We start from the raw sequence: 57,671 nt of genomic DNA, 5'->3' as shown, positions 1-57,671 counted from the left end.
ACCCGCCGCGGCTGCCGCCGGGCGTGAAGCCCTCGCGGCCCGGCACGCGGCGGTGCGCGCGCGCAGCCTCGCGCTGGCCGCGCCGCTCTCGGCCGAAGACCAGTGCGTGCAGTCGATGCCGGACGCCAGCCCGACCAAGTGGCACCTGGCGCACACCAGCTGGTTCTTCGAAGCGGTGGTGCTGGCGCCGCACGCGGCCGGCTACCGGCCCTTCGACGCGCGGTACTTCCACCTGTTCAATTCCTACTACGAGTCGCTGGGTTCGCGCCATCCCCGGCCGCAGCGCGGCCTGCTCACGCGGCCTTCGCTCGCCGAGGTGCATCGCTATCGCGCGCACGTCGACGCCGCGGTCGAGCAGCTGATCGCACAAGCCGATGCCGCCCAATGGCGTGCCGTGGAGCCGCTGCTCGCGCTGGGCCTGCAGCACGAAGAGCAGCACCAGGAACTGCTGCTCACCGACATCCTGCATGCGCTGTCGTGCAATCCGCTGCTGCCCGCCTACCAGCCGGCCGACGCGCCACCGCTTCGCCTCGCAGCCGCCGCGCCGCCGCTCGCCTGGCTGCAAGGCCCGTCCGGCGCGGTGGAAATCGGCCATGACGGCGACGGCTTCGCCTTCGACAACGAGACGCCGCGCCACAAGGTCTGGCTGCAGCCCTACCGCATTGCCGACCGGCTGGTGAGCTGCGGCGACTTCGCCGACTTCATCGCCGACGGCGGCTACCGCACGCCTGCGCTGTGGCTCTCCGACGGCTGGGCACTGGCGCAGGCACAAGGCTGGCAGGCGCCCGCGTACTGGCTCGCGCCGGAAGATCCGCGCGCGCCTTCGCCGCACTGGCAGGTCTTCGGGCTCGATGGCGTGCGGCCGCTGGACGCGCTGGCGCCGGTTGCCCAGCTGAGCTTCTACGAAGCGGCGGCCTATGCGCAGTGGGCGGGCGCGCGTTTGCCCACCGAGGCCGAATGGGAAGCGGCGTACGCGCTGCCGGGCATCCGGCAGATGACGGGCCACGTCTGGCAGTGGACGCGCTCCTCCTACGATCCGTATCCGGGCTTCCAGCCCTGGAGCGGCGCCATCGCCGAATACAACGGCAAGTTCATGGTGGGGCAGATCGTGCTGCGCGGCGGCAGCAGCGCGACGCCGCGCGGCCACGCGCGCCCCAGCTACCGCAATTTCTTTCCGCCGGCCGCGCGCTGGCAATTCACCGGGCTGCGACTGGCCAAGGACGACGCATGCTGATTTCCTCCTTTGCGCAAGCCGGCGCCCAGCCTCTTGCGCAACCCGCGCCGCCACCGGCGCGCAGCGCCGACCACGGCGTCTTCGCGCGCGACCTGCTGGCGGCACTGGCCGTGCGTCCGCATGCCATCTCGCCCAAGTACTTCTATGACGCCGAAGGCTCGCTGCTGTTCGACCGCATCTGCGAGCTGCCGGAGTACTACCCGACGCGCACCGAACTTTCCATCCTGCAGCGCTGCGCCGGAGAGGTCGCGCGACTGGCCGGGCCCGAGGCGGAGATCGTCGAATTCGGCGCCGGCTCGCTGCGCAAGGTGCGGCTGCTGCTGCAGGCCTTCGAGCGGCCCGCGCGCTACCTGCCGATCGACATCTCGGGCGACCACCTGGCCACCGCGGCCACGCTGCTGCGCGCCGAATTCCCGCAGCTGGACGTGCAGCCGGTCGTGGCCGACTACACGCAGGGCCTGGGCCTGCCGCGCGCATCCGGCCCGGGCCGGCGCGTCGGCTTCTTCCCCGGTTCCACCATCGGCAACTTCACGCCCGAGGAGGCGCTGGCCTTCCTGGAGCGCGCCGCCGACACGCTGCACGGGGGCGCGCTCCTGCTCGGCGCCGACCTGGTGAAGGACCCGCAGGTGCTGCATGCCGCGTACAACGATGCGCAGGGCGTGACGGCCGACTTCAACCTCAACCTGCTGGCGCGCGCCAACCGCGAGCTGGGCACGCGCTTCGTGCTCGAGCAGTTCGCGCATTACGCCTGCTACAACGCACCGCTGCAGCGCATAGAGATGCACCTGGTGAGCCGCTGCAAGCAGTCGGTGACCGTAGCCGGCCAGCGCTTCGAGCTCGACGAAGGCGAGAGCATCCATACCGAGAACTCGTACAAGTTCACGGTGGACGGCCTGCGCGCGCTGGCGCGCCGCGCGGGCTTCAAGCCCGGGCCGGTCTGGACCGACCCGCAGCGGCTGTTCAGCGTCCACTGGCTGCAAGCCCCCTGAAGGAGACCGGCATGAAGGCCATCTGGAAAGACAAGGTCATCGCCGAGAGCGACGACACCGTCGTGGTCGAGGGCAACCACTACTTCCCCGCAAGCAGCCTCAAGCGCGAATACACCACCTTCAGCAACCACCACACCAGCTGTCCCTGGAAGGGCGAGGCGAGCTACTACTCGCTGATGGTCGATGGCGAGCTGAACCCGGAAGCCGTCTGGTACTACGCCGACCCGAAGCCGGAAGCGGAGATGGTGAAGGACCGCGTCGCCTTCTGGAAGGGCGTGCGCGTCGAGCCCTGAAGGGGTCATCTTGGACGTCCTCCACGCCGATGCGGCTGTGATAGGCGCCGGCCAGGCCGGCCCTTTCCTCGCCATGGCCCTGGCCGCGCGCGGCGAGCGGGTGGTCCTGGTGGAGGCGAAGCAGCTGGGCGGCACCTGCGTCAACAACGGCTGCACGCCGACCAAGACCTTGCGCAAGAGCGCGCGCGTCGCCCACATGGCGCGGCGCGCCGCGGAGTTCGGCGTGCAGGTCGGCGCGGTGGAGGTCGACTTCGCCGCGGCGATGGGGCGCATGCAGCAGCGCGTGGACGCCGCCCGCGCCGGGCTCGAGAAGTGGATCGCCGGCGAGCCGCGCGTCACGCTGCTGCGCGGCTGGGGCCGGCTGACCGGCCGCTCGGCGCAGGGATTCGACCTGCTGGGCGGCGAACAGCCGGTGCACGCGGCCCGCGTGTTCCTCAACACCGGCACACGCGCTTTCCAGCCACCGATCCCGGGCCTGGATTCCGCGGGCGCGCTCGACAACGTGTCGCTGCTGCAGCTGCGCGAGCGGCCGCAGCACCTCGTGATCCTGGGCGGCAGCTACATCGGGCTGGAGATGGGCCAGATCTTCCGGCGCCTGGGCAGCGCGGTCACCATCCTCGAAGCCGGGCCGCGCATCACCGCGCGCGAGGAGCCGGAAGTCTCGCAGTGCATCGCGGAGTTCCTGCAGGCCGAAGGCGTGCGCATCCTCACCGGGCGCGCCATCGACCAGGTGGAGCGCGAAGGCGAGGGTGTCGCGGTGCTGGTGGGCGGCGAGCGTGTCCACGGCTCCCACCTGCTGGCAGCGACCGGACGGCTGCCCAACACCGAGAAGCTGGGGCTGGACACCGTGGGCGTGCACACCGACGAACGCGGCTGGGTGCCCACCAACGGGCGGCTCGAAACCAACGTGCCGGGCATCTGGGCGCTGGGCGACATCAACAAGCGCGGCGCCTTCACGCACACCAGCTACCACGACCAGGAGATCGTGCTGGCCAACCTCGCCGGCGGCCAGCGCAGCGCCGACGACAGGACGATGGCCTATGCGATGTTCACCGATCCGCCGCTGGGCCGCGTGGGCATGGGCGTCGCGGAGGCGCGCGCCAGCGGCAAGCGCGTGCTGGTGGCCGACTACGCGATGAAGGACGTGAGCCGCGCCAAGGAAGAGAGCGAGACCACCGGCCTCGTCAAGCTGCTGGTGGACGCGGACAGCGAGCGTTTCCTCGGCGCCGCGATGGTGGGCATCAACGCCGACGAGATCATCCAGGTGCTCAGCAACTTCATGGCCACCGGCGCCAGCTACCGCGTGCTGCAGGACGCCTTGCCGATCCATCCCACGGTGGCCGAGTTCCTGCCCACGATCCTCAAGAGGTTGAAGCCCCTGGATTAAAGTCGGGGCATGTTCCTCAGCCCCGCGTACACCTATCCCGACCAGGTCGTCACCTTCCTGCGCCAGCAAGGCTATGCGGTGCTGTCGCCGTCAGGCGTGGCCGAATGGAGCGGCTGCGCGCTGGCCGACCTGCTGCAGCTCGGGGCATCCTGGGACCAGCTGCCGCCCGACGAATACCTGAAGGACGGCGGCCGCTATCGCAAGCGCCGCCACTCCTGCTTCGTGCAGCATGGCGAGCGGCTCACGCAGTCGCCGCATCGCGCGCACTGGCAGCCGCTGGAATACAACGCGCTGCACGGCGGCATGCAGCGCTGGTTCGAGCCGATGGACACGGCGACGGTGCAGGCGCCGGCGTGGAAGTGCCTGTTGCGCGCCCTCGCCACCACGGCCAGCGCGCTGCGCGGGCCGCAGCCCTGGTACCTGGAGGCGCACCAGTTCCGCATCGACACCGAAGGCGGCATCGGCCGGCCGACGCCGGAAGGCGCGCACCGCGACGGCGTCGACCTGGTGGCCGTGTTCCTGGTCGCGCGCGAGAGCATCAAGGGCGGCGAGACCCGCGTGTTCCAGTCCGACGGGCCGGCCGGCCAGCGCTTCACGCTGACGGAGCCCTGGAGCCTGCTGCTGCTGGACGACGCGCGGGTGGTCCACGAGACCACGCCGATCCAGCCGGTGGGAGCGGAGGGGCATCGCGACACGCTGGTGTTGACCGCCCGTGCGGGTGGGTTCCAGGGAGACTAGGCGCGGTTCCTTCGTCACCAAGGGCTACGCCGATAGTGACGCGCAGGCCGTGGTGAGCGCGCAGCCGAACCGCGGCTAATCCCGCACGTCGGCGACCGGATTGCTCCCGAAATCCGCCCGCGCCAGGAAAGCCAGCACCTTCGCCGCCGCATCCTGCGGCGCCATCAGCATCCCCTTGTCCTTCATCCCCGTGAAGTTGCCGAGGTCCGGGAAGCGCGCCGGATCGGCGCCGCGCAGCTGCACCTGCATGTCAGTGTCGATCACGCCGGGCGCCAGCGAGCAGACCTTCGCGCCCTCGGCCTGCTGCGCTTCCTCCAGCGCCACGCAGCGGGTGAAGTGGTCCATGCCCGCTTTCGCCGCGCAGTAGGCGGCCTGCGAGGCCATCGCGCGCCGGCCCAGGCCCGAGGAGATGTTCAGGACCTTGCGCTTCGCCGGCCAGCCGGCCGTGGCGCGCAGGAAGGCGCCGGTGAGCAGCATCGGCGCCTCGAGCCCGACCCGCAGCGCGTCGGCCAGGTCGGCGGCCGGGATTTCGCCCAGCGGCGCGATGCGCGGGATCATCCCGGCGTTGTTGATCAGCGTGACCGACGCGTAGTTCTCGCCAGCCTGGCCCTGCAGCCAGGTGGCGAGGCGCGCGGCGACGGCGTCGGGCCGCGCCAGGTCCTGCGCCCATTGTTCGCAGCGGCGGCCCGCGGCCGCGGCCTGCGCCGCCAGGGCTTCGCCGGGCTTGCGCGCGATGCACAGCAGGTCGTGGCCGGCGGCCAGCAGCTGCTGCGCCATGGCGAGACCCATGCCGCGCGAGGCGCCGGTGAGGATGGTGAGGTGTTTGTCGCTCATGGCGTGATCCTAAGGAGTTTTCAGAAGGGAGCGGGGCTTTCGAAGGCCAGCGCTTCGCCGGTGGCGGGATGGGCCAGGCGCAGCGCGCAGGCGTGCAGCAAGAGCCGTGGCGCCAGCGCCTGCACATCCGGCGGTGCATAGAGCGCGTCGCCGAGGATCGGATGCCCGATCGCCTGCAGGTGCACGCGCAGCTGGTGGGTGCGGCCCGTCACCGGCTCCAGCGCCAGCCGCGTGCGGTCGGCCAGCGTTTGCAGCACCCGCCAGCGCGTCACGCTGGGGCGGCCGTGCTCCGCATCGACCTTCTGCAGCGGACGGTTGGGCCAGTCGGCCATCAAGGGCAGGGCGATCTCGCCTTCCGTTCCGGCGACGACGCCGTGAACGACCGCCTCGTAGCGCTTCTCCACCGCGCGCTCCTCGAAGGCGCGGCTCAGGGCGCGCTGCATCGCGAGGCCGCGCGCCATGACGAACAGCCCCGAGGTCGCCATGTCGAGGCGGTGCACCACGCGCGCGTCCGGCCACAGGTGCTGCGCTCGCAGCGACAGGCAGTCCTGCTTGTCCTCGCCGCGGCCCGGCACGGCCAGCAGGCCCGCGGGCTTGTCCAGCACCAGCAGGTGCTCGTCGACGTAGAGCAGCCCCTCGGTTCCAGATAATGCCGGCATGAGCGCAATCACCTCCTCGATTCCCTACTGGATGCAGGCCGTCCTGCTGCTGGTCGGCTCCAACCTGTTCATGACCATGGCCTGGTACGGCCACCTGAAGAGCCTGGCCGCGAGCCCCTGGTACATCGCCGCGCTCATAAGCTGGGGCATCGCGCTGGCCGAGTACCTGCTGCAGGTGCCCGCCAACCGCATCGGCTTCCAGGAAGCCGGGCTGAGCGTCGGCCAGCTCAAGATCATGCAGGAAGTCATCACGCTCACCGTGTTCCTGCCGTTTTCGGTGTTCTACCTGAAGGAGCCGCCGCGCCTGGACTACCTGTGGGCGGCGCTGTGCATGGTGGGCGCCGTCTATTTCATATTCCGCAACGCCTGACGGACTCGCCCGGGGACGCGGCAGTTACACTCCTGCCGGTTCCCGACACAACTACTCCTCCCCTGGGGCGTCCATGCTCTTCAAGAAACTGCTCCCGCGCGAAGGCAACTTCTTCGAAATGTTCAACCAGCATGCCGAGCGCATCGTCGAAGCGGCGCATGCCTTCTCGAAGCTGGTGGCCAACTACGGCGACGCCAACCTGCGCGAGCAGTACGCGCGCGAGGTCGACCACGCCGAGCGTTCGGCCGACAAGGTGACGCACGACGTCAACCGGCTGATCCACTCGACCTTCATCACGCCGATCGACCGCGAGCAGATCCACACGCTGATCAACACGATGGACGACGTCGCCGACCTGATCCAGGACTCGGCCGAGACCATGGCGCTGTACGACGTGCGGCACATGACGGAGGAGATCACCCGCCTGACCGACCTGAGCGTGCGCTGCTGCGAGCGGGTGAAGGAAGCCGTCGGCCTGCTGGCCAAGCTGTCCGACCACAACACCGCCGTCGCCGCGCTCAAGACCTGCGAGGAAATCGACAAGCTCGAATCCGACGCCGACCGCGTGATGCGCTCCGCGATGAGCAAGCTGTTCCGCGAAGAGCCGGACGTGCGCGAAGTCATCAAGCTAAAGGCCATCTACGAACTGCTCGAGACCATCACCGACAAGTGCGAAGACGTCGCCAACGTCGTCGAAGGCATCGTGCTCGAGAACTCCTGAGGCCCGCATGGAAGTCACCCAAGCGGCCCTCTGGGTCGTGATCCTGCTGGTCGTGATCGCGCTGCTGTTCGACTTCATGAACGGCTTCCACGACGCCGCCAACTCGATCGCCACCGTGGTCTCCACCGGCGTGCTCAAGCCCACGCAGGCGGTCGTCTTCGCTGCCTTCTTCAACCTGATCGCCATCGCGATCTTCCACCTGAGCGTGGCCGCCACCGTGGGCAAGGGGATCGTCGAGCCGGGCGTGGTGAACACGCACGTGGTGTTCGGCGCGCTGGTCGGCGCCATCACCTGGAACGTGATCACCTGGTGGTACGGCATTCCCAGCAGCTCCTCGCATGCGCTGATCGGCGGCATCGTCGGCGCGGTCATCGCCAAGAGCGGCGCCGGTGCGCTGATCCCCGCGGGCATCTGGAAGACCGTGATCTTCATCTTCGTCTCGCCGCTGCTGGGGTTCATCCTCGGCTCGCTGATGATGGTGATCGTCTCCAACATCTTCCGCTCGACCCGCCCGAACAAGGTGGACAAGTGGTTCCGGCGGCTGCAGCTGATTTCCGCCGGCGCCTACAGCCTGGGCCACGGCGGCAACGACGCGCAGAAGACCATCGGCATCATCTGGATGCTGCTGATCGCCACCGGCTACGTCGCCGCCGGCGACAAGTCGCCGCCCAACTGGGTGGTGATCTGCTGCTACTTCGCCATCGCCATGGGCACCATGTTCGGCGGCTGGCGCATCGTGAAGACCATGGGCCAGAAGATCACCAAGCTCAAGCCGGTGGGCGGCTTCTGCGCCGAGACCGGTGGGGCGCTGACGCTGTTCATCGCGACCGCGCTGGGCATTCCAGTGTCGACCACGCACACCATCACCGGCGCGATCGTCGGCGTGGGCTCCACGCACCGCATGAGCGCGGTGCGCTGGGGCGTGGCCGGCAACATCGTCTGGGCGTGGATCTTCACGATCCCGGCGAGCGCGTTCGTGGCGGCGATCGCTTACTGGATCAGCCTGCAGCTGTTCTGAGGCGTGTCATCCCGGCCTCGCGACGGGATCCATCTCCCGCGGCGGGTCGCGCACGGGAGATGGATTGCGGGTCAGGCCCGCAATGACAACTCCGGAGGATTCGGATGCAGCCGCGCCATCGCGACCGCATCGACGAAGCGCCCGTTCTTCAGCGCGTAGTTGCGCATCCGGCCTTCCTCGACGAAGCCCATGTTGCGGTACAGCGCCTGGGCGCGGTCGTTGTCGGCGTGCACCATCAGCTCCACGCGCAGCACGCCGGCCCAGTTGTCGGCCCAATCGAGCAGGCGCGCGATCAGCTGGCGGCCGACCCCGCGGCCCTGCCACTCGGCGGCGATGCCGATGCCCAGCGAGCGCGTGTGGGCGCGCCGCATGCTCGTGCCGTTGGCATGCAGGCCGGCGCAGCCGACGATGCGGCCTTCCGCGACCGCCACCAGGTTGCAGGCGCCCGGTTCGACCTTGCTCAGGAACTCCAGCCGCGAGGCGACCGGCATGTCCGGCAGCTGCAGCGTCCCTTCGAAGGTGCCGGGGCTGCCCATGAGGGCGGACATGCCGGCGGCGTCCTCGGGTTCGCGGGCGCGGATGGTCAGGCTGGGGGCGTCGGCTTCGTGGGCGGCGCGGTCCATTTCAGTGCTCCTTGGTCAGGGGTTGAACGGACGACCCAATCTACCGGAAGAGCTTCGCTGGCGCTCATGCCGCTTCGGCATGAGTTCATTCGCTGATCTTGCGGCCTTCCTCGACCTGCGATTCGAAGTAATGCTGGAAGCTGATGGCGATGCTGGCCAGCAGCGTGCCCGCGCCCACCATCAGCGAGAACACGATCGCCCAGATCGTCGCCCAGCGCGTCTGCCCTTGCGGCGCATCGGGATGGCCGGGATTGAAGCGCGCGTTCCACTCCTCCGGCTTCGTCAGCCCGTAGACGATCGCGGTGAGGCAGCAGCCGGCAAAGGTGAAACCCAGGACCGGGATCAGGAGCCAGCTGAGGCCGTCGTTCTGTCCCAGCGTGGCCATGCGCAGCACCCCGTAGGCGCCGATGGCGGTGGGCAGCGGCAGCAGCCAGCCCAGCTTGTCGCCCAGGCCGTGGAGGTAGAAGCGGTGCAGCCCGATGGGGCCGCCCAGGAAGGCCAGCCAGGCCGCGAGCGTCTTGCTCTTCATGCGGCGGCCGGAGCGGTGCGGTCGGCCTCGCCGATGGACTTTTCCATGATCACGATGTCCAGCCAGCGGCCGAACTTCCAGCCGCAGGACTGGATCACGCCCGCCTGCGTGAAGCCCAGCGCCTTGTGCACGCCGATTGAACCCTGGTTGCCCGAGTCGCCGATCACGGCGATCAGCTTGCGGATGCCGGCGGCCTCGGCTTCGCGCTCCAGGGCCGTCAGCAGCTCCTTGCCCCAGCCCTTGCCGGCGGCGTCGGGATGCAGGTAGATCGAGTCTTCCGCCGAAAAGCGATAGGCGGGCCGCGGCTTGAACCACTGGCAGTAGGCGAAGCCGACCACCCGGCCGCCTTCCTCGGCGACCAGGTAGGGCAGGGCCTTGGCCAGCACGTCGGCGCGCCGGCCGGCCATGTCGCTTTCGCTGGGCGGCGTGGTCTCGAAAGTGCCGGTGCCGTGCAGCACGTGGTGGCCATAAATGGCGGTGATGGCAGGGACGTCCTGGTCCGAGCTGGGGCGGATGGTGGGCATAAAGTGGGAACGCGTTATAATCGTGGGCTTTTCGGCGTGTCGCTGGCCGGGTGGCCAGTCGCGTGTCTCAACGCCGGAAAATCAATTGGTGGCCTGCAAGGCAGGCACCTCATCCACCCGAAGGATAAATCATGGTCGTCATTCGACTCTCCCGTGGCGGTGCCAAGGCCCGTCCGTTCTTCAACATCGTCGTCGCCGACAAGCGCGTGCGCCGTGACGGCCGCTTCATCGAGCGCCTGGGTTTCTACAACCCGCTGGCCAAGGACGGCGAGGAAAAGCTGCGCGTGGCGCAGGACCGCCTGAACTACTGGAAGGGCGTCGGCGCGCAGGCGTCCCCCACCGTGGAGCGCCTGCTGAAGGACGCCCCGGTCGCCGCCCCCGCCGCTGCCGCGGCTTAAACCGTAGATGGCCGCGCCCGGCCGTCCGGCAGCCCCCGCGCTGCCCGCTGGCATCGATGCCGTGGATCTGCCCGCGGACGCCATCGAAGTCGGGCGCATCGCCGATGCCTGGGGCGTCAAGGGCTGGTTCAAGGTCCTGCCCCACAGCGCCGACCCGCAGGCGCTGTTCTCCTCCAAGCGCTGGTACCTGCAGCCGTCCGAAAGAGGCGCCAAGACCTTTTCCGGCACGGTGCTGCTGCGCGTGCGCGAAGCCAAGGAACACTCCGACACCGTGGTGGCCCGGGCCGACGAGGTCGACGACCGCGCCGCCGCCGAGGCGCTGCGCGGCGCCCGCGTGTTCGTTCCGCGTTCTTCCTTCCCCACCGCCGACAAGGACGAGTACTACTGGGTCGACCTGCTCGGCCTGGACGTCGTCAACCGCGAAGGCGTGGCGCTGGGCAAGGTCAAGGACCTGATGTCCACCGGCCCGCAGACGGTGCTGGTGCTGGAATACGAGGCCGAAGGCAAGCCGCAGGAGCGCATGCTGCCTTTCGTCTCCGCCTACGTCGACGGCGTGGACCTGCCGGGCCGCCGGATCACGGTCGACTGGCAACCCGACTACTGAGCGCGCGCGATGCGCTTCGACGTCGTCACCCTGTTTCCCGAGCTGTTCGCGCCCTTCCTGGCCGCGGGCGTGACGCGCCGCGCCTACGAGACCAAGCAGGTCGACGTGCGCCTGTGGAACCTGCGCGACTTCGCCGAGGGCAACTACCGGCGCGTGGACGACCGGCCCTTCGGCGGCGGCCCCGGCATGGTGATGCTGGCCGAGCCGCTGGCGCGCTGCCTGGCGGCGGTGAAGGCGGAGCGCGCCGACGCCGCGCCCGTCGTGCTTTTTTCCCCGGTCGGCCGGAAACTGGACCACGCCGGTGTCGAGGCCTGGTCGGCCGGTGCCGGCGCCATCCTGGTCTGCGGCCGCTACGAGGGCATCGATCAGCGCTTCATCGACACCCACGTCGACGTCCAGCTGAGCCTGGGCGACTTCGTCCTTTCCGGCGGCGAGATCGCGGCCCTGGCTTTGCTGGACGCGGTGGCGCGCCTGCAGCCCGGCGTGCTGAACGACGCCGGCAGCCACCAGGAGGACAGCTTCAACCCCGCGCTCGACGGCCTCCTGGACTGCCCCCACTACACCCGCCCCGAGGAGTGGAACGGCCAGAAGGTGCCCGAGGCGCTCCTGTCGGGCCACCACGCCCGCATCGAGGCCTGGCGGCGCCAGCAGCGGCTGGCGCTCACCGCAAGACTGCGGCCGGAACTGGTCGAAGCCGCCCGCAAAGCCGGCCGGTTGACCCCGTTGGACGAGGATTTCCTCTCCAAGCTATAATCATCGGCTTCCCGATCCTCTGCCCGGCCGTCCGAGCCACTGCCACCCCGTGTGGCGCCCAGTGAAGCCAGGACCTTTTGCGTAGCGCGAGCAAGATCGATAGAGACTGCAATGAACCTGATCGAAACCCTCGAAAAAGAGGAAATCGCCCGCCTGGGCAAGAACGTTCCCGAGTTCGCCCCCGGCGACACCGTGATCGTCTCCGTGAGCGTCGTCGAAGGCACCCGCAAGCGCGTGCAGGCCTACGAAGGCGTCGTGATCGCCAAGCGCAACCGCGGCCTGAACAGCGCCTTCACCGTGCGCAAGATCTCCAGCGGCGAAGGCGTCGAGCGGACCTTCCAGACCTACAGCCCGCTGATCGCCGGCATCGAAGTCAAGCGCCGCGGCGACGTGCGCCGCGCCAAGCTGTACTACCTGCGCGAGCGTTCGGGCAAGTCGGCCCGCATCAAGGAAAAGCTGGCCCACCGCGAGAAGGCCCCGGCCGCCGAATAAGCGGAGCCCCGCCTTCCGAAACGACCGCCGCCGGCCCCGTGCTCGCGGCGGTTTTTCTTTCCCTCCATGAAGCCCGACGCCTCGTCCCTGCCGCCCGAAACCGCGCTGTCGAAGATCCCGAACTTCGACCCGCGCAGCGCGCCCGTGGTCGGCATCGACGGCCACCTGGCGCCGGTGCCCGCCGATCGGCTGGCGCCGGACGCCTTGCGCGCGCGCCTGCTGGCGCCGCCCGCCTGGGAGCCCGAGATCCTGGCCGAGCGCCGCTTCACGGACCGCAAGAAGGCGCCGGCCGCGGTGCTCGTTCCCATCGTCACGCGCGAGCGGCCGATGGTGCTGCTCACCGAACGGGCGACGCACCTGAGCACGCACTCGGGGCAGGTCGCCTTTCCGGGCGGAAAGTGCGACGACACGGACATCGACGTCGTCGACACGGCGCTGCGCGAGGCGCACGAGGAAATCGGGCTGGAGCGCGGACTGGTCGAAGTGATCGGCCAGATGCCCACCTACCTCACCGGCACCATGTTCCTGGTGACGCCGGTGATCGCGCTGGTGCGGCCCGACTACCGGCTGACGCTGAATCCTTCCGAAGTGGCCGACGCCTTCGAGGTGCCGCTGGACTTCCTGATGACGCCCGCCCATCACCACCGCCACGCCATCGACATCGGCGGCGTGCGGCGCGAGTGGTTCTCCATGCCCTACATGGACGGCAGCACCGATCGCTTCATCTGGGGCGCGACGGCGGCCATGCTGCGCAATTTGTACCGCCTGCTGGCGGCCTGAGCGGCGCGGGCGTGCCGCCCGCTATCATTCCGCTCCATGAGCTTTTTCGCCATCCTGTTCGCGTTGCTGCTCGAACAGGTGCGGCCGCTCGGCGAGCACAACCCCATCCACGCCGGCTTGCGCGTGTGGGCGCGCTGGGTCAGCCGCAATTTCGACGCCGGCAAGCCCCAGCACGGCTGGGTGGCCTGGTCGCTCGCCGTGATCGGGCCGGCGCTGCTGGCGCTCGCCATCCACTGGGCGCTGATGCTGCTGGTGGGCTGGCCGCTGGCGATGCTGTGGAACGTGGCGGTGCTTTACGCGACGCTCGGCTTCCGCCAGTTCAGCCACCACTTCACCGAGATCCGCGACGCCCTGGAAGCCGGCGACGAGCAGTTGGCGCGCCAGCTGCTGGCGCGCTGGCAGCGCGTGGACGTGGGCGAACTCCCGCGCAGCGAAATCGTGCGCCACGTGATCGAGTATTCCGTGCTGGCCGCGCACCGCCACGTGTTCGGCGTGCTGGCCTGGTACTCGGTGCTCGCCGCCTTCGGCTTCGGTCCGGCGGGCGCGGTGCTCTATCGCATGGCCGAATTCGTCGCGCGCTACTGGAAGTACCGCAACCGCATCCAGGTGCAGCCCGCGAGCGAGGCGCTGCAGTCGTCGGCCGCGGGCGCGTGGGCAGCGATCGACTGGATTCCCGCCCGCGCCACGGCCATCGCGTTCGCCGTGGTCGGCAGCTTCGAGGAAGCGATCGACAGCTGGCGCAACTACGCGCAGCGCTTTCCGAACGACAACGACGGCGTGGTGCTGGCCGCCACCTCCGGGGCGATCAACGTGCGCTTGGGCGGGGAGGCCTTGAAGCCGGTCTTCGCGCCGAACAGCAGCCAGTCGTTCGCGGCGAGTGGAATGGGCGGCGAGCCGCCGCTGGATACCGCCACCACGCCGGGCCGTGAAGCCGAGACGCAGCACCTGCGCAGCATCGTGGGGCTGGTGTGGCGCTCGGTGGTGCTGTGGATGGTGTTGCTGGCTTTGCTGACGCTGGCGCGCTTGCTGGGGTAGCAACCCCGGCGCGGTTCAAGCCGGCGTGGTGATGCGCGCCAACTGCGCCTGGGTCCACCGCACGATGTCCGCCGCGCCCATCGCGCCGGCCTGCCGCGCAACTTCCTTGCCGCCGGCAAACAACGCCAGGGTCGGAATGCTGCGGATGTTCAGTCGCGCGCCCAGTCCCTGTGCCTCATCGGTATTGACCTTCACCAGCTGCACCCGGGGCTCGAGCTGCGCGGCCGCCTGCTCGAAGGCCGGCGCCATCATGCGGCAGGGGCCGCACCAGGGCGCCCAGAAGTCCACCAGCACGGGCAGGTCGCCGCGCGTGATGTGACGTTCGAAATCGGTGGCGTTCAGGTTCTGCGGATGGCCGTCGAACAGCGCGCGGTGGCAGCTGCCGCAGTCGGGCGCCTTGGCGAGGTCCGTGGATTGCACCCGGTTGGTGGTGTGGCAATGCGGGCAGACGACGTGCAGCTGGCTCATCCCCCTTAGATGCGGGCGGCCCCCGGAGTTCTCAATACTTAGTCCGCGACAGTTCCTCGAAAAGGGTACGGTAGATGCGGTAACGGCTGGGCTCGATCTTGCCGGGCTGGCGCGGTTCGTCCGGGCGCGCCACCGCGGCCTGCACGTCGCAGCCGGGTTCGTGCAGGTGCGTGCAGTTGTAGAAGCGGCATTCGCTCGCATGCGGCTTCAGGTCGGGCATCAGGCCGGGCAGCTGCATGGGCGCGATGTGGTGCAGGCCGAACTCCTGGAAGCCGGGCGAATCGATCAGCGCGGTGCCCGAAGCCTGGTCGACCCAGTACCAGGTCGTGGCCGTGGTGGTGTGCTTGCCGGAGTTGAGCGCCTGCGAGATCTCGCCGGTGAGCACCTGCGCCTGCGGCACCAGCAGGTTGATCAGCGTGCTCTTGCCGGCGCCGGAAGGGCCCAGCACCAGCGTCGTCTTGCCGTGCAGGTGCTTTTGCAGCGCCTCGCGGTCGGCGTCCTTCGAAAGGCGCAGCGACAGCGGCAGCACGCCATATCCCATCGCGTGGTACGGCACCAGGCGCGCCCAGGCGCGCTCGAAGGGTTCGACCAGGTCGCTCTTGTTGAGCGCGATCAAGGGCGTGATCTGCTCGGCGCCGGCGGCGATGAGCGCGCGCGCCAGCTGCATCTCGGAGAACTCGGGTTCGGCCGCGATCAGCACCAGCACCTGGTCGAGGTTGGCGGCGAAGGACTTGGTGCGGATCTCGTCCTGCCGGTAGAACAGGTTGCGCCGCTTGTCCACGGACACGATCACGCCTTCGTCGCCGGTGCTGCTCCACTGCACGCGGTCGCCGACGACCGGTGCGTTCTTCTTGCCGCGCGCATGGCAGATGCGGCGGGTGCCGTCCGGCGTCTCCACCAGGCAGTGGCGGCCGTGGCTGGCCACCACCAGGCCCGGTTGCGGCGCGCCCACGTCAGACAAGGTGCGCGGCTTTCATGCGAGCAGGGCGTCGGCCTGGGCCGCACCGCGGAAGTCCGCTTCGGAGATCCCCTGCACGTCGTGCGAGCGATAGCGGACGACGCAGCGCTTGTAGTGCACCGAGAGGTCGGGATGGTGGTCGGTCTTGTGCGCGATGAAGGCCAGCGCGTTCACGAAGGCCATCACCTCGTGGTAATTGGCGAACTCGAAGGCCTTCTCGATGGCGACCTCGTCGCCGTCGCCGCTGAGCCGCCAGCCCGGGAATTCGGCCAGCCGGGTGACGATTTCGGTGGGCGTGAGCGCGCGCCGCTTCACGCCGCCGCTCCCAGCCGCGCCAGGCGCTCGGAAGCGGGCGGATGCGAGTAATAGAACTTCACGAACACCGGATCGGGCGTGAGCGTGGAGGCGTTGTCCTCGTACAGCTTCAGCAGCGCGCTGCCCAGGTCCTGGCCGCTGGTCTGCGTCGCCGCGAAGGCATCCGCCTGGAACTCGTGGCGGCGCGAGAACTGCGCCATCAGCGGCGAGATGAAATAGGTGAACACGGGCACGGCGAGCATGAACAGCAGCAACGCGAGCGCGTCGTTGGGGCCCTCGATGTTGGGCCGCACGCCCAGGCCGGTGTAGAACCAGGCCTTGGTCGCCAGCCAGCCCAGCAGGGCGAAGCCGACGAGGCTCATCGTGAACAGCGCCACGATGCGCTGGATGATGTGCTTGTGGCGGAAGTGGCCCAGCTCGTGCGCGAGCACCGCATCGACTTCGCCGGGCGAGAGCTTGGCCAGCAGCGTGTCGTAGAAGACCACGCGCTTGGCGGCGCCGAAGCCGGTGAAATAGGCATTGGCGTGGGCGCTGCGCTTGCTGCCGTCCATGACGAACAGGCCCTTGGCGGCGAAGCCGCAGCGCTGCATGAGCGCCGTGACGCGCGCCTTGAGGGTCTCGTCTTCCAGCGGCTGGAACTTGTTGAACAGCGGCGCGATGAAGGTGGGATAGACGACCAGCAGCAGGAGGTTGAAGCCCATCCACACGGCCCAGGCCCACAGCCACCACAGTTCGCCGGCCGCGCCCATCAGCCACAGGATCAGTGCCGCGATCGGCAGGCCGATGGCCGCGCCCAGCAGCACGCCCTTGGCGGCATCGGCCAGCCAGAGCTTCCAGGTCATCTTGTTGAAGCCGAAGCGCTGTTCCACCACGAAGGTCTGGTACAGCGTGAACGGCAGTTCGAGCAGGCCGCCGATGGCGGCGAAGCAGGCCAGCAAGGCCAACTGCTGCCACATGCCGGGGCCGAGCCACGCCAGCAGCGCGCCGTTCAGCACGTCGAGGCCGCCAAGCAAGGTCCAGCCGAGCAGCACGGCGCTGCCGAAGGCGGTTTCGACCAGGCCGATGCGCGACTTGGCCACCGTGTAGTCGGCGGCTTTCTGGTGCGCGGCCAGCGACACGGTGCTGGCAAACGGGGCGGGAACGCTGGCGCGATGCCGGGCGACGAAGCGCACCTGGCGCGTCGACAGCCAGAACTTCACCGCGAGGCCGGCCAGCAGGAAGGCGGCAAAGGCCAGGGTGAGCGAGTAGGACGCAGTCATCTCTCGGATCTTAGGCCATCGGCGACAATCTCCAGATGGCAGAAGAAACTCCCGTCACGCTGGGCAAGAGCGACCAGAACCTCGTCTGGCTCGACTGTGAAATGACCGGCCTCGACCCCGAGCGCGACCGCATCATCGAGATCGCCGTCGTCGTGACCGGCCCCAACCTGGAGCCGCGGATCGAAGGCCCGGCCATCGCCATCCACCAGAGCGACGCCCAGCTGGACCTGATGGATGCCTGGAACAAGGGCACCCACGGCAAGAGCGGCCTCACCGACAAGGTGCGCGCCTCGACCGTGGACGAAGCGCAGGCCGAGCAGCAGGTGCTGGATTTCGTCACCAAGTACGTGCCCAAGCTGGGCAGCCCCATGTGCGGCAACAGCATCGGGCAGGACCGGCGCTTCCTGGTGAAGTACATGCCGAAGCTGGAAGCCTGGTTCCACTACCGCAACCTGGACGTCAGCACGCTCAAGGAGCTGTCCAAGCGCTGGCGGCCGGAGGTGTATGCCTCCTTCAAGAAGCGCCAGCTGCACACCGCCCTGGCCGACGTGCACGAGTCGATCGACGAGCTCGCCCACTACCGGGAACACTTCCTGAAGCTGACGCCCTGAGGACCGCGCCCTAAACGGGCGCGTGCAGGAAAACCCGAAGTCTGCGATAATCGAAGGCTTGCTGCTTCTGGGCAGCAATTTATCGCGCATCGCCTTCTCGCACCGGACCCACGAAGGGTCCACACCGGCCGCAAAGCCCGTGTAGTCGTTGGAATGGTTGATGTCTTTCAATCATTGCAATGACGGCGCCGCCCGCCCTGGGCAGCGCTGTGTGGAATCAATTCATGACGACGGAAAACACCACCCCCCTGGCGGCCACTCCTGTGGACGCGACCCCTGCCGTGCCGAACGGCTTCGCCACCCTGGGCCTCGCCCCCGAACTGCTCGCGGCCGTGGCCGACCTGGGCTTCACCCAGCCCACCACCGTGCAGGACGCCTGCATCGGCAAGGCCATGGGCACGGCCGGCGCCGACGGCCAGTCCGGCTACATCGACCTGATGGTCTCCAGCCAGACCGGCAGCGGCAAGACCGCGGCCTTCCTGCTGCCCGTGCTGAACACCCTGCTGCGCCAGCAGGCCGATGCCGAAGCCGCCGAGAAGAAGGCCTACGAAGAAGCCATCGCCCGCGGTGAAACGCCGGCCAAGAAGAAGCGCCTGAACCCGCTGAGCCCGCGCAGCTTCAAGGCCGCCGTGCCCGGCGCGCTGATCCTGTGCCCGACGCGCGAACTCGCGCAGCAGGTGGCGCACGACGCCATCGACCTGGTGCGCCATTGCCGCGGCCTGCGCATCGCCAGCGTGGTGGGCGGCATGCCTTACCAGATGCAGATCGCCCGCCTGCAGAACGCCGACCTCGTGGTCGCCACGCCCGGCCGCCTGCTGGACCTGCAGCGCTCCAGCCAGATCAAGCTGGACCAGGTGCAGTTCCTGGTGGTCGACGAAGCCGACCGCATGCTGGACCTGGGCTTCGCGGAAGACCTGGCCGAAGTGCACCAGCTGACGGCCAACCGCCGCCAGACCATGATGTTCAGCGCCACCTTCGCACCGCGCATCCAGGCGCTCGCCTCGCGCGTCATGCGCCAGCCGCAGCGCATCGAGATGGCCTCGCAGGGCGAGAAGCACGCCAACATCGAGCAGAAGCTGTTCTGGGCCGACAACGCCCACCACAAGCGCCAGCTGCTGGACCACTGGCTGCGCGATACCAACATCGACCAGGCCATCGTGTTCGCCTCGACCAAGATCGAGTGCGACGGGCTGGCCGAAGACCTGCAGCAGGCCGGCTTTGCCGCCGTGTCGCTGCACGGCGACCTGTCGCAGGGCCTGCGCAACCGCCGCCTGATGGCGCTGCGCCAGGGCCAGGTGCAGTTCCTGGTGGCGACCGACGTGGCCGCGCGCGGCATCGACGTGCCGACCATCACGCACGTCTTCAACTACGGCCTGCCGATGAAGAGCGAGGACTACACCCACCGCATCGGCCGCACCGGCCGCGCGGGCCGCGACGGCCTGGCCGTCACCTTCGCCGAAGTGCGCGACCGCCGCAAGATCGGCGACATCGAGCATTACAGCAAGCAGCGCTTCACCGCCGAGACCATCCCCGGCCTCGAGCCCAAGGCGCGCTTCGACCAGCGTCCCCCGCGCGCCGGCTTCGGCGCCAAGCCGGGCCGTCCGGGCGAGCGCCGTCATGGCGCCGGCGGCGGCAACGGCGGCGGCGGCAACTTCGGCAAGCAGCCGGGCTGGGGCGCCAAGTCCTTCGGCGGCGGCCAGCGTGACGGCGGCCGGCGTGAAGGCGGCTTCGGCGGCGCGCCGCGGGACGGCGGCTTCGGCGGCGGTCGCGATGGCGGCTTCGGCGGCCGTGGTCGTCCGGCGCGCTAAGAACTCCGTCATTCCCGCGCAGGCGGGAACCCAGAGCGTTAGAGAAAACGGCCCAATGGGCTGTTTTTTTTTGGCTTTGGGGATATGGGGTGTCTTCCGGGGGCGTCGCAGCTGGCAGTGCGCGGTGCAGGCCCGCTGGGGCGTCGGTCGGCGGCTTCGCGCGCCGACTCCCCTGAAAGGCCGGTCCCGCCGGCGTCGCGAGGCACAACTCGTTGAGTTTTTGCCCGCTGCGCGGCCAAAAACTCCACTCAAGCAGGTGCCTCGTCAGCATGAAACATACGCGCGGCTCGATGCGCGCTGGCGCGCTCTCGTAGCCGCGCTCCGCCGGCGGGACCGGCCTTTCAGGCGACTGCCCCTCGATGCGGGCCTGCACCGCGCACTGCCCGCTGCGACGTCGAGCAGTCGGTCGCATCCCCGCATCGGTCGCAGCCGCTCTCAGGAGGGACGTCTTCCCGTCTGCGGCCAGCGCTTGCGCAGGAACACCCACGCCACCAGCCCCACGCTCATCATCAGCAGCGACGCAAGCGCCAGCGAGCGGGTCGAATGCATCACCAGCGGCGCGATCACGCCGGCCACCACGCCGTTGGCCGCCGCGCCCACGCAGGCCTGCAGCGACGACGCCATGCCGCGCCGCTCGGGATACAGGTCCAGCACCAGCAGCGTCACCACCGGCACCATCAGCGCCCAGCCGAAAGCGAAGATCGCGATCGGGAACAGCGCCCAGGCCGCGTGCGCGGGGAACAGCAGGTTGAGGCTCACGTTCACCAGCGACACCACCACCATGATCGTGAAGCCGTAGCGGATCTGCTGGCGCGGCTCCACCTTGCCGGCCAGCCGCCCGCTGGCGAAGGAGCCGCCCATGATGCCGGAGATGGTGAGCAGGAAGAACCAGAAGAACTCGGTGGGCGCCAGCTGCAGCAGGTCGCCCAGGAAGGCCGGCGCCGACATCACGTACAGGAACATGCCGTTGAAGGGCACGCCGCTCGCCAGCGCCAGCAGGAAGAAGCGCGGGTTGGACACCAGCTGCCAGTACCCGCGCAGCAGGTTGCGCGCATTGAAGGGCTGGCGTTGCGTGACGTGCAGCGTCTCCGGCAGCAGCTTGTAGTTGGCCGTCCAGAGCGCGATGCCCACCGCCACCAGGAACCAGAAGATCGAGTGCCAGCCCAGGTGCACCAGCAGCCAGCCGCCGATGATGGGCGCGATGGCCGGGGCGACGCCGAAGTAGATGGTCACCTGGCTCATGACCTTCTGCGCCTGGTCCGGCGGGAACATGTCGCGGATCACGGCGCGCGACACCACCATCCCGCCGCCGGAGGACATGCCTTGCAGCAGGCGGAAGAACACCAGCAGGCCGACGTTGTGCGACAGCGCGCAGCCGGCCGAAGACAGGGTGAAGACTACGATGCTCCACAGCACCACCGGCCGGCGGCCGAAGCTGTCCGCCAGCGCGCCATGGAACAGGTTCATGAAGGCGAACCCGAACAGGTAGGCCGACAGCGTCTGCTGCATCTCCACCGGCGTTGCGCCGAGCGCCTTCGCGATGCCGGAGAAGGCCGGGATGTAGGTGTCGATGGAGAACGGCCCCAGCATGCCGAGCACGGCAAGCAGGAGGGCCAGCGCCCAGCGCGGCGCGGTCCAGAGTTGGTGGGCTTGCGGATTCATTCGTGCCCGATTGGAGCACGAAGGACGGGGCTCACAGCTTCGCCAGCATTTCCTTGGTGACCAGCACCACGCCCTTGTCGGTGCGGTAGAAGCGCTTGGCGTCGAACTGGGGGTCCTCGCCGATCACGGTGCCTTCGGGAATGTTGCAGCCGCGGTCGATCACCACGCAGGTCAGGCGGCAGCCGCGGCCGACGTTGGTGTCCGGCATGATCACCGCATCGGTGATCGTGCACTGCGACGCCACCCGCACGTTGGAAAACAGCACCGCGCGCCGGATGTGCGATCCGGCCACCACGCAGCCGCCCGAGATCAGCACGTTGGCCGTCACGCCGTGGTTGCCGCGGTCGTCCGGCACGAACTTCGCCGGCGGCAGCTGCTCCTGGTAGGTCCACACCGGCCAGTCGTGGTCGTAGATGTTCAGCTCCGGCATGTCGGAGGCGAGGTCGAGGTTGGCCGCCCAGAACGCATCGACCGTGCCGACGTCGCGCCAGTAGGGATTGCTGCGCGTGCTGCGCGGCACGCTGGAGAGGTTGAGAGGATGCGCCAGCGCGCGCCCTTCGGCCACCACGCGCGGGATGATGTTCTTGCCGAAGTCGTGGTCGGAGTCGCTGCTCAGGTCTTCTTCCAGCAACTTGTACAGGTATTCGGCGTTGAACACGTAGATGCCCATGCTGCCGAGCGCCCGGTCCGGCTTGCCCGGCATCGCCGGCGGATCCGCGGGTTTTTCGAGGAAGGCCGTGATGCGGCGCTTTTCGTCGATGTGCATCACGCCCAGCGCTGTGGCTTCCATGCGCGGCACCTCGATGCAGCCGACGGTGCAGCGCGCGCCGCTCTCGACGTGATCGAGCAGCATCACCGAGTAGTCCTGCTTGTAGATGTGGTCGCCCGCGAGCACCAGGATGTATTCGGGCCCGTAGGCGCGCAGGATGTCGATGTTCTGCGTGATGGCGTCGGCCGTGCCGCGGTACCAGAAGGCCTCGTTCACGCGCTGCTGCGCCGGCAGCAGGTCGATGAACTCGTTGGCTTCGCCGCGCAGGAAATTCCAGCCGCGCTGCAGGTGGCGCAGCAGCGAGTGCGACTTGTACTGGGTGAGCACGCCGATGCGGCGGATGCCCGAGTTGATGCAGTTGGACAGCGCGAAGTCGATGATGCGGAACTTGCCGCCGAAATACACCGCCGGCTTGGCGCGGCGGTCGGTCAGGTCCATCAGGCGCGAGCCGCGGCCGCCGGCCAGCACCAGCGCGATGGTGCGCTTGGGCAGCTGCCGCGCAAGGGCCATGCGTTCGCTGGCCGCGTCGTCCAGGCCGGCGACGGCCTCGAGCACGGTGTCGTTCTCCTTCATCGGTTGCCCCCACAGTAGAACCAGCACTGTGGTCCCGTGGCGGGAAACGGGTTGTAGGACGCCTTCGATTCCGGCGCGCTACGATAGCGGCCCTTCCAGGAATACTTTCGATGGCCACCCAGCTGCAGTTCTACCAAAATGCCGTGCCCCTCGCGGCCTCCCGCCACGCCGACTGGTCCGTCGAGCCGCGCGACTTCTCCTTCTCCCGCACCAGCAGCTCCGTGCCGCTGATGGCGGTCGAGTTCCCGGTGGCGGCGGAGGAGTACGCCATCGTCTTCGTCGGCCAGCCCGGCGAGGTGGTGCCCGTCGCCATCACGGGCGTGCGCCCGAACGAGAACCTGTTCGTCGACGCGGCCGGCGGCTGGGACGCGAAGTACATCCCCGGCTTCGTGCGGCGCTATCCCTTCGTGTTCACCACCCCCGACGGCGGCGACACGCTCACGCTGTGCATCGACGAGGCCTATCCCGGCATCAACCAGGAAGGCCGCGGCCAGCGCCTGTTCGACGAGGAGCGCAAGCCCAGCCAGTTCACCGGGCAGGTGATGGAGTTCCTGCGCGACTACCAGGTCGAGTTCGGCCGCACCCAGACCTTCTGCCGCAAGCTGGAGGAAATGAAGCTGCTGGAGCCGATGCAGGTCGAGGTGGGCACCCCTGGCGCCTCCTCGTCCCTCGGCGGCTTCCTCGGCGTGGACCGCGAGAAGATGCGCGCCCTGTCCGGCAAGCGCCTGGCCGAGCTGGCCAAGGACGACAGCCTGGAGATGATCTACGTGCACCTGCAGTCGATGCGCAACTTCGGCCGCATGCGCGGCCGGCTGGAAGCGCGGCAGGGTGCCGCGAAGGCCTAACGCACCGTCAGCGGCGCGCCCTGGCCGCCGGCCGCGGCGCTGCCGATCACCGCGGCGTCGCCGAAGCCATGGCGGCGGAACACGGCCAGCACCTGGTCGACCGCCGCCGGCGTGCACGACACCAGCAGGCCGCCGCTGGTCTGCGGATCGGTCAGCAGCGCGCGCTCGACGTCGGCAAAGCCGTCCGCCAGCGCGATGTCGCTGCCGTAGCCGGCCCAGTTGCGTCCGGACGCGCCGGTGACGTGGCCGGCCGCGGCCAGCTCGCGCACGCCGGGCAGCACCGGCACCGCTTTCCAGTCGATCGTGATGCCCAGCCTGGCGCCGCGCGCGAGTTCCAGCGCATGGCCGGCCAGGCCGAAGCCCGTGACGTCGGTGAGCGCATGCACGCCGTCCAGCGCGGCCAGTTCGGGGCCGGGGGTGTTCAGGCGCGTGGTGGTCGCGATCATCCGCTCGTAGCCGGCGGCGTCGAGCTTTTCCTTCTTCAGCGCAGCCGACAGAACGCCCACGCCCAGCGGTTTGCCCAGCACCAGCACGTCGCCTGGACGCGCATCGGCATTGCGCTTGACGCGGTCCGGGTGCACCAGGCCGAGGGCGACCAGGCCATAGATCGGCTCGACCGAGTCGATGGTGTGGCCGCCGGCGATCGGGATGCCGGCCGCCTTGCAGACCGATTCCCCGCCTTCCAGGATCTTGCCGATGGTGGCCGTGGACAGCACGCTGATGGGCATGCCGACCAGCGCCAGCGCCATGATCGGCTGGCCCCCCATGGCGTAGACGTCGGAGATGGCGTTGGTGGCGGCGATGCGGCCGAAGTCGTACGGGTCGTCGACGATCGGCATGAAGAAATCGGTGGTGGCGATCAGCGCCTGCTGGTCGTTGAGCTTGTAGACCGCGGCGTCGTCGGCGGTTTCTATGCCCACCAGCAGCTCGGGCGGCATGGGCATGCGGGCCGTGCCCTTGAGGATTTCCGACAGCACGCCCGGCGCGATCTTGCAGCCGCAGCCGCCGCCGTGGGAGAGGGAAGTCAGACGGGGTTCGTTCATGGTCGTTCGGGCGGCGCCCGGAGTTCGTTGACAAGTGCCAGCAGGGCCGCGCGTTCGCGTTGCGGGGCGAACAGCGGCGTGCGCAGGCTGCATTGTGCTTGCAGGCGCGCGAGCAGGCCGGCTGCGGGGTCTTGGGCGCCCTGGCCGGCGCGGCAGGCGCGCAGCAGCGCGGCCAGCCCGGCGGCGTCGCCCGCCTCGAAGTAGCCTGCGTAGTCGGCGCCCAGCATGCCGACGTTGCCCGGCACGCGCGAGGCCAGCACCGGCGTGCCCTGGCAGGCCGCTTCCAGGATCACGTGGGCACCGCCTTCCAGCAGGCTGGGGTGCAGCAGCACGTGGGCGCGGCGGATGCGCTCCAGCGCCTGTTCGTGGGGCAGCGCGCCCGCCCAGGTGTAGTGCGGGCAGTCGCGCGCCGTGGCAGCCGCCGCGGCGCCAAGGGTCGGTTCCGCGTCGGCGTTGCCGATGTGGGTGATGGTGATGCCTTCGTCCGGCCGCAGCAGGCGCGCCGCGGCGAAGACCGTCTCGGGCGCCTTCACCTGGCGCAGGTGGCCGACGACGACGGCGTCGATGCGGTCGTCGGGCTTGCCGGCGGCGGGTTGCGCGGGCGTCGACTGGTAGATCACCTGCGCCTTGGCGCGATGAGGCGCGGGCAGGTCCTGCACGCCGCATTCCTGCAGCACCACCAGGCGCTGCGCGAGCTCCAGCGAACGCTGGGCCGCCGCGTCCACGGCCAGGTCCTGGTACAGGTCGGTGCCGGTCAGCACCACGGCCAGGCCGCGGGCGGGATGCGCTTGCGCCCAGGCGGCGATGGCGGTGGCGGAGCGGCGGGCGTGCAACGCGATCATCACTCCGTCGCCGGCGGCCACCGCGTCGGGCCACGCCTGCAGGATGCGCACCTGGTAGTCGTCCGCCAGGAATTGCTGCCAGCGCCGGGCCGTACGCCAGTTGCCGTTGTTGGCGTCGGCGAGCGCGGGGCTTACGATGACGACCGATGGACGCGACATGCGCTGTTTATAACTTGCGCCGGGGAACGGCGGTGGATGTGCGACGGGCGCTGCTCGATGTGCGCGCGCGTACGCTGGCCCTGGCCGCCGACTACCAGGCTGCGTTGGGCCCCAGCCTGGCCATCCCGTATGCCGAAGGACTGAACCCGCCGCGCTGGGAATGGGGTCACGTCGCCTGGTTCCAGGAGTGGTGGATCGCGCGCAACCGCCAGCGCGCATTGGGCATCCGCTGCGAGCCCGATCACGCGCGGCCGCCTTCGCTGCTGCCCGGCGCCGATGCGCTCTACGACTCCAGCCGCGTCGCGCATCGCACGCGCTGGGAGCTGCCGCTGCCCGATGCCGACGGCACGCGCGACTACCTGGCACGGACGCTGGAACAGACGCTGGCGCTGCTGGCGGACGTGCCGCCCGACGCCGGCGACGATGCGCTGTACTTCTATCGCCTGGTGGCCTTGCACGAGGCGATGCATGCCGAAGCGGCCACCTACATGGCGCGCAAGCTGGGCATCGCCGTGCGTGCGCCAGTGGCCGCGCCCATCACCGCGACCGGTGAACTCGCGCTGCCCGCACAGCGCTTCCGCCTGGGCAGCAGCGCCGAGGGTTTCGCCTTCGACAACGAGCTGCAGGCGCAGGACGTGGAGATCGCCGGCTGCCGCATCGACGCCGCGCCGGTGACCTGGGCGCGCTGGCTGCCTTTCGCGCAGGCAAGCGGCCGGCCGCTGCCGCGCGCGCCGCTGCACGAGGCCGTGGTGCACGTCAGCGCGGAAGAGGCCGAAGCCTGGTGCCGCTGGGCCGGCCGCCGGCTGCCGACCGAAGCGGAATGGGAATGCGCGGCCCTCACCTTGCCGGGTTTCCAGTGGGGCCAGGTATGGGAGTGGACCGCGAGCCCGTTCGTACCCTATGCGGGGTTCACGCCGCACCCTTACCGCGATTACTCCGCGCCCTGGTTCGGAACGCGGCGTGTGCTGCGCGGCGCCTGTGCGGCGACTTCGCCATGGCTGGCCGACGCGCGCTATCGCAATTTCTTCGAACCGCAGCGCAGCGATGTGTTCAGCGGCTTTCGGAGCTGCGTGGACTAAACAAGCCCACGTCCGCCGGGATGTACTGGTTGCAGGGGCACGCCGCAGGCGTTGCCGCAGTCGTCAACCAGCTACAGGAACGCCGGTATGGTGCAGATCGTCAGCGGCAACGGGCCGGGGTTGAACCTCAGTTCACGCGAGGTGCTGGGCGGCCTCAGTCTTCCGGGGTATGTGGCCGGCGGCAACGCGGCGGCGGGGCGCAGCGGGCAGGGCGTGTACCTGAATGCGTCCAATGGCCAACTGATCGTCCAGGCCACCGACGACCGCCTGGTGGCGCCCGGGCAAGACATGGCTGCCCTGCGCACCTACAACAGCGCCGGGCTGGTCGTCGACGACAACGGGGACCACTGGAGCACCGACGTGCTCGCGCTGCGCCTCACGGGGACGATCAACACCGTGGGCAGCACGATTGCCCGCGTAGACCGCGACGGCAGCACGGCGATCTACGACCTCGTCGCTCCAAACGTGTACCGCAGCACCGCTGGGGCCGGTGCCTACGACACGCTCACTTACGTGGCCGCGGACAACCAGTTCGAGTGGTGCGATGGCTCCACCGGCGCCACCCAGCGGTTCGAAGCCAGCGGCAACTACCGCATCCTCTCCAGCCGCGACCCCAGCGGCAACACGCTGGCGTATGCGTATCGCACGGGCAACCTGCTCGCTTCCATCACGGCCGGAAACGGGGATGCCACGATCTACGACTACGCCGGCAGCAACCTGACGCAGATCCTGACGCAATCCGGCGGCGTCCTCACCACGCGTGTGCGCTACAGCTACGACGGCACCAATCGCTTGACGGGCGTGACGGTGGACCTGACGCCATCGGACAACAGCGTGGCCGACGGCAATGTCTACCGCACGACCTATGCCTACGACGACACCAAGAGCAGGTGCGTCAACCGCATCACGCAGTCGGACGGGACCAGCCTGGCTTTCAACTATGAGCTGGTGAACGGCAGTTATCGGGTCACTTCGGTGCAGGACGGCCTGGGCCGGACCACGTGGTTCGGCTACGGCGCGGGATACACCACGGTCACGGACGCGCAGAACCTGGTGACGCGCTATGACTTCGATCCTTCCGGACAGCTGAAAAGTGTCACCGCGCCAAGCTTCGTGGCCAGTTGCCAGTTCGAATACAACGGCAAGGGTGACGTCGTCTCCGCCACCGACGGAGAAGGCCGCAAGACGATCTTCACTTACGACGCCAACGGCAACCAGCTGGAGCAGCGCGACGCAGCGGGAAACACGGTCAGCCGCCTCTTCGATGCCGGCAACCAACTGGTCGCGGAAACGGTCTACGTGCAGGCGTCCGCACCGGCCACCAGCCGCCAGGTGTATGGCGACGATAAAAAGAATCGCCTGCTGTTCACCGTCAGCGCCGAAGGGCGCGTCACGGAATATCGCTACGACGGCTTGGGGCAGCAGAAGACCTCGCTGGTCTACTGCGCAGGCCTCTATCCGGTGGCGGGCCTGGGTGCTTCGGCAACCCTCACCGAATCGAACCTGAAGACCTGGGTGGCGACCCAGAATCCCGCCACGGTCCAACGCGTGGATACAGCCTACGATGGCCGCGGGCAGGTCCAGTCGCGCACCAGCTATGCCAAGGTCGACGCCGCCGGCGCGGGCGTGCTCGATGGTTCGCAGTCCGTGGAGCGTTTCGTCTACGACCGCGCCGGCCTGCTGCTGCAGACGACTTCCGCCCGCGACGGCACCACCAGCTACGTCTACGACGGGCTCGGCCGCGTCCTGAGCACGGTCGACGCGCTCGGGCAGGCCACGGTCAACCAGTACTCCGACGGCGCGGGGAAGACGGCCGTCACGCTGGCCAACGGCCTGGTGACGACCAGCTGTTACGACGCCGCGGGCCGGCTGTTTTCCGTCCTGCGCTCGACGCTCACCGGCGCCTCGCTGGGCGAGACCCGCTATTTCTACGACGCGAGCGACCGCCTGCGCATGACGAAGGACCCCACCGGGGTCTGCAACTGGTTCTTCTATGACACCGCGGGGCGCAAGACGGCGGAGGTCGATGGGAACGGCACGCTGACGGAGTATCTCTACGACCGGCGCGGCTTGCAGACGCGCGTGTTCACTTGGGGCCTGGCCGTCGACGTCGCGCGCCTCACTTCGGCGGGACTGCCCGACCTGTCGGTGACCCCCGAAATGCTGCGCCCGCTGGTTGGCGGAGGGGACACCGCCACCTGGCGGCAGTTCGACGATGCGGGGCGCCTCGTCCTCGAAGCCTCGAGTTCCGGCACAGCCCCCGTCGCCGCCGTCACCCAGTACGTCTATGACGGCGCATCGCGGCTGCTGCAAACCATCCGCTACGCGAATACGATCCTGGCGGACTCGTCGCCGGGCAGCGTGGTGCCGGGTTGGGTGCCCTTGCCCGTCGCGTCTGCCTACGACCGCGTGCTGCGCAACTTCTACGACGCGGACGGGCGGCTCGCCGGCACGCTGGACGCAGAAGGCTACCTCACCACCTTCCAATACACCCCCGCCGGCCAGCTATTCGAACGCCGCGCCTATGCCACGTTGACCCGAGCCGACCAGCGGGCGAACGGCACCCTGGCCCAGTTGCTGCCGGCGCCGTCGACCGACGACCAGCGCAGCGTGACCTTCTACGACGGCAAGGGACAGGCCGTCGCCGCGGTGGATGCGGAGGGCTACCTGAGCGAAACCGTCTACGACGGCAACGGCAACGCCACGACGAGCGTGCGCTACGCAAACAAGGTCACCGCAACGGTGACGCCCGCCAGCAGCGTGCTTGCGCTGCGCCCGACGGCCAGCGCCCTGGATCGCAGCACCAGCCGAACCTACGACAAGCTGGACCGCCTCATCTCGGAGACCAGCCCGGAAGGCGTGCGCACGGACTACGGGTATGCCGCGACCGGCAACCTGGTCTCCACGGTCCGTGCCGCCAACAGCACGGATTGGAGATCGCTGCTGCTCCAGGTGGATCTCCTCGGCCGGGTGACCGCCGAACTTTCCGCGGAAGGCGCGACGCTGCTGACGGGCGGCCAGACGCAGGCGCAGGTGGACGCCATCTGGGCGCAATACGCCATCCGGCACACCTACGACGCCGCCGGCCGCCGCACATTGACCACGGATGCCCTGGGGCACCGCAGTGTCTTCTTCTACAACGCCGACGGCGCGCTCACGCACAGCGTCAACGCCCTCGGGGAAGTGCAGCAGACGCGGTACGACGCGCGTGGGCGAATCCTGGAGCGCATCACGTGCGCCAACCGCATCAACCCCCAAGGTCTGGCCGGTGGCGTGCTGGCGGAGGGGTCAGCGGCTGCGGGTACGCTGGCATCGGCGTCGTCGGCTGCACTGGACAGTCGCACCACCTTCACCTACACGCGTGACAACCTCGTCGCGTCCACGACCGATGCGGCGGGAACCGTCACTTACGCCAGCTACGACGTGTTCGGCGACCTCCTCGGCACGTGGACGTCGGGGGCGGGGGTCGGCGTCACCCAGTCGCATGGCTACGACCGGCGTGGCCTGCACACGATGACCATCGACGATGCGGGCGGCCTGAACGTGACCCGCTGGAACGTTTACGACGCCTTCGGCCGCCTGGTGCGATTCGACGACGGCAGGGGCAACGTGACGCAGCAGTCCTTCGACCGCCTCGGCCGCAAGGTGAGCGTCCGCGATCCGCTGGGTGGCACTCGCGCGACCAGCTACGACGCCTTCGACCGCACGCTGACCGAAACGGATGCCGTGGGCAACGTGACGCGCTATGCGTACGACGCCGCGAAGCGGACGATGGAGGTGACCACGCCCGAGGGGCTGCGGACCACCACCGCCTACACGCGGCACGGCCAGGTCCTGAGCCTCACCGACGGCAAGGGGCAGGTCACCAGCTACAGCTACGACCGCAACGGCAAGCTGCTTTCGACCGCGGCTGCCCAGGCTTCGACGTCCAGCGTCTACGACGCCGCCAGCCGGCTCGTCGAGACCACCGACGGCGCCGGCAACAAGGTTGCCTACGAATACGACGCCGTCGACCGCATCCTGAAGCGCCGGGTGGATCCCAACGGGCTCAACCTCGTGACGTCCTTCGAATACGACGCCAAGGGCCAGCAGGTTCGGGTGACCGACCCGAACGGCATCGTCACGGTCCGGGAGTTCGACAGGAAGGGGCGGGTGCTGCGGGAGACGGTGGACCCGGGCTGGCTGAAGCTGCAGACGGTCTACAGCTACGACGCGCGCGACAACATCCTGAGCGTGACCTCCGCCGGCGGGACGCTCACGCAGTACGGCTACGACGCGCTGGGGCGGCGGATATCCGAACGGGTCGACCCGGCCGGACTGAACCTCACCCGCACCTGGACCTACGACGGCAGCGGCAACGCGGTCACCAGCACCGACGCCTGCGGCAACGTCACCCGCCATGCCTACGACGCGGGCAACCGGCTGGTCTTCACGATCGATCCCGCAGGCGGCGTACGCGAATTCGGTTACGACGCGGCCGGGCGCGTGGTCAAGGACACGACCTACGCTGTGCCGATCACCGTCGCCGGTACGCCTGCCGTGGAGCAGATCCGTCCGCTGCTGGCGGCAAGCCTGCTGCAGGACCGCGTGGAACATCGCGTCTACGACCGCGACAACCGTCTTGCCGCGACGGTGGACGGCAGTGGCGGCGTGACGAAATACGTCTACGACGCCAACGGGAACGTCATCGTGCGCACCGCCTATGCGCGGCGCATCGATCTGGCGACGTGGACGCCGGGTACCGTCCCGCTGCCAGTCGCCGACCCGGCGTCCGACGCCACGCTGCGCACCGCCTACGACAGCCTGAACCGCGCCATCTACACGGTGGACGGCATCGGCGCCGTTGTCGCGCAAAGCTACGACGGCAACGGAAATCTCCTGCAACGCACGGCGTATGCCCGGGTCATTCCCGCAGGCACGGCGATGGCCGATGTGCCCGCCGCCGCGGCTGCGGTGGCGGATCCCTTGCGCGATGCGACCGTTCGCAACACCTACGACCGGGCAGGGCGCCTCGCCTGGAGCGCGGACGGCACCGGCGCCGTCACCCAGCGCGTGTACGACGCGGCCGGAAACGTGGTGAAGCTGGTGGCGTATGCCACGCCGGTCGCGTCCACGGCGCCCCCTTCCTCGGCGATGGCGTCGGCGGCCGACCGCGTGACCGTCTCCGCGTACGACGCCGCGAACCGGCTGATGCTGCAGGTCGACGCGCAAAAAGCCGTGACCGAGTTCTTCTACGACGGCGACGGGCACGTCGTGCAACAGCTGCAGTACGCGACGCCGGTCGGCTGGGTTCCCGAGGCGGGCAGGCCCGACACCGCGTCGACCCTGCGCACACTCATCTGGATCGATGCGGCGAACGACCGCTCCACCCGCTTCGGCTACGACGGCGCGGGTCGCCGGGTCCTGGCGATGGATGCGGCCGGCGCCGTGACGCAGACGGACTACGACGCCGGTGGGAACGCCATCGCGGTGACCGGCTACGCCAAGGCTGTCGACCCTGCTGCCGTGCCCCAGGGCGCGACGCTGGCTGCGATGACGGCTCTGATCGTCGCCACGCCGGGCGCGGACCGTGTCGAGCGCAGTGCCTACGACAGCGCTGGACGAAGGGTTTACAGCGTCGATCCGTTGGGCGCCGTCACCGCCAGCCGCTACGACGCACTCGGACAGCTCACGGGCACCACCCGCTACGCCAGGCCGATTGCGGCGACGCCCAGCGTCGCTGCATCCATCGCTGCGGCCGTGGTGGCCGACGCGTCCGCCGACGTCGTCGAGTCCTTCGGCTACAACGCCGCCGGCCAGCGAGTGAGCGTCACGGACGCATTCGGCAACACGGAGTGGTACGGCTACGACGCCCTCGGCCGCAAGTACGGTTTCCTCAACAAGCGCGGATTCCAGTGGACCTACACCTATGACGCCGCCGGGCGGATGCTGACCGAGACCACGCCGGAGATCGAGGTGACGCGGGTAACGCCGGACCTGTTGGGCAACCTCGAAGAGATCGCGACCCCCAGAGCCAGGATCGTGACGCGCCTGGGCTACGACGCCCTGGGCAACCTCACCGAGCGAACCGAGGCGCTGGGCCGAGGGGAGGAGCGCACAACGCGCTACGAATACGACGCCGTCGGCCGTCAGGTGCGGGCGATACATCCGCAAGTCGAAGTCTATGACGCAGCCACGGATCGTGCCGTCGGCAAGTCCCTGGAAACGCAGACCGTCTACGACACGCTGGGCAATGCCATCATCGGCCGAGACATAGGCGGCGCGACCAGCCAGAAGGTTTACGACGTCATGGGCCGGGTCGCCTATGAAATCGACGCGCTCGGCTTCGTCACCGGCTATACCCGCAATGCGTACGGCGACGTGCTGGTCTTGGTGCGTTACGCGGTGGCGCCGTCCTTGCCGGGAAACATCACCAGGACCACGGTGGAAGCTGCGCTCAACGCGCCGGGCGTCGACCACTCGAGGGACAGGACGCTCACGCGCGGGTACGACCGCGCTGGCCGCGTCACGGAGATCGCGGAGCCGGCCGTCTATGTGTACGACGCCGGCGCGCCGGCCGGAAAGCAGGACGCGATCACCGCCAAGACCACGCGTTACGCCTACGACTCTTTCGGGCAGCGGGTGCAGGAGTCGACTCTCCGCAACAGCCTGACCCAGGAGTGGCTGACCACGCAGCACAAATTCGACCGGGCCGGCCGCGAGACCGAAACCGTCGATGCCATGGGCTACCTGACGCAGCGTGCCTTCGATGCCCGCGGCAACCTGACGGCGGAAACGCAGTACGCGAATCCCAACCCGACGGCTGCAAGCGCCGACGACCGTTCGTACAGCTACGGCTACGACCGGCTGGACCGGAAAGTGACCGCCGTCGAAACCAGCAAGTCCCTCGATGGGGCGACCCTTACAGCCACTACCACGTACGGCTACGACGCCGTAGGCAACCAGGTGCGGGTCACCGATGCCGAGGGCGGGGCGACCTACACCTACTACGATGCCCTGGGCCGTATCAGCGCCGTGGCCTCGCCCAGCCGCAACAGCACGGTGACGGGCGCTGCCATCATTCCGCTCTCCAGCTTCCGCCGCGACGCTTACGGCAATGTGCTGGTGAAAGTCGACTGGGCCAAAGGCGCCTCCCAGCCCTGGGAAGGCGGCTACAGCGTGGCCGCCCCCGACAGCGTCAACGATCGGTTGACGCTGGCTACCTATGACAAGTTCGGCCGCAGCATCCAGTCGCAGGATGCCACCCACCTCAACGGTGGCAGCGTCGTCACCATGTACGACGCCTACGGGCACGTTGCCAAGCAGTGGCGGAACGTCACCGACAACGAGGGCGTCACGCGTACCGCCTTCGAAGTCAACCTCTACGACAAGCTGGGCCAGCTGGTCGAGACGCGCACGCCCGCCCCGGCAACCCTGGGCGGAGACCCCGGCGGTTTCGTCGCCAGCAGCGTGGAGTACAACGCCTTCGGCGAGGTGGTCCGCAAGGGAACCAAGGGCACGCCGGAAGAGTTCTTCGAGTACGACAATGCCGGCCGCCTCTGGCGCACCAACAGCGGCACCGGCGTCGCCCGCATCCGGCTGTTCGACGCCGTCGGCAACGTCACCGCGGAGATCAGCAGCTCCGGCTATGGCATCGACAACGGCGATGTCACCCAGTTCGCCAACGCGCAGGCGGCGGCGGCCAACCCTTACACGCGCCGCGTGGATACCCGATACGACGCGCTCGGACATGTGAGCTCCAAGGTCGAAGCCGTACGCCCCGAATCCCAGGGAGGAGTGTCGGTGCTGCGGCAATACACCATGGCAACAGTGAACGCGAGCGCCAAGGATGCTTACGCGGTCGGGTTGGGCGCCAACGTGGTGGCGCTGACGTGGAACAGCCTGGCGGCACTGGGGAGCGGCGACGTCAAGGTCAGCATCGAGTACCGCACACCACTGCTCAAGATCCCGCAGGACCGCGAGGGCGAGCCGGTGCTCGCCTACGCCGGCCAGACGACCCGTACTTACACGTCCGGCATTTTCCAGGGCGACGCCGCCGCCCAGGGTGTCCAGTTGGTCTGGCAAGAGGAGCTGACGGAAGAATACGCGGACGTCGGCATCGACGCCATCACGAGGATGGTGGTTTGGAAGAAGGACACTTACGGCAACTGGCAGGTGGTGATCGACCAGACTCCCGGCTATGGCGCCAGCGAGATCACCGTTGCGGCGCCGCCGGACATCAGGACGGCAATCGCGCTGCAGATGCGCGTCGCCGGCACCACGGGCGATGCCGGTTGGTGGACGGCCGGCCTCGTCCCTTTCGGCAGCGGCTACCGGTTCGACGCGCGCGGCCTCGGCGTGGGCAGTTACGAATATCGTGTCACAGCGTCGCCCGTGGGCGACGCGCCGCGGGTGATCGCCACCGGCAATGTCGCGATCACGGCGCCTCCACTCAGTCCGATCACGGCGCCGATCGGGTATGGCGCCATGGGCGCCGGTGTCCTCGCCTGGGCCAAGCCTGCCGCGGGTTACACCCAGACGTTTTACTACCGCGCCAGCGGGAGCACAGGCGCGTGGACCCCGCTCACAATTGCGCCTCGCGGCAATGGCAGCTACGACGGTGTCGACACGGCCAACCTCGCCGGCGGGACCTACCAGTTCGAGCTGCTGTGGACACCTGGGGGCCAGTCGACACCGACCGCGCACGCCATCGGCACGTTCACGGTCGTGCCGCCCGCCCCGCCTGCCTGGGTGCCCGATCAGTACCTGCCCGTCATTTCGGGGCCGTGGATCGAGACTTTCGGCGGCACGGTCGCACCGCTGCTCGTCTGGGGTGCCGCCAATGCCCATGTAGCGCACTACCGCGCCCTGGGCGGCGCCTGGGTCGACCTGCCGATTGACAACGTCGGGCAGTCCCTGGGTCCTTCCGGTTTCACGGGGACGCAAAGGGCGCCCCTCGGCTCGATTCCGGCCGGCACCTACGAGGTCGAAATCCTCGCCGGCGTGCCGCCTTCGGCCCGGGCCACTGCCACCCTGACCGTTTTCGCCCAGGGCCCAAGCACCCCCACCACCGTCTACGTGGATGTTGCGGTCTACACCCCGGTGATCGACCACTACGAACCCAAGTACGCGATCGCGGACGGCACGCGCCTGGTGCCGACCCAGGTGTGGGTCGAAGACACACCGACTTCCAAGTTCCTGGATGGCGAGTGGATCATGATCGCCTCCGGCCACTGGGAAACGCAGATGCTTCCCGAGACCTACACCTACCTTCAATTGGTAGGTCAGACGCCGGTGTACGCGCGGACCGATCAGGGCCAGATCGTCTACGACGTCAGCTACGTCAATCAGGCGAAGCAGGTCTGGCAGGCGGGCACCGCACCCACGCCGCGCCTCGACGTCACCTATCTGCCTTTCGTGCCTGCCCACCTGACACCCTGGGGAACGGCGCAATTCAGCGCCAGCGTCACGACCGCCGGTGCGTCTGCCGCGCTCACTGCCGGCACCAGCGGCCAGATCTCGCAGGCAGCCGGCATCAACGGCGACCAGCGTTGGCGGCGGCCGACGGTGTGGCAGAAGACCGACCGTTGGGGCAACGTCACCGAAATCAGCGACCCGCGTACGGCCTCCTGGAAAACAACGTACAGGTACAACGCGCACAACCAGCTCACGCAGCAGGTACAGCCCAATGCCGAGGGCAAGCCGGGCGCGGTGACGACGATCACCTACGACCTCCTGGGGCGGCAGGTGGCGGTCAAGGATGCTCGGGGCTTCGTCAATCGGCAAGTCTTCGATGCCGGCGGCAACTTGGTTCAGGAGATCCACGCGGACACGGGCGTGGTCCGTCATTCCTACAACGCGTTCGGCGAGCGGGTGGCGACCACCGACGCGATGGGAAATTCGGCGAGCTTCAGCTACGACAAGCTGGGTCGCCTGCTGGCCACGACCAAGGCCGATGCGGCTGTCTATCGCGCCAACGCCTGGGGTGCCGAATGGATCGTCACGAAGAACATCGTTGATCAGTGGACGTACGACCAGCTGGGACGCAAGCTGACGCAGACCAACGGCAACGGCGAGCGCATTGCCTATGCCTACGACCTGCGCGGCAACCTCGTGCAGACGAAGCAGCCCATGGGCCAGGCGGTGCGCGCGGCCTATGACGCACAGGGGCGCAAGATTGCCGAAGTCGATGCGAATGGGCGCTCGTCCACCTGGGCTTACGACTACTTCGGCCTGCTCAAGGACCATACCGACCTGGGCGGCGTGCGCTTCCAGTATGTGTACGACAACGCGCGCAACCTGGTCTGGCAGGGCAGCGGGCGCACCCAGTCCATCAGCTACTACTACGACGCGGCGGGCCAGGTCACGTCGATCCGCGACTGGACACTCGACAAGACCACGACCTACGCCTACGACCTGAGCGGCCGGCGCATCCAGGAAAGGGTCGTGCAGGCGGGTGTGACCTACCAGGACAACCACATGGCGTACGACGCCACGGGGAACCTGCGCGATGTGGCGGACGGACGCGCGCACGTCACGATGGACTACGACGCGGTAGGCAACCGCACGCACATCACCACCAACGTCGATTACCAAGGCGTCAACAGCGAAGTGTGGAATGCCACCGACCGCTACTTCGTCTTCGACGAGATGAACCGGCAGAAGGTCGTCGATGCGCTCGATGCCGCAGGGACCACTCTGGGCACGCAAGGCCATCGCATCAAGTACGACTACAACGGCAATCGCACCAGCGACACCTATTGGGGCAACAAGGTCCTGACCTCGGGCGGAGGCTCACCGCTGGCGGGCTACAACGAGGACGGCTCGGCGATCTACCTCAACACGTCCCTGATCTACACCCAGACGACGGGAGAAACCACCGAGGAATACCGCTACGACAAATTGAACCGTTTGCAGAGCGTGGTGAAGGACGGCTTCCAGATCGACCTGCGCTTCTACGACGCCGCCGACCGCGTCGTGCAGTCGGGGCCTGGCGGCCGGCTGCCCTCGCAGGTCGCCGATCTGCTCAACGCGGGGCTCGCGCCCGGCGAGATGAACGGAAAGGAAACGCGGGTCAACAGCTATGACACCAATGGGCGGATGCTGCACCAGCGCATCTTCAAGAGCGACAGCAACACGGCGAAGGCGGACATCAGCTGGGACACGAGGGAGCCGTACACGGACGGAACCACCACCCTCGCTGCGGATGGCTACGATCCCGCAGGCAACGTGCGCAGTTATGTCGTCAAGAGCCACGAAGGCGGGGGCGTCACTGAGTACACATCCACGCCCGACTTCTTCGAAGGCTACCAGGGCAAGACGACCAGGGCGGTGTCCACGAAGAACGGCAACGGGACCACCACGCAGGAATACGACGCCAACGGCTTCCTGTTCCGCATCACGGACTCGCGCGAGAGCCTCAACGACCGCAGCTTCGTCAACGACGCCAACGGCCGCGCGCTCTTCGTCAACCAGGGCGGGAAGGTCCAGCGGCAATTCATCGTGAACGGCGAGGTGCTCGGAATCTACGGCGCCGGCGTCGACCAGGTTGCGCCGACGTGGGGAACCACGACCATCCCCAAGTTCGCCGACGTGGCGGACTTCGACTTCGGCTACGCACGAATCAGCGCCAGCTATCCAGCGCCGAGTCCAGGCGCCTACACGGTGCGCGATGGCGACTCCTTGCAGGCCATCGCCCGGGGCGCCTATGGCGACAGTTCCCTCTGGTACCGCATCGCCGAGGCCAATGGCCTGGCCTCGAGCAGCGACCTGAAGGTCGGCCAGACGCTGAACATTCCGAATCGCGTCTCGACCATCAGCAACAACGCCACGACCTTCAAGCCCTACGACCCGTCGCGGATCGAGGGCGACAAGTCGCCGGCACTGCCGATGCCGGCGGGGCCGCAGGGGGCGTGTGGGGGGATGGGTCAGGTTCTGATGCTGTTCATCGCCATTGTGGTCACGATCATGTCGCAGGGCGCCACCGCGAAGTGGTTGGGGACCGCTCTTGCTGCCGTAGGGGAGGGCGCGGCCGCGGGTGGTGCGGTAGCAGCCGGAGGCGGCGCTGCCGCCGGGGCGGGAGCAGCTGCTACGGCAGGGGCAGGGGCTGTCAGTTGCACTGCTGCTGCAGCCAGCGCAGCGTCGTTCACGCAGACGCTCATCACGGTTGCGTCCGGCGCCATCGGTGCGGCGGCCGGTAGCCTGGCGAGCCAGGCTTTCGGGGTCGTGATCGGCCAGCAGCAAAGCATCAGCTGGAAAAGCGTCGCTGGATCTGCAATCAGCGGAGGGGTGTCCGCCGGACTTGCGCCGAGCATGTTCTCCGGATTCGGCGTAGGGGCACCGGTAGCTCGCGCGGTGGTTGCGAACGCCCTGTCGCAGGGCATCTCCGTGGCGGTCGGCTTGCAACAGAGGTTCGACTGGAGGGGAGTTGCTGCGAGTGCGGTTGGCACGGCGACGGGCCGGGCGATGGAGAGCGCTCTGGAGATGGACTCCCCTGCCTTCAAGGATGCGGAACTTGGTAACCAGCTCGGAAAACGCTTGCTCGCGGGGCTTGTTGCGGGCGGGGCGGCTGCGGCTGCTCGCGGGGGGAGGGTGACGGTGCAGCAGGTTGCGGTGGATGCGTTTGGCAATGCGTTGGGGGAGAGCATTACTGAAGCGATGAGGGACAGTGCTACGCGAGTGGCAGGATCGGAGAAAAATGGCGTCTCCAGCAGGCCACCTTCGTTAATCGATTTGGAGGAGCTTTCGCTCGTTGCGGGTCCGATGCAGAGCCGGCCGAGTCCGACGACTCGCTTTACTGCGGCTTGGTCAGGCATCCTGACTGCTACGCAGACGGGTGCACCGGAATACGCAACGCCCATCCAGCAGCAACAGGCCGCCGAGGTCTATCAGGAAAGCTTGGGTACGTTCAAGGAAGTGGTGGAGTACACCGCTCAGAACCCAAAGTTGCGTGATGCTCTGATTTCGCGTTACGAGGCGTGGGCAAATGAGGGCGGCTGGCTCAAGCCGCCGATGGTCCAGAACGCAGGGGTTGCGCTTGGAACACTTCTGAGCAATCCGACGCCCGAAAGTGCTGTGGCGCTCTCTATGGCGATGAGTAGCTCCCACGGCATTCGTACAAGCCCGGAAGCGATGGGTGGTTTGCTGGGGATGCTTGCCTTGGCGAATGACTCTGATCGAATCACGGCGAATCTGGATTCGATGGCGCGCTCCTCTGTTGAATACGACGGCAAGTCATACAACAGTTTCCAGTTCGGCGGCGTGAAATCCAATGCGATGGACGTTGCAAGTGTGATCGCGTTCCCCGTTGGTGCGGGCGCGACTAGGGCGGTCACGTTGGCCGGGCGAGTTGCTCTGGCGGCGGGTACAGCGCTGGTCAACGGGGTCAACTTCCTTGCGCAGGCCACGTTGGGAACTAGTTCGGGTCGAGCCGCCATCATGTCGGTGGCGCTTCGCACGGCCGAGGTTGGGGGATTGCCGGCACCTGTTCCAGGCGTAGGAATCTACTCCACGTTGCGGCGAGCCGCAGCCAATGGACTCACAGTCGAACCGGTCAGTCCGTCGCCTTCCAACGCAACCCGCATGGGCGTAATTCGAAGGAACGATGCAGACATGCGGCAGCTCCGCGATTTATGGGACGATCTGGGCTACGGCGAGATTCTGAGTACGACCAATCGACAATTCATCGCGAAGGGTCTGCGGCCCAAGGTGGACGAGGCGTGGATCAAGGTGTTTCCTGAGGATGCAGGCTTGGTTGGTGAGCGCATTACTCCGCATCACATCGCTGGTTTGCCCGTGACAATTCCTCTGCCTAAAACTCGTCATATGGATGCTCACATGCCAGGCGGGTTCCGCTACAACCCAGGCGGCCCCGGCGCAGCTGTTCCCTTGTATCCTGCCAAGCCACAAGGCGTAACCAACCCATGACACCTGACCTTATTCGTTCCTTGCCGAGAGAGACGCTGCTCTTCTACGTCGCCCAGCCCATCACGCCTGAGATTCGAGAGGAGGTTAGAGCCTTCGTGGCGGGCTTGCAAGGCCGCCGGGGATGGATGCTAGGTGCGCCTAGACTCGTTGAGGTTACCGAAGACTTAGCAACACGAGTTGACGACGAACCCGTTGAGACGCTGGGTGCACAACTGGAAGTTTGCTCCGCAAGAATCCCCGGAGGCCTGCCTAGGGATGTGGATGCTGCTTTCTACGATGAAGTAAGTGGACTTGTGGAGGAGGTGCGCCAATTTTCAGAGAGGACGGCTATCGCCTTCGACTTCATGTACGGAGATACCTTCGTAGGTGAAATCGAAGATGGCAAAGTAGATCGGACCTTGCAAGTGGGCTTGCTAGATGAGTGGCGCAAGCTTCTGGGGCAATGAGTGGATTCGGATTGCAGGGAGAACAATGTGACGGCCGCGAAGATCATGATCAAACTGCGACCTAGGTGTGCGTCCCTACCAGTATGGACCTCGCCGCTACGAGGGCCATCGACTCGATCTGCATAGCGGGATCTCTGGTGTGCTTTGTGTATGGGGTATCGGTATTGCCAACCTGGCGCGGTGGAATGGTCTTCCTGCACCTGCTCGCAGCGAGTTGCTTCCAGTCGAATTGATTCAGTAGGGGACCGATCGGCCATCCCTTGCCGCGATCATCAGGTGAGGAGCGGCCCACTCGTCTCATCAGGCTTTCTGCAAACCAGTTCACCCACCTCTCTGCCCCCCAGCCTCCCCTCGCTCCACCCGCTCCTCCCCCCCCTCCTGATTAAACAACTGCGCCAACGTCTCCGCATTCAAACTCGGCACCTCGAACTGCACCTGCTCCGGGTCGAACACCACGCCGCGGCCGTCGCTGTAGTAGTCCACCGGCGCATGCAGCCGCAATGCGAGGCTGCTGCCCACCTCGCGGTGCGCCAGGTTCCAGTCCTTGCGCCAGAGCGTGAAGGTGGTGACGAAGGCGTTGGCTTCCACCAGCGCGAACCCGTTCACGTCGAAGGCCAGCCGCGGCCGCAGCGAGGCGTCGAGCGCTGCGTGCACGTGCAGCCCGGTCGCGGCGCGCCAGTCCAGGTTGACGTGCGGCGTCACCTGCGCGGCCAGGCCCGCCTCGGCGCTCACGTTGATGCCGGCCGAGGCGTTGATCACCGCCGCGCCCAGCGTCAGGCCGGCGTCGATGGAGGCGCCTATGCCGGCCGCCGCGGGCAGGTTGAACTCCGCATCGCCGGTGACGTGCAGCGAGTCCGGCTGCGCCGGGTTGAAGTCTTCCACCCGCAGTTCGGTCTGGTTCAGCTGCCCCGGCCCCACGTGGGCGTGGCCGGTCACGCGGCCGTTGATGGTCAGGGCCACGCCCACCACCGTGCTGCCCACCGAGATGCCCACCAGCGGCACCGACACCGTCGGCATGGAGAACAGCGTGCGGCGGGCGCGGTCGGGCGGCGGATACTGGTCGAAGATCGTGACGGGCGCCGCCAGCCCGATGCTGCCGCTGATCAACAAGTCGCCGCTGGGGCGCACGCGAATGCCCACGCCGCCCTGCAAGGCGTCGGTGAGCCGCAGGGTCACCGTGCCGTTGCCGAAGGGCCGCAGCTCGCCGCCGGCCGCGGCCGCCGTGCTGCCCGTCAGCAGGTGGCCCTGGTCGTCGACGCTGCCGTTGGTGAGGCCTACGCGCACGGTGCCGTTGACGCGCTCGCCGATGCGGAAGGGCGCCTCGGCCGAGAACATGAACAGGCCGTCGTCGTAGCTCGCGTCCAGCCGCGCGCTGATGCCGGCGAAGGTCGCGTCGGCGCCGCCGCGTGCCGCGAGCCGCCAGCCTTCGGGGGTTTCCGACAGCGATGCGTCGATGGTGCCGTTGCGCATGCCGGGCCGGTCGCGAAAGCGCGCGCTGCCGGTGATCACGGTGCCTTCGGTGGGCGTGAACTGCACGCCCAGCGTGGCCGACTCCACGCCGGGGATGTCGAGGTCGGCGGTGCCCGTCAGCGAGCGGTTCTCGCCGTCGAAGGCCGCCTGCACGGTGGCGCGCCGGATGCCGCGCACCTTGCCGGGGCCGATGGTCACGGTGCCGCTGCCCGAGAGCTTGCCGTTGGGCGCATCGCCGCCGCGGCGGTAGGCCAGCTGGATGTTGGCATCGGCGTCGAAGAGGCGCCGGTCGAAGTCGAAGCGGCCGTCGATGGCGAAGGAATCGCTGCGGCCCGCGCCGCGCAGCGTGCCCTGGCCCAGCTTGTCGATGCTGAAGGCCACGCCGCCGCCCACCTGCAGGCCGTCGCGCGTCGACAGGCCCACGGTGAGGTCGCTGCCGTCGATGCGGAAGGGGCCACCCAGGTTCAAGTCGCCGCCGTAGAAAGTCTTCGACACGATGAGCTCGGTGCCGCGCACCTGGAAGTCCAGGCTGGCGCCGTGCAGCATCTCGATGTCGGGCTCCACGCGGCCGCTGATGAAGAGGCCCACGCCGGGCAGCACGTCGACCTCGTCCACGACCACCGGGCTCAGGCCGGTGACGCCGCCGTCGCGCAGCAGCGAGCGGAAGCGCTGCACCGTGGTCTCGGTGTTCAGCACGCCGGCGTTGGCCAGCCCGCGCCGGCGCGCGATCGGTATGTCCACCGGGATGCGGGCGTCGGCGCCCAGCTGTTCGTGCGTCAGCGCGCCGCGCACGCGGCCGATGGGGCCCGTGCCCGCCGTGGAGAGATCGAGCGTGAGTTCGTCGGTGGCGATGCCGGGCAGCAGGCCGCGGATCGCGCCTTCCGGATCGGTGGGCCGGCCATCGGTCAGCGGCACCTGGCGCGGCTCGCCGCCGCGCGCGCTGGCGTAGATCACCAGCAGGCTGGGCGAGCCGGTGTAGCGCGATGCGTCCACGCCCGCCGGCCAGGGATGCAGGATGGCGCCGGGGTCGGTGGGTGCGGCGCCCGTGAGGTTGCTCGGGTCGTAGATGCGCAGGCCCTCCGCCGGGTCGCCCGCCTGCACTTCGGCGAGCGTCCAGCGCTTGCCCGCCGCCGGCGCGCCTTGCGCCACGAAGCCGCCGAAGCGCACGCGGTACTGGCGCTTGAGCACGTCGGCGTTGCGGTCCGCCTCCGGCAGCGCCGCGGCCTGCGAAGAAGCGGCGTAGGCGTTGAAGGCTTCGTCCATGAAGGCGTCGATCGCACGGCCCGAGGCGCCGTTGGCCTGGCGCTCCAGCAGTTCGAGGTTGGCGAGGATGTCGTAGGAAGCGCCGCCGATCTGCAGTTCGACGATGTGGTCGATCTCCAGCGGCGCCTCGTCGGCCTCGCCCTGACGGTCCCAGCGCGGCTGGCGCAGCGCCAGCGCGAGTTCATTGGGCGTGCCGACCACCACGTAGTTGCCGGCGCTGGCCAGCTGGCGGCCGCGCGGCAGGGCGATGTAGATGCGCTCGGCGTCCAGCCCCGGCACCTTGGTCGAGAGCGCGTTGCGCATGGTCGCGGCCGGAGTCGCCTGCGTCCACAGCTGCCTCTGGCGCGAGTCCACGTCGGCGCGGCGGTAGCCCGCGGGGCGTTCCAGGTTGGCGACCAAGGCCGCATCGTAGGCAGCCTTGCGATGGCTGCTCAGGAGGTCGGTGCCGTACTTCAGCGTCGGCAGCTTCAGCGAGGGCAGGGTGATCGGGCCGCGGCCGCCCGCGGCCGGAGTGGCGCCGGTGGCCGTCGCCGGGGTCGCGCCCGTCACCGAGGGCGGCGCCGTCGTGCCCGTGGTCTGTCGCCGCACCGCGCGCGCCGCGCCCTGCAACTGCTGCACCACGTGCGCGAGTTCGTGCGCCAGCAGGTCGCGGCCCTCGTTGGTGTCGGGCCGGTACTCGTTGGCGGCAAAGGCGATGTGCTGGCCGATGGTGAAGGCCTTGGCACCCAGCGCATCGGCTTCCCGCTGTGCACCGATGCCGGTGTGCAGCCGCACTTCCGCCAGGTTCACCTTCAGGCGCTGCTCGAAGAAGCCGCGCGTCGCCTCGTCCAGCGGCATGCCTTCGCCGAGCCGCGCCACGATGCCTTCGTCCACCGAAGGCACATGCGGCGCGCCGGGCTCGTGCTGCGGCATCACCGACTGGTTGGGCATCACCGACTGGTTCGGCTGCAGGCTCAGGGCGCCGGGCTGCGCCGGCGCCAGGCACTGGGCCTGGGTGGGCGTCACTTCCTTGCCGGTGTCGTCGGTGGTTTGCACCTTCGGCGGCGCGGCGTCGCCCTTGAGCATGGCGATGAAGGCGTCGACGTCCAGCTTGGGCGTTTCCACCGAGATCGAGTTCTGCGGGTCGCTCCGCAGCTTGCCGGTCTTTGTGTTGTAGCCCACCTTGCCCTGGCCCTTGATCGCCAGCGGCAGGTTGAAGTTGGCCGTGCCTATCGTGAAGTCCTGGCTCCACACCGTGACGGTGGTCACCAGCAGGTTCAGCTTGGCCGACACCTCGCCTTCCAGCGCGAACTTGATCGTCGGCTGCACGTTCAGCTTGATGCCGCCTTCGATGTCCAGTCCGTCCTGCGCGCTGTACGTGAAGTCCACCGTGGCCTGCACGATCTTCTTGTTCTCCTCGGGAATGCCGATGTCGGCGCTGACGCCGATGGCGCCATCGAGCTCGGCGACCACCGCGCTCAGGTTCAGGTGCGCCTTGGCGTCCACCTTCACGCCGGCGTCGGCCTCCACGTCGAACTTGGCGCCGCCGCTGATCTTGAGCGTGTCGAAGCTGACCGTCTTCGGGTCGAACTCCTCGATGTCGACGTGGATGCCGCTCATCTTGCCGGGGCCGATGGCCGCGCGCAGCGCGATGCCGCCCGTCGCATACACGGTGAGCCCGACGCTGACGCCGCCCACGGAGAAGCCCAGGCCCGGAATCGGCAGCTTGGGCGTCTTGATCTCCGGGTGCGCGAACACCGCGTCCTTGGGGATCTGCGGGAACACCGTGAAGTCGCCGACCTTCAGCCCGCCGCCCACGCGCACGCTGCCATCGGGCAGCAGCCGCAGCTTGAGCTTGCCGAACAGCTTGTCCTTGATGAAGACCGCGTCGATGTCGGCGGCGCCGAAGACGCGGAAGGTGCCGCCCTGGCCGCCTTCCTTGCGGTTGCCCTTCTCGTCGACTTCGGCGTTGGTGACGCCGGCCATCACGGTGCCGGAGAGCGGTCCCTTGGCGATGTCGAACTTGCCTTCCACCAGCACCTGTCCGTCGTCGTAGCTGAATTTCAGCATCGCGCCCGACAGGCCCGGCAGCTTCGGCTTGACGTCGCCGCTGGCGGCCACCTTCCAGCGGTCCTTGTCCTGTTTCACTTCCACCGTGATGTCGGCCGACTCCACGCCCGGCACCTTCTCGTCGATGCCCAGCTTGCCGGTGATCACCAGCGTGTCCTTGCCGTAGGTGACGCCCAGCGATGCGCTCTTCAGCCCCGGGATGGAGGGCTCGACGTCGCCGATGGCGGTGAAGATGCCTTCGGCGTAGCCCGCGGTGAGCTTGGCCGACTTGATGCCCTTGATCTTGTCCGGATTGTTGATGCCCAGGATGCCCTTGCCGCTGAAGCCCTTCTCGCTGCTGTAGCCCAGCTCCAGCGTCGCCTGGTCGAACAGCTTGCGGTCGGCGGTGAAGACGCCCTTGGCCGCCAGGCTGGGACCTTTCGCGCCGGCCTGCACGGTGACCGAGAGAAGGCCCGAGCCGAGGCCGGCCACGGTGAAAGCCAGGTTGCCGTCGGCGCCCAGGCCCTTGGTGCCGAAGAACACGGTGACGCTGGCGTCGTCGATGGTGAGCCCCGGCACCGGCAGCTTCAGGTCCTTAGCCGCGAAGGTGTATTCGAAGGCGAAGTCATCGCCGCGCCAGCGCACCGGGATCTGCACGCCGCTGAAGAGCGGATGCGTCGCGGCCAGCATGCCTTCGGCCGAGACCTTGCCGCGCACGAAGCTCAGTTCGCCGAAGGTCACCGGGCTCAGGGTCTCGGCCTCGGCCTTCGGTGGAGTCAGGCTGGCGATGGCGCCGGCGTAGGGCTTGCCCGCCACCGCATTGAGCGGGCTCTCGAAGGTGGCGCCCTCGTTCACCTTGATGTGCTTGGGCAGCACCCAGCTGCCCTTGATGCTGCCCACGGCGGCGCCGGCGCCGGCCTTGTCGAAGCCGGCGTTCAGCGTGATGGCGTTGCCCGCCAGCTTGATCCCGCCCAGGCGGCCGCTGTCGTTCACCGTCACCTTGTCCTTCTTCAGCGGGAAGGCGTCGATGAAGCCCTGGCCGCTGTACGAATAGAGCGCGAAGCGGTCCTTGTGCGTGCCGTCGTCCTTCTTGGGGCGCTCTTCGTCCTTCAGCCACTTCAGGTGCTTGCCGCCCACGATCTCCTGGCGGGCCCAGAACTGCGCGGTCTTCTCCAGGTTCTTGCCTTCGCCGCCGGCTTCCACCTTCTTGAACTCGACGTCGAACTTCTCCAGGTAGTCCTTCACCAGCGCATCGCCGGTGTTCTTGCCGGTGGCGGCCAGGTAGCCCTTGACGCCGGCATAGATGGAAGCGCGCAGCAGCGAGCCGACGTTGACGTTGTGGGCGCCCGTGAGCAGCTCGTAGTTCTCGAAGGCGTCGTCGCCACTCACCTGCAGCTCGATGATGTGGTCGACCTGCAGCTTGCTGTCCTTGAGCGTGCCGTCGGGCGTCCAGCGCGGGATCTGCAGCGCCTCGACGACGTCGGCCTCGGCCGGGCCGCCGAACTTCTTCTGCGGCGCGCCGTAGAAGGTCAGCCCGTGCGGCGGTGAACCCGGCGTGTAGCCCACGCTCGCGTAGAAGGTGGAGAGGTCCACCTTCTCCTTCCACTTCTTCACCTGGTCCGGTTGGAAGGCCGGCTTCTTGCGGTCGTAGCCGGCCGGACGCTTGAGCGACTTCCCGGCCCGCTTCTTGTACTCGGCGGCATGCCGGCCCTTGATGGCCGGCAGCTTCAGGGTTTCCATCTCCGGCCGCGCCTTCGTGTCCTTGGCGGGGTCGAAGGCGTCCTTGTCCTTGATGTCGTTCGGGTCCGTGTAGCGCGGGTTGTCCGGCTTCTTGCGCGCCACCACGTGGCTGAGGCCCGCCGTCTTGTTCTGCAGCACGTGCGCGAGTTCGTGCGCCAGCAGGGTCTTGCCGCGCTGGGTGGAGGGCTGGAACTCGCCGCTGGCGAAGGCGATGTGGTTGCCGAAGGTGAAGGCGCGGGCCTGGAGCGCGCGCGCCGCTTCGGCGGCGTGGTCGTCGGCGTGGATGCGCACGTCGCTCAGGTCCTGGCCCATGCGCTGTTCGAAGAAGGAACGCGTGTCGGCGTCGAGCGCCTCGCCCGCGCCCAGCGAACGCAGCAGCTCGGTGGAGGTCGAAGGTGCGTTGCCGGTTGCCGCTTCGGGCGGGGAGGACTGCGCCGATGGCGACGGTGCGGCCTGGCGCTGCACCTTGCCGCCGGCAGCCCCGCCGGCGGCGGCCGCGGCTTTCGCCGGCGCCGGGGTCGGTGCGGGCGCCGCACCTTTCGCCGCCCCGGCGGCGGGCGCCGGCGCGCGCATCACCTTGTCCGCGATGGCATCGGCCTCGCGTTCCACCGCATCGCCCGGTTCGCTGACGGCCAGCTTGGCGCGCACCGCCATGCGGTCGAAGCGTTGCTGGCCGCCCGCCGCGCCGCCGCCCTTTGCCTGCTGCGCGGACGCGGGGGCCGGCGCCTTCTTCTCGGGCGGCGCGGCCGCCTTGGCCGGCGGCGGGGTCGCCGGCTTCTTGCTGTCCGTGGCCGGGGGCGCGGCGGGCATCGCCGGAACCTTCAACCGATGGTGACGTAGCGCACCAGCGTCAGGACGACGGCGCCGGCGCCCAGGTCGGTGGCCGGCACGGTGACGGAACCGAGGTCCGGGATGTTGGTGTCCAGCACCTTCAGCACGTCGACGTGCTGCTGCGGCGCGTTGACGCCCACCGGGATGGTGGCGGCGTCGAGGCGGAATCCTTCGGCCGGCAGGCCGCCCGGGAACACCGAGTTGCGCATGCTTTCGTCGGCCGCCATCAGCTCGTTCACCTCTTCGGCGGACAGCGTGCCGTCGATGAAGGAAAGGTCGGCGACGACGGCTTCCTTCGTGGAAGTCAGCAGCCGCTGCAGCAGGTCCCAGCCCTTCGCGGCGTCGCCCTTGAACGTTTCGACGACCCTGCTGAACATGCTGTCCATCAGCATCACCACGCGGTGGCCCACGGCCACGGCCTGCTGCGGCATGGTCACCACCAGCATGCCACCGTCGTAGGCGCCGTCGCCGAGGATGCCGGGCGGCGGCGCGATCGTGCCCACCGCGCCGCTGCCGCGCGCCGGCGGCTGCGTGAGCGTGCGGATCTGCTCCAGCATGTGGCGCAGGCGCATGTGGTTCTGCCAGCCTTGCCCGGCTTCCGGCGCGATTTCCCAGCTGCGTGCCAGGGCCACCTGCGCGGCCGGCGCCTGCAGCTGCCACAGGGCCAGCACGCGCTCGGCCGGTTCTTCGGAGAAAGCGCTCTCGTCGCGATAGCGCAGCAGGCCGACGCGCTTGAACGGCAGCCGGGACAGCACCGCCGCGTCGCCTTGTTCCAGCGCCCGGGCGATGGCTTCCAGCCGCTCGCTGTTCGGCAGCTTCAGGTGCCAGACCTGGAAGGTTTCGGTCGCGGCCGCCGGCGCCGGCGCGCAGGCAGGCGGGCAGCACACGTGCGTGCGGGCGCGGCGGAACATCACCCAGTCGCGCCTGGCCACCACGCGCTGCGTGCGCGGCTCCTGCAGCTGCGGGAACAGGCGGCGGCGCGCGCGCACCAGGAAGGCCGCGTCGTCGCCGGCGTCGGCAATCGCTGCCAGTGCGTTCATCGCCTCGATGGCGATCGCCGAATCGGCCGGCGGCATGGCGGGCAGGCCGGTCATGTCCAGGAGTTCGTTGCGGGTGCGCTGGCTGACGTTGGCGACAAACGTGTTGTAGCTCGTTACCTCCTCGGTGAACAGCACGGCCCGCCGGGGCGAGTCGTCCCAGTCGAAGTGCAGGGGCGGGCTCTTCGGGTCCTGCTGCTCGTCGTCGACGACCAGGGATCCCGTGCGCTCGTCGCCGTCGTGCCGCAGCAGGATGCGCAGCGAGAACGATTGCGCGCCGTCGATGATGCCCAGCGATCCGAGCGAGGTGAGCCCCAGGTCCATTTGGACGAGTCTCTCCTGGCTGCCGTCGGAACGCGTGCGCTTGGCCAGCACCGTCAGCTTGCCGTCGACGCTCGATCCGCCGCCGCGCCCCGCCAGCACCATGCGCATCTCGACCGGCATGCGCACCATGTCGCCGATCTGCAGGCCGAACACGCCCTTGTCGATGTCGCCGGCCAGGTAGATGGCCATGCGCAGCGCCTGTTCCAGGTTGCCGTCCACCGCCTTCATGCGCAGGGTTTCGGCGATGACCTGGTTGTTGGCGTCCTGCAGCAGGTCGTTGGCCAGCACCATGGCAAAGCCGGAGCTGCCGTCGGCGTGGTTCTCCGTGCGGGCGAGCCCGTCGAACGTGCCGAAGGCCAGCGGCAGGCGGCTGGTGCCGAGGCCGGCACCGGTCTGCATGCTGGCGCGCAGGGGCGCGGGCGCCGGCGCGCCCTGCGGTGGCGCGCTGGCGCGACTGCGGGTCGTCGTCTTGCGCGCGGCCATCTGCGGCGCACCGAATGGCAGCCCACCGGTCGCGTTGCCGACCGCGTTGCCGATCTCCTTGCCCACCTCGGTGGCGCCGTCGACCACCTTTGCCCCGGTGTCGGTCACGACTTCGGTGACCTTGTCGCCGGCTTCCGCGGCGCCGTCTGCGACGGTGGTCTTGACGTCCTCGCCGGTGGTCGTCACCTTGTCGAGCACCGTGGTGAAAACGTCGCCGATGGTCTTGAAGATCGGCGGCGGTGTCGCTGCCGGAGGCGCCGTTGCCGGCGGCGGCGTCGGCACCGGCGTGCCGGTCGGCTTCGGCGTGGCCGTGGGTGCCGGCGTCTTCGTGGGGAACAGCCCGCCGAGCGTCGCCATGGAGGTCAAGGCGAGATGCGCCCGCCACCAGGTGCCTTCGGCCGGGGCCGGCGTGCACAGCGTCTGCGCATCGGGCACGAAGATCTCCACCGGTTCCAGCTGCGCCGGGTCGTCGAGCCCGCGCGTGAGCGAGATGCGCTTCATGTGCTGCGCTTCTTCCACCAGGTGGGCGATCTCGTCGGCCGCCACGCCGTGGAAGTGCAGTTGCACGCCTTCGCCGAACATGCGCTCCACCTGCTCCTGCACGTCCGCGTTGAGCGACACCGGCAGGTAGCCCGCCGGCGGCAGCTCGAAGAAGCCGGCGTTGAGCAGCATGCGCTTGCGCGGCAGCGCACCCTGGCCCGGCACGTAGCCGGCGAGCTGCGTCGACAGCACGTCGAGATCGGCGAACCAGCCCTTGATGTCGGTGCTGACGTTCTGGAACTGGCTGATCGTCGGCCGGCCGTCGACCTGCTTCATGATCTTCTGCGTGCTGGCGCCGTAGCGTTTCACCAGGTCTTCGATGTTGCGGCGAGCCTTGCCCAGCAGGTCGCGCAGGCCTTCGCAGTCGTCGTCCGGCAGGATGACGGGCTTGTCGGGGTCGAACAGTCCAGCCAGCTGGCACTGGAACTGCAGGATCTGCGCGAGGAACACGTTCCAGGGCCGCATCGCCATGCGGCCCTGCCAGTAGCCGCGCGCCTGCGTATCCATGCGCTCGCGCCGCCCGCTCCAGGCATCGATCACGCGCACGGTGGCGCCTTCGCGCGCCAGCAGGCCGATCACCACTTCGTCGCGTCCATACAGTTCGCAAGGGCGGCACCAGGTGTCGCTGGCGAGGCCGGCGGCCGAGAGCAGGCTTTGCGTGAGCCAGGGCTCCGCGGCGAAATAGGCCGAGGCCACGCGGTTGCGCAGGTGCACGTTGGCGTGCGCGACGGCGCTGCTGGTGGGCAGCGCCAGCGTCACCGGCCGCAGCCGCAGCACCAGGCCTTCGCGCCAGTACGGGTGGCGCGAATCGGTGGCGCACGCGCTGTCGCACAGCTTGCCGTACACCGGCTCGTTGCCGCACAGGCCCTCGATCGGGCCGACGGTGATCTCGTACAGCGCGATGCCGCTGCCCAGCGCCACCGCCTGGCCCTTGGGCTGCAGGCAGTCCGCGAAATTCTTCGCGCCCGCCGGCGGGGGCGGCGTGGCCACCTGCAGCAGTTCCGCCAGCTTCGCTTGCACCGCTTGCGGCGCCAGCACGAAGCTGCCCGCGGGCGTGACCGCCAGTCCATCGCCCACCACCAGCTGGTCGGCCTCCAGCGAGATGCCCAGGCCATGCACCACGCCCCAGCCGCCTGCGAGGTTGCCCAGGCGCACCGCCTGGCGGTGGTAGTCCTGTTCGAGCGTGAGGGCGCTCGCGCGCAGGAACTGGCCGTCGAAGTAATGCAGGCGCGTGAGCGGGCTGCTGGTTCCCACGAAGGGCACGCCGTCGGTGGATGGCAGTTCCACGGTGCCAGGGTCGAGGTTGGCGAGGGCCATGGTCAGCTCCTGAATGGGGGTGTGGCAAGCAGCTGCTGGAGCAGCGCGGTGGGCAGCAGCGTGTCGCGCACGCCCATTTCCAGCGAGCCCAGCGTGAGCTTCCAGCCATCGGGCTCGAGCTTCAGCCGCAGCGCACGCAGCCGCGCCAGCGTGAGGCACAGGTCGTTCTCATCGGGTTCGTCAGGCGGCGGCGCCAAGGGCTGTTCGGCGCCGGCGCGCGCGACCACCTCGCGGACCAGCACCGGCCGTTCGATCTCCTGCTGCGCGGCCGGCAATGCAGCCAGCGCCGTGCGGCGGTCGATCAGCCACTGGTCGGACGCGAGCACGACGCCCAGGTGATCGCGGCGCGGCTGTGCCAGGCCCAGCCACAGCCGCAGCAGGTGGAAGGGTTGCGGCGCGGGCACCGCGGGCGCGGCCGGCGTGCGCACCAGCCGGAGTTGCACGGTCTCGCAGACGCGCGAGTAAGCGATGTCGGAGGCGTTGCCGGCGCACGGGTCGGCGATGGCCGGCACCGGGTTGCCCAGGCAGCAGGAATAGCAGGCGATGACGTCCAGGTCCAGCGTGGCGTCGTCGGGGGTCGCGATGTCGGCGAAGTCCTCGTCCTCGCGGTGCGCGATCCACCACATCGGCAGGCTCACGCACTGCGGCACCTCCAGCACCAGGTCGCGCCCCAGCACGTCGACCGCGAGGCCGTTGCCCACGCGCAGCTCCTGGTCGGCCGGCTGGTAGCTCACGTCGTAGCCCGCCACGACGCCGCTGCCATGCAGCAGGCGCTGGTGCCGCCGCAGCCGCCCGACATGGAAGCCCTGCTCGGCGCGGAAGTCGTCCACCCCGAGCAGCATGCCGAAGTGGTAGTTGGGCGCGCATTGCGGGCTGTCCGGCAGGTCGGCGTCGCAGCGTTCCAGCTCCGGCAGGCCGCAGCAGTCGTTGGGTTTCATGGCAGGGTGTCCTAGAACAGCGCCGCGCTGTGCGCATAGGCGTTGGCGCGGCTGCCGACCGTTTCCTGTTCCGCCTCGCGCATGGTGGAAGCGCGGTCCAGCGCCAGCGCCGCGCCTATGACCTTGCGCGTGGCGAGGCGGTCGGCGCCCAGCGCGGCGGCGAACGCGGTCTCGGCGGCGGTGAGTTCGGCCAGCACGGTGGCGGGCGACCCGCTGCCCGAAAGCGCGGTGAGGCGCGAGACGGCGAGATCCAGCTTTTCCAGCGCGTCCCACAGCGGCTGCGGCACGCTCGCGAACCAGCTCTTGACGACATCGAGTTCGGCCACCGTGATGGCGGCATGTGCCGTCGCCACCGCGGTGATCTTCGCGTCGAGCGCCGCGCGCTCGGTGGCGACCGCGCCGGCATCGAGCTGCGCCTGCGTCTTGTCCGGGTCTGCCTTCATCGCCGCGTGCAGCGCGATGTCGTAGGCCTGCTGCGCCGGCCGCACCGCGGCCACGGCCGCATCGATGGCGGCCACCTTGGCCAGCGCGGTCTCGCGCGCCGCCTTCTTGGTGGAGTCGTGCAGCCGGTCGCGCTGCCAGGCGGTGAGGATCGGAAACGTGGTGGCCGTGGGGGCGGGCAGGCCCGCCAGCCGGGCCAGCACGCTGGCGTCGGCATCCACGCGCGGCGCGGCGTCGGCGGCGGCGCGCAGCGCCAGAGTGGCGCGCTGGAAGCGGCGGCTGGCCAGCGCCAGCGCGCTGTTGGCGGCGGTGAGGGCCGCCGTCTCGACGTCGGTGGCGGCCCTGGCGGACTCGCGCACCATCTCGCGCCGGTCGCGCACGCGCTTGATGAAGCTCTTGGCGTTGGTGGCGTTGGTGGGGAATTCACCCTCGACGCGGGAACGCGCGGTGGCCTCGAAGGTGGCCAGCGTCGCCGCGGCGTCGGCCGCGAGCGTGGCGAGGTTGCCGGTCAGCAATGCGCTGGCCAGCCCTTGGCGCGCCGTGCTTTCGTCGAGCTCGCGCAGGCTCTCGCTTTCCGCTTCCTCCAGCGCCGCCTCGGTGGCGGCAAGCTGCGCCTCCTTGCGCGCGAGGTCCGCCGCCTGGGTCTGCACCGCCATGCCGGTCGAGGCCAGCGTGGCCTGCGCTTCGGCCAGGCCGATCAGGGCGGTTTCCATCGCGAGCAGCAGCGGATTGCCGTCGGCCGGCATCGGGATGCCCGCCAGCGCCAGGCGCGCGGTCTCGAGCGCGAGGGCCTGCGTACGCACGGCGTCGCTGGCCGTCTGCTGCACGGCCTTGGTGCCGGTGAGCGCGGCGCGCGCGGCGGTGACGACGGGCTGCTGCAGCGCGCGCAGCGCCGTGAGCCGGTTGACCTCGTCGGTCCAGTACTGCAGTAGCGGGGTGGCCATGGTGGGGTCCTCCAGTTCAGCGGGCGATCGTTTGCGGCGGCGGGGCTTGGTCCGCCGGCCAGGGCTGGTGCGCGGGGAAGCCCGGATGGGCCCGCCCCGCCTTGTCGTATTCGCGCTCGACCGCCAGCAGGAAGTGGCGCTGGTGGATCGCGCTGGCACCGGCCGCGGCGAGGAAGGCGGCGGCCAGGGCGGCATTGCGGATCTGCGCGCCCGAGATCGGATACCAGGCGGCGAGCTCCGCGAGATCGACGTCGGCGGCGAGTGGCGCGGAGGCGGGCAGGTGCACGCGCCACAGCGATTCGCGCACCGCCGCATCGGGTTCCGGGAACTCCACGATGAACTCGAAGCGGCGCGCGAAGGCGCTGTCGAGGTTGGCGCGCAGGTTGGTGGTGAGCACGCTCACGCCTTCGTAGCGCTCCAGCCTTTGCAGCAGGTAGGCGGTTTCCAGGTTGGCGTAGCGGTCGTGCGCGTCGTTGGCCTCGGTGCGGCGGGCGAACAGGGCGTCGGCCTCGTCGAACAGCAGCAATGCGCGCGAGCGCTCGGCCAGCTCGAACACCGCGGCCAGGTTCTTCTCGGTCTCGCCGATCCACTTGGAGACCAGGCTGGCCAGGTCCACCGAGAGCAGGTCGACGCCGAGCGCGCGCGCGATCACTTCGGCCGCCAGGGTCTTGCCGGTGCCGGGCGGGCCGAACAGCAGCAGGCGCACGCCGCGCCGCTCGCCGCGTCCTTGCGCGAAGCCCCAGTCGTCGAGCACGGTGATCTGCTGCAGCACGCGGCGCACGGCGGCTTCCAGTTGATGCAAGGACGGCTCCGGCAGCAGCAGCGACGACCAGCCGGCCCGCGGTGCGATGCGCTGCACCCCCGGCCGCGCGCTCCAGGGCGTGCGCGCGCGTATGCATTCGGCCACCTGTTCCAGCGCCAGCGGCGCGGCGTCGATCGCCTGGCGCAGCGCGAGGTCGCGCACGACATCGCGCGCGTCGTCGGGCTCGATCGGATAACGCGCGGCCAGCATGCCGGCTTCTTCGCCCAGCTGCGGCAGAAGCGACTGCCAGAGGCTGCGCCGCGCCGGCGCGGCGAGGGCTTCCACTTCCAGCCGCAGCAGCGGCAGGCCCAGCACCGGCAGCTGGCTTTCGTTGCGCGCGCTGGCCAGCACGGTCAAGGGCCAGTCGGCTTGCGGCCACGCGGACGCGATCGGGGCTGCGTCCTCCGGTGCTTCCAGCCAGAGTGCCGCCTGGTGCATGAAGGCGGCGGTGCAAGCCGTGGCGCACTGGGTGCGGTCCCCGCTTGCGGTGCGCACTGCAGTCGCGTGCGCCGCGCCCAGCAGCGCGCGCACGCGCGTCGTGCGCATGGCGGCGTCGCCGCCGAGCAGCAGCAGCTGGCAAGGCAGGTTCTGGCGCAGCGCGGCGATCGCGCGGCGTGCGGTGGCTTGCGCCATCCAGTCCTGCAGGCCCGGCACCTCGGCGTAGCCGGCGACCAGTTCCGCGCCATCGAGTTGCGGCGCGCGTGCCATGAGCGCGTCCCACACGGCGGGGCCGGGCACCAGGGACTGCCCGTGCCAAGGGCCGTCGCCCTGGAGTTGCACGATGCGCAGCGCGGCCACCGGGCCTTCGCAGAGGAGCGCTTCGAGCTGGTCGCGCAGCGCGAACGGACGCTCCGGAGTCTCGGCTTCCAGCCAGCGCAAAGCCAGCGCCGCGGTCGCTTGCGGCTGCCCGTCCGGATGCAGCAGCCGGCACAGCGTGGCGAGGCCTTCGTGCGCCTGCGGCAGGCAGGCCAGCAGCAGCACGTCCTGCAGGAGCTTGGCTTGCACCGGGGACGGCAGCAGGGCCTCGATGCGCGCGAGCGGATGCGCGCCGGGGCGCGGCTGCGGCACCGGGCCGGTGTCGGCCGCGAAGCGTTCGGCAAAGGCCAGGGCCGCGGCCAGCGGGTCCTTGCCGCTCGTGCCATCGCGCAGCGCCCGCGCGACGCGCAAGGCCACTTGCGCCAGCGCCTGGCGCGTATGCAGCCGCACCTGCTCGATCAGCGCCTGCAGCGGCGTGGCGCCGTGGTCGTCATCAGGCCGTTTCATAGATGATCCTCACGACGCAACCGAGCCAGGCCAGCCAGCCGGGGTCGAGGTCCAGGCCCAGTCGGCGCACCGGCGTGGCGACGGCGGACAAGGGCAGGTGCAATTCGATCCAGCCCGGCTCCATGCGCAGGCGGCCTTCGCGCCGGCACACGGTTTGCAGGCGCGGCGGCGGCAGGTCGGGCGCGGCGACCGCCAGCCACTGTTCCCAGGCGGCCGCCTGGCGCTGCGCCATGGCGGTGGTCGCGGGCTGCGCATCGCCGCGCGGCGCCGTGCCTCCGCAGAAGGCTTGCAGCATCGGGTCTTCGGGCAGCACGTCGAGTGCGAAGGCGAGTTCCCGCAGGTAGAGCGGCAGGGCATCGTCTTGCAGTTCGCGCAGGACGTCGTCGACCGGAATGCGGGCCAGCCAGAAGAGGGCGCCGGCGTTGCGGGTGGGCAGCCAGTCCTCGGGTTGTGGCAGTTCCGGCAGCGCAGTCGGTGTCGACCCCGGCGGTGCAGGTGCGAGTGGGGCTGTCGCTTGCGGCGCGCTGGACGATGAGACCAGCGCCGTCGCCGTGCTCGTCGCCGAAGCTGCAGCCGCCGCCGAATGAACCGGCGCTTCAGGCGCGGGGGGCGTGATCGGCATCCGCGCCCCAAGGGCATCGCGCGCGGCGCGCAGCTGCGCCAGGACCTGGCCTTCCCCCAGCTCTTGTGCCGGCCGCTGAAGCGCGGCCAGCAGCACGGCGATCACGTCGCGGTGCTTCTGCACGAACCATCCGCGCGCCGCCGCCCATTGCAGCAAAGCTTGCGCCGGAGCGTCCCATGCCGTCGCGACTTCGCTCGGCGTGCTGCCGACGGGCGCCCGCTGCACCTGCGGCAGCGCTTGCGCATACCCCGCGCTGCGCGGACACGCCAGCAGCAGGCCTTGCCAGCTCGCATGCGACAGTGCGCGCAGCGCCGCGGTGAAAGAGGCGGTGCCGTCCTCGCCGGCCAGCAGCCGCATCAGCACCGGCCACACCAGTTGCGGCGTGCGCGCCAGTTCCGCCGCTGCGTGGCGCAACACTTCCTCGCTGCGCAGCGCCGCGCGCGGGATCAGGTCCATGCGCTGCCAGGCCCAGTGCCGCGTGCTGTCGCCCAGGGCGGCGCGGTAGAACAGGTCGGCGAGCGCCGCGCGCCGGTCCGGGTAGCGCACGCAGTTGCCGTCGTCGCGCTGCAGCGCGCGCGCGATGGCCTGCTCCAGCGCTTCGCCCCAGGCGCGGCCGATGTCGGCATCGACCGGATCTTCACGCCAGCGCAGGTGCACCGGCAGGCGGCGGATCATCAGCCATTCGTCCGGACCGGACCAGCGCGCGGCGATGCGCTCGCCGTCCTGGCGCCGCAGTTCGTCCTGCCACGCTTCCAGGCGCTGCGGCGCGACCGCTGCCGCGGTGCGCAGGCGCGTGTGCATGCGGTGGATGGTCAGGCTCATGGCGCGCCATCCTCTTCGTCCGAGTCGCGCAGCGCCGGGCGTCCCAGCAGGAAGCCCGCACCGAGCGCGGCGTCGCCGGCGAT

General features: G+C 69.1%; 40 protein-coding genes (2 of these 40 cut by a window edge). 20 read left to right on the top strand and 20 right to left on the bottom strand.

Going from position 1 to position 57,671, the window contains the following annotated elements:
• The 5 genes in view from egtB to LZ009_RS10575 are tightly spaced (at most 11 nt apart) and all read left to right on the top strand, a layout consistent with a single transcriptional unit that may run on beyond the window.
• A protein-coding gene (gene egtB, locus LZ009_RS10595) for an ergothioneine biosynthesis protein EgtB (protein WP_275697874.1) crosses the window boundary here: on the top strand, window positions 1-1,234 show its 3' portion. Its footprint begins 17 nt before the window's first position; the window shows 1,234 of its 1,251 coding nt (coding positions 18-1,251); its start codon lies off the left edge, out of view; it ends in the stop codon at window positions 1,232-1,234.
• Window positions 1,228-2,223 carry an L-histidine N(alpha)-methyltransferase gene (gene egtD, locus LZ009_RS10590; RefSeq protein WP_275697873.1) on the top strand — a complete coding sequence of 332 codons (996 nt, stop codon included), beginning with the start codon at window positions 1,228-1,230 and terminating at the stop codon, window positions 2,221-2,223. The genes egtB and egtD overlap by 7 nt, the downstream gene beginning before the upstream one ends.
• 11 nt (window positions 2,224-2,234) lie before the next feature.
• Window positions 2,235-2,516 (top strand): DUF427 domain-containing protein, encoded by a 282-nt coding sequence (locus tag LZ009_RS10585; protein WP_275697872.1) that lies wholly within the window; start codon window positions 2,235-2,237, stop codon window positions 2,514-2,516.
• A 10-nt stretch (window positions 2,517-2,526) separates the two neighbouring features.
• Window positions 2,527-3,903 carry a mercuric reductase gene (locus LZ009_RS10580; RefSeq protein WP_275697871.1) on the top strand — a complete coding sequence of 459 codons (1,377 nt, stop codon included), beginning with the start codon at window positions 2,527-2,529 and terminating at the stop codon, window positions 3,901-3,903.
• 9 nt (window positions 3,904-3,912) lie between these two features.
• The gene (locus LZ009_RS10575) at window positions 3,913-4,641 is read left to right on the top strand and encodes a 2OG-Fe dioxygenase family protein (RefSeq protein ID WP_275697870.1); all 729 of its coding nucleotides are present in this window, start codon (window positions 3,913-3,915) and stop codon (window positions 4,639-4,641) included.
• A 75-nt stretch (window positions 4,642-4,716) separates the two neighbouring features.
• On the opposite strand, the gene LZ009_RS10570 is transcribed toward LZ009_RS10575, so the two are convergent.
• Together LZ009_RS10570 and LZ009_RS10565 are read right to left on the bottom strand one after the other, a co-directional pair.
• Complete coding sequence (locus LZ009_RS10570) at window positions 4,717-5,475, bottom strand: SDR family NAD(P)-dependent oxidoreductase (RefSeq protein ID WP_275697869.1); 759 nt, start codon at window positions 5,473-5,475, stop codon at window positions 4,717-4,719.
• A 20-nt stretch (window positions 5,476-5,495) separates the two neighbouring features.
• Window positions 5,496-6,134, bottom strand: coding sequence for an RluA family pseudouridine synthase (locus tag LZ009_RS10565; protein WP_275697868.1), 639 nt, complete (start codon window positions 6,132-6,134; stop codon window positions 5,496-5,498).
• Here LZ009_RS10565 and LZ009_RS10560 point away from each other — a divergent pair.
• The 3 genes from LZ009_RS10560 (at window position 6,133) to LZ009_RS10550 (ending at window position 8,243) form a co-directional block, all read left to right on the top strand.
• Entirely contained in the window at window positions 6,133-6,504 is a 372-nt protein-coding gene (locus LZ009_RS10560; RefSeq protein WP_275697867.1) for a DMT family protein, read from the top strand. The genes LZ009_RS10565 and LZ009_RS10560 overlap by 2 nt on opposite strands.
• Window positions 6,505-6,577: 73 nt before the next feature.
• On the top strand, window positions 6,578-7,225 hold the full coding sequence (locus LZ009_RS10555) for a DUF47 domain-containing protein (protein WP_275697866.1): 648 nt from the start codon (window positions 6,578-6,580) through the stop codon (window positions 7,223-7,225).
• 7 nt (window positions 7,226-7,232) lie between these two features.
• The gene (locus tag LZ009_RS10550) at window positions 7,233-8,243 is read left to right on the top strand and encodes an inorganic phosphate transporter (RefSeq protein WP_275697865.1); all 1,011 of its coding nucleotides are present in this window, start codon (window positions 7,233-7,235) and stop codon (window positions 8,241-8,243) included.
• Window positions 8,244-8,314: 71 nt separating this feature from the next.
• Here the strand turns inward: LZ009_RS10550 and LZ009_RS10545 are convergent, their stop codons facing one another.
• The 3 genes from LZ009_RS10545 to LZ009_RS10535 form a co-directional block, all read right to left on the bottom strand.
• Window positions 8,315-8,866 carry a GNAT family N-acetyltransferase gene (locus LZ009_RS10545; RefSeq protein ID WP_275697864.1) on the bottom strand — a complete coding sequence of 184 codons (552 nt, stop codon included), beginning with the start codon at window positions 8,864-8,866 and terminating at the stop codon, window positions 8,315-8,317.
• An 85-nt stretch (window positions 8,867-8,951) separates the two neighbouring features.
• A complete protein-coding gene (locus LZ009_RS10540) occupies window positions 8,952-9,395 on the bottom strand; it encodes a TM2 domain-containing protein (RefSeq protein WP_275697863.1) in 444 nt (147 codons plus the stop codon).
• Window positions 9,392-9,919 (bottom strand): GNAT family N-acetyltransferase, encoded by a 528-nt coding sequence (locus LZ009_RS10535; protein ID WP_275697862.1) that lies wholly within the window; start codon window positions 9,917-9,919, stop codon window positions 9,392-9,394. Before LZ009_RS10535 ends, LZ009_RS10540 begins: the two co-directional genes overlap by 4 nt.
• A gap of 131 nt (window positions 9,920-10,050) precedes the next feature.
• Between LZ009_RS10535 and rpsP the strand changes: the two genes are divergently transcribed.
• The 6 genes from rpsP to LZ009_RS10505 all read left to right on the top strand — a co-directional run bounded on the left by rpsP (window position 10,051) and on the right by LZ009_RS10505 (window position 13,981).
• Window positions 10,051-10,317 (top strand): 30S ribosomal protein S16, encoded by a 267-nt coding sequence (gene rpsP, locus LZ009_RS10530; RefSeq protein ID WP_275697861.1) that lies wholly within the window; start codon window positions 10,051-10,053, stop codon window positions 10,315-10,317.
• 7 nt (window positions 10,318-10,324) lie between these two features.
• On the top strand, window positions 10,325-10,921 hold the full coding sequence (gene rimM / locus LZ009_RS10525) for a ribosome maturation factor RimM (protein WP_275697860.1): 597 nt from the start codon (window positions 10,325-10,327) through the stop codon (window positions 10,919-10,921).
• Window positions 10,922-10,930: 9 nt separating this feature from the next.
• On the top strand, window positions 10,931-11,674 hold the full coding sequence (trmD, locus tag LZ009_RS10520) for a tRNA (guanosine(37)-N1)-methyltransferase TrmD (RefSeq protein WP_275697859.1): 744 nt from the start codon (window positions 10,931-10,933) through the stop codon (window positions 11,672-11,674).
• A 111-nt stretch (window positions 11,675-11,785) separates the two neighbouring features.
• Window positions 11,786-12,166: a 50S ribosomal protein L19 gene (gene rplS, locus LZ009_RS10515; RefSeq protein WP_275697858.1), complete on the top strand. Its 381-nt coding sequence runs from the start codon at window positions 11,786-11,788 to the stop codon at window positions 12,164-12,166.
• 66 nt (window positions 12,167-12,232) lie between these two features.
• On the top strand, window positions 12,233-12,946 hold the full coding sequence (locus LZ009_RS10510; protein WP_275697857.1) for a CoA pyrophosphatase: 714 nt from the start codon (window positions 12,233-12,235) through the stop codon (window positions 12,944-12,946).
• A gap of 36 nt (window positions 12,947-12,982) precedes the next feature.
• Window positions 12,983-13,981, top strand: coding sequence for a CobD/CbiB family protein (locus LZ009_RS10505; protein ID WP_275697856.1), 999 nt, complete (start codon window positions 12,983-12,985; stop codon window positions 13,979-13,981).
• 15 nt (window positions 13,982-13,996) lie between these two features.
• Here LZ009_RS10505 and trxC read toward each other — a convergent pair whose 3' ends face one another.
• Genes trxC through LZ009_RS10485 form a run of 4 tightly spaced genes read right to left on the bottom strand, consistent with a single transcriptional unit; the run spans window position 13,997 to window position 16,981 of the window.
• On the bottom strand, window positions 13,997-14,449 hold the full coding sequence (gene trxC / locus LZ009_RS10500; RefSeq protein WP_275697855.1) for a thioredoxin TrxC: 453 nt from the start codon (window positions 14,447-14,449) through the stop codon (window positions 13,997-13,999).
• A gap of 31 nt (window positions 14,450-14,480) precedes the next feature.
• Complete coding sequence (gene rsgA / locus LZ009_RS10495) at window positions 14,481-15,410, bottom strand: ribosome small subunit-dependent GTPase A (protein WP_430300238.1); 930 nt, start codon at window positions 15,408-15,410, stop codon at window positions 14,481-14,483.
• Window positions 15,411-15,422: 12 nt separating this feature from the next.
• Window positions 15,423-15,722 (bottom strand): 4a-hydroxytetrahydrobiopterin dehydratase, encoded by a 300-nt coding sequence (locus LZ009_RS10490; protein WP_275697853.1) that lies wholly within the window; start codon window positions 15,720-15,722, stop codon window positions 15,423-15,425.
• Window positions 15,719-16,981 (bottom strand): M48 family metallopeptidase, encoded by a 1,263-nt coding sequence (locus tag LZ009_RS10485; protein WP_275697852.1) that lies wholly within the window; start codon window positions 16,979-16,981, stop codon window positions 15,719-15,721. Before LZ009_RS10485 ends, LZ009_RS10490 begins: the two co-directional genes overlap by 4 nt.
• A gap of 35 nt (window positions 16,982-17,016) precedes the next feature.
• Here LZ009_RS10485 and orn point away from each other — a divergent pair, with 35 nt between their 5' ends.
• On the top strand, window positions 17,017-17,592 hold the full coding sequence (gene orn, locus LZ009_RS10480) for an oligoribonuclease (RefSeq protein WP_275697851.1): 576 nt from the start codon (window positions 17,017-17,019) through the stop codon (window positions 17,590-17,592).
• Between the two features lie 224 nt (window positions 17,593-17,816).
• Window positions 17,817-19,400 carry a DEAD/DEAH box helicase gene (locus LZ009_RS10475; protein WP_275697850.1) on the top strand — a complete coding sequence of 528 codons (1,584 nt, stop codon included), beginning with the start codon at window positions 17,817-17,819 and terminating at the stop codon, window positions 19,398-19,400.
• Window positions 19,401-19,835: 435 nt separating this feature from the next.
• Here LZ009_RS10475 and LZ009_RS10470 read toward each other — a convergent pair whose 3' ends face one another.
• Together LZ009_RS10470 and glgC are read right to left on the bottom strand one after the other, a co-directional pair.
• Window positions 19,836-21,062, bottom strand: coding sequence for a multidrug effflux MFS transporter (locus tag LZ009_RS10470; RefSeq protein ID WP_275697849.1), 1,227 nt, complete (start codon window positions 21,060-21,062; stop codon window positions 19,836-19,838).
• Window positions 21,063-21,093: 31 nt separating this feature from the next.
• Complete coding sequence (gene glgC / locus LZ009_RS10465) at window positions 21,094-22,341, bottom strand: glucose-1-phosphate adenylyltransferase (RefSeq protein WP_275697920.1); 1,248 nt, start codon at window positions 22,339-22,341, stop codon at window positions 21,094-21,096.
• A gap of 173 nt (window positions 22,342-22,514) precedes the next feature.
• Between glgC and LZ009_RS10460 the strand changes: the two genes are divergently transcribed.
• Window positions 22,515-23,249 carry a SapC family protein gene (locus tag LZ009_RS10460; protein ID WP_275697848.1) on the top strand — a complete coding sequence of 245 codons (735 nt, stop codon included), beginning with the start codon at window positions 22,515-22,517 and terminating at the stop codon, window positions 23,247-23,249.
• On the opposite strand, the gene selD is transcribed toward LZ009_RS10460, so the two are convergent.
• On the bottom strand, window positions 23,246-24,292 hold the full coding sequence (gene selD / locus LZ009_RS10455) for a selenide, water dikinase SelD (RefSeq protein WP_275697847.1): 1,047 nt from the start codon (window positions 24,290-24,292) through the stop codon (window positions 23,246-23,248). The genes LZ009_RS10460 and selD overlap by 4 nt on opposite strands.
• On the bottom strand, window positions 24,289-25,293 hold the full coding sequence (gene senB, locus LZ009_RS10450) for a selenoneine biosynthesis selenosugar synthase SenB (protein WP_275697846.1): 1,005 nt from the start codon (window positions 25,291-25,293) through the stop codon (window positions 24,289-24,291). Before senB ends, selD begins: the two co-directional genes overlap by 4 nt.
• A gap of 32 nt (window positions 25,294-25,325) precedes the next feature.
• On the opposite strand from senB, the gene LZ009_RS10445 reads away from it, so the two are divergent.
• The 3 genes from LZ009_RS10445 to LZ009_RS10435 all read left to right on the top strand — a co-directional run bounded on the left by LZ009_RS10445 (window position 25,326) and on the right by LZ009_RS10435 (window position 40,723).
• Window positions 25,326-26,372, top strand: a complete 1,047-nt coding sequence (locus LZ009_RS10445; RefSeq protein ID WP_275697845.1) for an SUMF1/EgtB/PvdO family nonheme iron enzyme — start codon at window positions 25,326-25,328, stop codon at window positions 26,370-26,372.
• A gap of 87 nt (window positions 26,373-26,459) precedes the next feature.
• Complete coding sequence (locus LZ009_RS10440; RefSeq protein ID WP_275697844.1) at window positions 26,460-40,277, top strand: LysM peptidoglycan-binding domain-containing protein; 13,818 nt, start codon at window positions 26,460-26,462, stop codon at window positions 40,275-40,277.
• Window positions 40,274-40,723, top strand: a complete 450-nt coding sequence (locus tag LZ009_RS10435) for a hypothetical protein (protein ID WP_275697843.1) — start codon at window positions 40,274-40,276, stop codon at window positions 40,721-40,723. The genes LZ009_RS10440 and LZ009_RS10435 overlap by 4 nt, the downstream gene beginning before the upstream one ends.
• A gap of 321 nt (window positions 40,724-41,044) precedes the next feature.
• On the opposite strand, the gene LZ009_RS10430 is transcribed toward LZ009_RS10435, so the two are convergent.
• The 7 genes in view from LZ009_RS10430 to LZ009_RS10400 are tightly spaced (at most 16 nt apart) and all read right to left on the bottom strand, a layout consistent with a single transcriptional unit that may run on beyond the window.
• The gene (locus LZ009_RS10430) at window positions 41,045-48,034 is read right to left on the bottom strand and encodes an eCIS core domain-containing protein (protein ID WP_275697842.1); all 6,990 of its coding nucleotides are present in this window, start codon (window positions 48,032-48,034) and stop codon (window positions 41,045-41,047) included.
• A gap of 11 nt (window positions 48,035-48,045) precedes the next feature.
• Window positions 48,046-51,756, bottom strand: a complete 3,711-nt coding sequence (locus LZ009_RS10425) for a hypothetical protein (protein WP_275697841.1) — start codon at window positions 51,754-51,756, stop codon at window positions 48,046-48,048.
• Between the two features lie 2 nt (window positions 51,757-51,758).
• On the bottom strand, window positions 51,759-52,694 hold the full coding sequence (locus LZ009_RS10420) for a hypothetical protein (protein ID WP_275697840.1): 936 nt from the start codon (window positions 52,692-52,694) through the stop codon (window positions 51,759-51,761).
• Window positions 52,695-52,705: 11 nt separating this feature from the next.
• Window positions 52,706-54,079 (bottom strand): hypothetical protein, encoded by a 1,374-nt coding sequence (locus tag LZ009_RS10415; RefSeq protein WP_275697839.1) that lies wholly within the window; start codon window positions 54,077-54,079, stop codon window positions 52,706-52,708.
• Between the two features lie 16 nt (window positions 54,080-54,095).
• Window positions 54,096-56,144 carry an ATP-binding protein gene (locus LZ009_RS10410; protein WP_275697838.1) on the bottom strand — a complete coding sequence of 683 codons (2,049 nt, stop codon included), beginning with the start codon at window positions 56,142-56,144 and terminating at the stop codon, window positions 54,096-54,098.
• Window positions 56,131-57,588 (bottom strand): hypothetical protein, encoded by a 1,458-nt coding sequence (locus LZ009_RS10405; RefSeq protein ID WP_275697837.1) that lies wholly within the window; start codon window positions 57,586-57,588, stop codon window positions 56,131-56,133. Before LZ009_RS10405 ends, LZ009_RS10410 begins: the two co-directional genes overlap by 14 nt.
• Window positions 57,585-57,671: the end of a phage tail protein gene (locus LZ009_RS10400; protein WP_275697836.1), read on the bottom strand. Its footprint extends 2,037 nt past the window's final position; the window shows 87 of its 2,124 coding nt (coding positions 2,038-2,124); its start codon lies off the right edge, out of view; the stop codon is at window positions 57,585-57,587. Before LZ009_RS10400 ends, LZ009_RS10405 begins: the two co-directional genes overlap by 4 nt.

It is taken from the genome of Ramlibacter paludis (genome assembly GCF_022012305.1).
In the GTDB taxonomy this organism is placed as follows: Bacteria; Pseudomonadota; Gammaproteobacteria; order Burkholderiales; family Burkholderiaceae_C; genus Ramlibacter; species Ramlibacter paludis.
Note: the sequence above shows the minus strand (reverse complement) of the source record. Positions and strands in the feature narration are given on the sequence as shown.

Excerpts from the sequence above, each read along its gene's own strand:
- LZ009_RS10460 (WP_275697848.1), top strand. The coding sequence starts at position 22,515 with ATGGCCACCCAGCTGCAGTTCTACCAAAATGCCGTGCCCCTCGCGGCC.
- LZ009_RS10545 (WP_275697864.1), bottom strand. The coding sequence starts at position 8,866 with ATGGACCGCGCCGCCCACGAAGCCGACGCCCCCAGCCTGACCATCCGC.
- trxC (WP_275697855.1), bottom strand. The coding sequence starts at position 14,449 with ATGAGCCAGCTGCACGTCGTCTGCCCGCATTGCCACACCACCAACCGG.
- LZ009_RS10425 (WP_275697841.1), bottom strand. The coding sequence starts at position 51,756 with ATGGCCCTCGCCAACCTCGACCCTGGCACCGTGGAACTGCCATCCACC.
- senB (WP_275697846.1), bottom strand. The coding sequence starts at position 25,293 with ATGTCGCGTCCATCGGTCGTCATCGTAAGCCCCGCGCTCGCCGACGCC.
- rpsP (WP_275697861.1), top strand. The coding sequence starts at position 10,051 with ATGGTCGTCATTCGACTCTCCCGTGGCGGTGCCAAGGCCCGTCCGTTC.
- trmD (WP_275697859.1), top strand. The coding sequence starts at position 10,931 with ATGCGCTTCGACGTCGTCACCCTGTTTCCCGAGCTGTTCGCGCCCTTC.
- LZ009_RS10475 (WP_275697850.1), top strand. The coding sequence starts at position 17,817 with ATGACGACGGAAAACACCACCCCCCTGGCGGCCACTCCTGTGGACGCG.
- LZ009_RS10535 (WP_275697862.1), bottom strand. The coding sequence starts at position 9,919 with ATGCCCACCATCCGCCCCAGCTCGGACCAGGACGTCCCTGCCATCACC.
- rplS (WP_275697858.1), top strand. The coding sequence starts at position 11,786 with ATGAACCTGATCGAAACCCTCGAAAAAGAGGAAATCGCCCGCCTGGGC.
- LZ009_RS10410 (WP_275697838.1), bottom strand. The coding sequence starts at position 56,144 with ATGAAACGGCCTGATGACGACCACGGCGCCACGCCGCTGCAGGCGCTG.
- egtD (WP_275697873.1), top strand. The coding sequence starts at position 1,228 with ATGCTGATTTCCTCCTTTGCGCAAGCCGGCGCCCAGCCTCTTGCGCAA.
- LZ009_RS10430 (WP_275697842.1), bottom strand. The coding sequence starts at position 48,034 with ATGCCCGCCGCGCCCCCGGCCACGGACAGCAAGAAGCCGGCGACCCCG.
- LZ009_RS10570 (WP_275697869.1), bottom strand. The coding sequence starts at position 5,475 with ATGAGCGACAAACACCTCACCATCCTCACCGGCGCCTCGCGCGGCATG.
- LZ009_RS10505 (WP_275697856.1), top strand. The coding sequence starts at position 12,983 with ATGAGCTTTTTCGCCATCCTGTTCGCGTTGCTGCTCGAACAGGTGCGG.
- LZ009_RS10405 (WP_275697837.1), bottom strand. The coding sequence starts at position 57,588 with ATGAGCCTGACCATCCACCGCATGCACACGCGCCTGCGCACCGCGGCA.
- LZ009_RS10575 (WP_275697870.1), top strand. The coding sequence starts at position 3,913 with ATGTTCCTCAGCCCCGCGTACACCTATCCCGACCAGGTCGTCACCTTC.
- LZ009_RS10415 (WP_275697839.1), bottom strand. The coding sequence starts at position 54,079 with ATGGCCACCCCGCTACTGCAGTACTGGACCGACGAGGTCAACCGGCTC.
- rimM (WP_275697860.1), top strand. The coding sequence starts at position 10,325 with ATGGCCGCGCCCGGCCGTCCGGCAGCCCCCGCGCTGCCCGCTGGCATC.
- LZ009_RS10440 (WP_275697844.1), top strand. The coding sequence starts at position 26,460 with ATGGTGCAGATCGTCAGCGGCAACGGGCCGGGGTTGAACCTCAGTTCA.
- LZ009_RS10540 (WP_275697863.1), bottom strand. The coding sequence starts at position 9,395 with ATGAAGAGCAAGACGCTCGCGGCCTGGCTGGCCTTCCTGGGCGGCCCC.
- LZ009_RS10555 (WP_275697866.1), top strand. The coding sequence starts at position 6,578 with ATGCTCTTCAAGAAACTGCTCCCGCGCGAAGGCAACTTCTTCGAAATG.
- LZ009_RS10485 (WP_275697852.1), bottom strand. The coding sequence starts at position 16,981 with ATGACTGCGTCCTACTCGCTCACCCTGGCCTTTGCCGCCTTCCTGCTG.
- LZ009_RS10420 (WP_275697840.1), bottom strand. The coding sequence starts at position 52,694 with ATGAAACCCAACGACTGCTGCGGCCTGCCGGAGCTGGAACGCTGCGAC.
- LZ009_RS10585 (WP_275697872.1), top strand. The coding sequence starts at position 2,235 with ATGAAGGCCATCTGGAAAGACAAGGTCATCGCCGAGAGCGACGACACC.
- orn (WP_275697851.1), top strand. The coding sequence starts at position 17,017 with ATGGCAGAAGAAACTCCCGTCACGCTGGGCAAGAGCGACCAGAACCTC.
- LZ009_RS10550 (WP_275697865.1), top strand. The coding sequence starts at position 7,233 with ATGGAAGTCACCCAAGCGGCCCTCTGGGTCGTGATCCTGCTGGTCGTG.
- LZ009_RS10510 (WP_275697857.1), top strand. The coding sequence starts at position 12,233 with ATGAAGCCCGACGCCTCGTCCCTGCCGCCCGAAACCGCGCTGTCGAAG.
- selD (WP_275697847.1), bottom strand. The coding sequence starts at position 24,292 with ATGAACGAACCCCGTCTGACTTCCCTCTCCCACGGCGGCGGCTGCGGC.
- LZ009_RS10435 (WP_275697843.1), top strand. The coding sequence starts at position 40,274 with ATGACACCTGACCTTATTCGTTCCTTGCCGAGAGAGACGCTGCTCTTC.
- LZ009_RS10565 (WP_275697868.1), bottom strand. The coding sequence starts at position 6,134 with ATGCCGGCATTATCTGGAACCGAGGGGCTGCTCTACGTCGACGAGCAC.
- LZ009_RS10560 (WP_275697867.1), top strand. The coding sequence starts at position 6,133 with ATGAGCGCAATCACCTCCTCGATTCCCTACTGGATGCAGGCCGTCCTG.
- glgC (WP_275697920.1), bottom strand. The coding sequence starts at position 22,341 with ATGGCCCTTGCGCGGCAGCTGCCCAAGCGCACCATCGCGCTGGTGCTG.
- LZ009_RS10470 (WP_275697849.1), bottom strand. The coding sequence starts at position 21,062 with ATGAATCCGCAAGCCCACCAACTCTGGACCGCGCCGCGCTGGGCGCTG.